The organism is Quadrisphaera sp. RL12-1S (assembly GCF_014270065.1).
GTDB lineage: Bacteria > Actinomycetota > Actinomycetes > Actinomycetales > Quadrisphaeraceae > Quadrisphaera.
This window is the reverse complement of the sequence record NZ_JACNME010000006.1, coordinates 171190-227866: the sequence shown is the minus strand read 5'-3', so window position 1 is coordinate 227866 and position 56677 is coordinate 171190. Positions and strand designations below refer to the sequence as shown.

The 56677-nt window shown below is 75.8% G+C and carries 55 protein-coding genes and 1 tRNA gene (2 of these 56 running past the window's edge); 35 read left to right on the top strand and 21 right to left on the bottom strand.

What is annotated here, in order from left to right; genetic code table 11:
• From H7K62_RS13615 to H7K62_RS13600, 4 genes are all read right to left on the bottom strand, one after another.
• Positions 1–2592, bottom strand: the 5' portion of a protein-coding gene (locus tag H7K62_RS13615) for a polynucleotide kinase-phosphatase (RefSeq protein WP_186719085.1). Its footprint begins 57 nt before the window's first position; only the first 2592 of its 2649 coding nucleotides appear in the window; its start codon is at positions 2590–2592; the stop codon falls past the left edge of the window.
• Positions 2589–4034 carry a 3' terminal RNA ribose 2'-O-methyltransferase Hen1 gene (locus H7K62_RS13610; protein WP_186719079.1) on the bottom strand — a complete coding sequence of 482 codons (1446 nt, stop codon included), beginning with the start codon at positions 4032–4034 and terminating at the stop codon, positions 2589–2591. The genes H7K62_RS13615 and H7K62_RS13610 overlap by 4 nt, the downstream gene beginning before the upstream one ends.
• Positions 4035–4143: 109 nt before the next feature.
• Entirely contained in the window at positions 4144–5319 is a 1176-nt protein-coding gene (locus H7K62_RS13605; RefSeq protein WP_186719077.1) for an RtcB family protein, read from the bottom strand.
• A 139-nt stretch (positions 5320–5458) separates the two neighbouring features.
• Positions 5459–5692: a hypothetical protein gene (locus tag H7K62_RS13600; RefSeq protein WP_186719075.1), complete on the bottom strand. Its 234-nt coding sequence runs from the start codon at positions 5690–5692 to the stop codon at positions 5459–5461.
• A 282-nt stretch (positions 5693–5974) separates the two neighbouring features.
• Here H7K62_RS13600 and H7K62_RS13595 point away from each other — a divergent pair, with 282 nt between their 5' ends.
• The 14 genes from H7K62_RS13595 to H7K62_RS13530 all read left to right on the top strand — a co-directional run bounded on the left by H7K62_RS13595 (position 5975) and on the right by H7K62_RS13530 (position 16438).
• Positions 5975–6403, top strand: a complete 429-nt coding sequence (locus H7K62_RS13595; RefSeq protein WP_186719073.1) for a hypothetical protein — start codon at positions 5975–5977, stop codon at positions 6401–6403.
• Between the two features lie 173 nt (positions 6404–6576).
• On the top strand, positions 6577–7428 hold the full coding sequence (locus tag H7K62_RS13590) for an HpcH/HpaI aldolase/citrate lyase family protein (protein WP_186719071.1): 852 nt from the start codon (positions 6577–6579) through the stop codon (positions 7426–7428).
• A gap of 37 nt (positions 7429–7465) precedes the next feature.
• Entirely contained in the window at positions 7466–7816 is a 351-nt protein-coding gene (locus tag H7K62_RS13585; RefSeq protein ID WP_186719070.1) for a hypothetical protein, read from the top strand.
• A complete protein-coding gene (locus H7K62_RS13580; protein ID WP_186719069.1) occupies positions 7809–8396 on the top strand; it encodes a phosphoesterase PA-phosphatase in 588 nt (195 codons plus the stop codon). The genes H7K62_RS13585 and H7K62_RS13580 overlap by 8 nt, the downstream gene beginning before the upstream one ends.
• A 107-nt stretch (positions 8397–8503) precedes the next feature.
• Positions 8504–9100, top strand: a complete 597-nt coding sequence (locus H7K62_RS13575) for a TetR/AcrR family transcriptional regulator (protein ID WP_186719068.1) — start codon at positions 8504–8506, stop codon at positions 9098–9100.
• Positions 9097–10206, top strand: a complete 1110-nt coding sequence (locus H7K62_RS13570; RefSeq protein WP_186719066.1) for an ABC-2 transporter permease — start codon at positions 9097–9099, stop codon at positions 10204–10206. Before H7K62_RS13575 ends, H7K62_RS13570 begins: the two co-directional genes overlap by 4 nt.
• 138 nt (positions 10207–10344) lie before the next feature.
• Positions 10345–11289, top strand: a complete 945-nt coding sequence (locus H7K62_RS13565) for an ATP-binding cassette domain-containing protein (protein WP_186719064.1) — start codon at positions 10345–10347, stop codon at positions 11287–11289.
• Positions 11286–12164 (top strand): ABC transporter permease subunit, encoded by an 879-nt coding sequence (locus H7K62_RS13560; protein ID WP_186719054.1) that lies wholly within the window; start codon positions 11286–11288, stop codon positions 12162–12164. The genes H7K62_RS13565 and H7K62_RS13560 overlap by 4 nt, the downstream gene beginning before the upstream one ends.
• Positions 12089–13450: a sensor histidine kinase gene (locus H7K62_RS23985; protein WP_186719052.1), complete on the top strand. Its 1362-nt coding sequence runs from the start codon at positions 12089–12091 to the stop codon at positions 13448–13450. Before H7K62_RS13560 ends, H7K62_RS23985 begins: the two co-directional genes overlap by 76 nt.
• Positions 13447–14184, top strand: coding sequence for a response regulator (locus H7K62_RS13550; RefSeq protein ID WP_370591769.1), 738 nt, complete (start codon positions 13447–13449; stop codon positions 14182–14184). The genes H7K62_RS23985 and H7K62_RS13550 overlap by 4 nt, the downstream gene beginning before the upstream one ends.
• Positions 14185–14315: 131 nt before the next feature.
• Entirely contained in the window at positions 14316–15221 is a 906-nt protein-coding gene (locus H7K62_RS13545) for an aminotransferase class IV (protein ID WP_186719050.1), read from the top strand.
• Positions 15222–15277: 56 nt separating this feature from the next.
• Positions 15278–15946: an FMN-dependent NADH-azoreductase gene (locus H7K62_RS13540; protein WP_186719042.1), complete on the top strand. Its 669-nt coding sequence runs from the start codon at positions 15278–15280 to the stop codon at positions 15944–15946.
• 33 nt (positions 15947–15979) lie between these two features.
• A tRNA-His gene (locus H7K62_RS13535) sits at positions 15980–16055 on the top strand.
• Positions 16056–16249: 194 nt separating this feature from the next.
• Positions 16250–16438, top strand: coding sequence for a hypothetical protein (locus H7K62_RS13530; protein ID WP_186719035.1), 189 nt, complete (start codon positions 16250–16252; stop codon positions 16436–16438).
• Between the two features lie 12 nt (positions 16439–16450).
• Here the strand turns inward: H7K62_RS13530 and orn are convergent, their stop codons facing one another.
• Positions 16451–17059 carry an oligoribonuclease gene (orn, locus tag H7K62_RS13525; protein WP_370591767.1) on the bottom strand — a complete coding sequence of 203 codons (609 nt, stop codon included), beginning with the start codon at positions 17057–17059 and terminating at the stop codon, positions 16451–16453.
• Positions 17060–17182: 123 nt separating this feature from the next.
• On the opposite strand from orn, the gene H7K62_RS13520 reads away from it, so the two are divergent.
• On the top strand, positions 17183–18349 hold the full coding sequence (locus H7K62_RS13520; RefSeq protein WP_186719033.1) for a PrsW family intramembrane metalloprotease: 1167 nt from the start codon (positions 17183–17185) through the stop codon (positions 18347–18349).
• A 24-nt stretch (positions 18350–18373) separates the two neighbouring features.
• On the opposite strand, the gene H7K62_RS13515 is transcribed toward H7K62_RS13520, so the two are convergent.
• Both H7K62_RS13515 and H7K62_RS13510 read right to left on the bottom strand, forming a co-directional pair.
• Complete coding sequence (locus H7K62_RS13515; RefSeq protein ID WP_186719031.1) at positions 18374–19120, bottom strand: hypothetical protein; 747 nt, start codon at positions 19118–19120, stop codon at positions 18374–18376.
• A gap of 131 nt (positions 19121–19251) precedes the next feature.
• The gene (locus H7K62_RS13510) at positions 19252–20127 is read right to left on the bottom strand and encodes a hypothetical protein (protein WP_186719030.1); all 876 of its coding nucleotides are present in this window, start codon (positions 20125–20127) and stop codon (positions 19252–19254) included.
• A gap of 89 nt (positions 20128–20216) precedes the next feature.
• On the opposite strand from H7K62_RS13510, the gene H7K62_RS13505 reads away from it, so the two are divergent.
• Genes H7K62_RS13505 through H7K62_RS13495 form a run of 3 tightly spaced genes read left to right on the top strand, consistent with a single transcriptional unit; the run spans position 20217 to position 22066 of the window.
• The gene (locus tag H7K62_RS13505; protein ID WP_186719029.1) at positions 20217–21050 is read left to right on the top strand and encodes an oxidoreductase; all 834 of its coding nucleotides are present in this window, start codon (positions 20217–20219) and stop codon (positions 21048–21050) included.
• Between the two features lie 46 nt (positions 21051–21096).
• Positions 21097–21504 (top strand): hypothetical protein, encoded by a 408-nt coding sequence (locus H7K62_RS13500; RefSeq protein ID WP_186719017.1) that lies wholly within the window; start codon positions 21097–21099, stop codon positions 21502–21504.
• The gene (locus H7K62_RS13495; protein WP_186719015.1) at positions 21494–22066 is read left to right on the top strand and encodes a hypothetical protein; all 573 of its coding nucleotides are present in this window, start codon (positions 21494–21496) and stop codon (positions 22064–22066) included. The genes H7K62_RS13500 and H7K62_RS13495 overlap by 11 nt, the downstream gene beginning before the upstream one ends.
• A 36-nt stretch (positions 22067–22102) precedes the next feature.
• Here the strand turns inward: H7K62_RS13495 and H7K62_RS13490 are convergent, their stop codons facing one another.
• A complete protein-coding gene (locus tag H7K62_RS13490) occupies positions 22103–22777 on the bottom strand; it encodes an NUDIX hydrolase N-terminal domain-containing protein (protein WP_186719013.1) in 675 nt (224 codons plus the stop codon).
• A 148-nt stretch (positions 22778–22925) separates the two neighbouring features.
• Between H7K62_RS13490 and H7K62_RS13485 the strand changes: the two genes are divergently transcribed.
• On the top strand, positions 22926–23426 hold the full coding sequence (locus H7K62_RS13485) for a hypothetical protein (protein WP_186719011.1): 501 nt from the start codon (positions 22926–22928) through the stop codon (positions 23424–23426).
• Positions 23427–23487: 61 nt separating this feature from the next.
• Here the strand turns inward: H7K62_RS13485 and H7K62_RS13480 are convergent, their stop codons facing one another.
• Both H7K62_RS13480 and H7K62_RS13475 read right to left on the bottom strand, forming a co-directional pair.
• Positions 23488–24864 carry a hypothetical protein gene (locus H7K62_RS13480; RefSeq protein ID WP_186719009.1) on the bottom strand — a complete coding sequence of 459 codons (1377 nt, stop codon included), beginning with the start codon at positions 24862–24864 and terminating at the stop codon, positions 23488–23490.
• A complete protein-coding gene (locus H7K62_RS13475) occupies positions 24861–25382 on the bottom strand; it encodes an RNA polymerase sigma factor (RefSeq protein WP_222437571.1) in 522 nt (173 codons plus the stop codon). Before H7K62_RS13475 ends, H7K62_RS13480 begins: the two co-directional genes overlap by 4 nt.
• Positions 25383–25576: 194 nt before the next feature.
• Between H7K62_RS13475 and H7K62_RS13470 the strand changes: the two genes are divergently transcribed.
• The 4 genes from H7K62_RS13470 (at position 25577) to H7K62_RS13455 (ending at position 29735) form a co-directional block, all read left to right on the top strand.
• On the top strand, positions 25577–26428 hold the full coding sequence (locus H7K62_RS13470) for a HEAT repeat domain-containing protein (RefSeq protein WP_186719005.1): 852 nt from the start codon (positions 25577–25579) through the stop codon (positions 26426–26428).
• A gap of 23 nt (positions 26429–26451) precedes the next feature.
• A complete protein-coding gene (locus tag H7K62_RS23980; RefSeq protein ID WP_186719003.1) occupies positions 26452–27105 on the top strand; it encodes an HAD family hydrolase in 654 nt (217 codons plus the stop codon).
• Positions 27106–27153: 48 nt separating this feature from the next.
• Complete coding sequence (locus H7K62_RS13460) at positions 27154–28356, top strand: hypothetical protein (RefSeq protein ID WP_186719001.1); 1203 nt, start codon at positions 27154–27156, stop codon at positions 28354–28356.
• Between the two features lie 98 nt (positions 28357–28454).
• Positions 28455–29735, top strand: coding sequence for a heparan-alpha-glucosaminide N-acetyltransferase domain-containing protein (locus H7K62_RS13455; protein WP_186719000.1), 1281 nt, complete (start codon positions 28455–28457; stop codon positions 29733–29735).
• A gap of 10 nt (positions 29736–29745) precedes the next feature.
• On the opposite strand, the gene H7K62_RS13450 is transcribed toward H7K62_RS13455, so the two are convergent.
• Positions 29746–30300: a MarR family winged helix-turn-helix transcriptional regulator gene (locus H7K62_RS13450; protein WP_186718999.1), complete on the bottom strand. Its 555-nt coding sequence runs from the start codon at positions 30298–30300 to the stop codon at positions 29746–29748.
• Positions 30301–30396: 96 nt separating this feature from the next.
• Here H7K62_RS13450 and H7K62_RS13445 point away from each other — a divergent pair, with 96 nt between their 5' ends.
• The 6 genes from H7K62_RS13445 (at position 30397) to H7K62_RS13420 (ending at position 38923) form a co-directional block, all read left to right on the top strand.
• A complete protein-coding gene (locus H7K62_RS13445; protein WP_186718995.1) occupies positions 30397–31053 on the top strand; it encodes an alpha/beta hydrolase in 657 nt (218 codons plus the stop codon).
• Positions 31053–31781: an SDR family oxidoreductase gene (locus H7K62_RS13440; RefSeq protein ID WP_186718993.1), complete on the top strand. Its 729-nt coding sequence runs from the start codon at positions 31053–31055 to the stop codon at positions 31779–31781. The genes H7K62_RS13445 and H7K62_RS13440 overlap by 1 nt, the downstream gene beginning before the upstream one ends.
• 170 nt (positions 31782–31951) lie before the next feature.
• Complete coding sequence (locus H7K62_RS13435; protein WP_186718991.1) at positions 31952–32881, top strand: VOC family protein; 930 nt, start codon at positions 31952–31954, stop codon at positions 32879–32881.
• A 161-nt stretch (positions 32882–33042) separates the two neighbouring features.
• Complete coding sequence (locus H7K62_RS13430; protein ID WP_370591766.1) at positions 33043–34170, top strand: magnesium and cobalt transport protein CorA; 1128 nt, start codon at positions 33043–33045, stop codon at positions 34168–34170.
• 91 nt (positions 34171–34261) lie between these two features.
• Positions 34262–35752, top strand: a complete 1491-nt coding sequence (locus H7K62_RS13425) for a heparan-alpha-glucosaminide N-acetyltransferase domain-containing protein (protein WP_186718989.1) — start codon at positions 34262–34264, stop codon at positions 35750–35752.
• A 105-nt stretch (positions 35753–35857) separates the two neighbouring features.
• Positions 35858–38923 (top strand): aminotransferase, encoded by a 3066-nt coding sequence (locus tag H7K62_RS13420; protein WP_222437570.1) that lies wholly within the window; start codon positions 35858–35860, stop codon positions 38921–38923.
• 22 nt (positions 38924–38945) lie between these two features.
• On the opposite strand, the gene fgd is transcribed toward H7K62_RS13420, so the two are convergent.
• The 3 genes from fgd to H7K62_RS23975 all read right to left on the bottom strand — a co-directional run bounded on the left by fgd (position 38946) and on the right by H7K62_RS23975 (position 42742).
• Positions 38946–39956: a glucose-6-phosphate dehydrogenase (coenzyme-F420) gene (gene fgd / locus H7K62_RS13415; protein WP_186718986.1), complete on the bottom strand. Its 1011-nt coding sequence runs from the start codon at positions 39954–39956 to the stop codon at positions 38946–38948.
• A complete protein-coding gene (locus H7K62_RS13410) occupies positions 39953–41107 on the bottom strand; it encodes a GGDEF domain-containing protein (protein WP_186718984.1) in 1155 nt (384 codons plus the stop codon). The genes fgd and H7K62_RS13410 overlap by 4 nt, the downstream gene beginning before the upstream one ends.
• Before the next feature lie 78 nt (positions 41108–41185).
• On the bottom strand, positions 41186–42742 hold the full coding sequence (locus tag H7K62_RS23975) for a xylulokinase (RefSeq protein ID WP_222437569.1): 1557 nt from the start codon (positions 42740–42742) through the stop codon (positions 41186–41188).
• A gap of 194 nt (positions 42743–42936) precedes the next feature.
• On the opposite strand from H7K62_RS23975, the gene H7K62_RS13400 reads away from it, so the two are divergent.
• The 3 genes from H7K62_RS13400 (at position 42937) to H7K62_RS13390 (ending at position 46385) form a co-directional block, all read left to right on the top strand.
• Complete coding sequence (locus tag H7K62_RS13400; RefSeq protein ID WP_186718980.1) at positions 42937–43650, top strand: hypothetical protein; 714 nt, start codon at positions 42937–42939, stop codon at positions 43648–43650.
• 140 nt (positions 43651–43790) lie between these two features.
• A complete protein-coding gene (locus tag H7K62_RS13395) occupies positions 43791–45383 on the top strand; it encodes a PepSY-associated TM helix domain-containing protein (RefSeq protein ID WP_222437568.1) in 1593 nt (530 codons plus the stop codon).
• A 165-nt stretch (positions 45384–45548) separates the two neighbouring features.
• Positions 45549–46385 carry a triose-phosphate isomerase gene (locus H7K62_RS13390; protein WP_370591765.1) on the top strand — a complete coding sequence of 279 codons (837 nt, stop codon included), beginning with the start codon at positions 45549–45551 and terminating at the stop codon, positions 46383–46385.
• Between the two features lie 103 nt (positions 46386–46488).
• Here the strand turns inward: H7K62_RS13390 and H7K62_RS13385 are convergent, their stop codons facing one another.
• A complete protein-coding gene (locus H7K62_RS13385; protein WP_186718978.1) occupies positions 46489–47202 on the bottom strand; it encodes a hypothetical protein in 714 nt (237 codons plus the stop codon).
• Positions 47203–47670: 468 nt separating this feature from the next.
• Here H7K62_RS13385 and H7K62_RS13380 point away from each other — a divergent pair, with 468 nt between their 5' ends.
• Positions 47671–48348, top strand: a complete 678-nt coding sequence (locus H7K62_RS13380) for a TetR/AcrR family transcriptional regulator (RefSeq protein ID WP_186718976.1) — start codon at positions 47671–47673, stop codon at positions 48346–48348.
• Between the two features lie 76 nt (positions 48349–48424).
• Here the strand turns inward: H7K62_RS13380 and H7K62_RS13375 are convergent, their stop codons facing one another.
• The 5 genes from H7K62_RS13375 to H7K62_RS13355 form a co-directional block, all read right to left on the bottom strand.
• A complete protein-coding gene (locus tag H7K62_RS13375; protein WP_186718974.1) occupies positions 48425–48673 on the bottom strand; it encodes a hypothetical protein in 249 nt (82 codons plus the stop codon).
• A gap of 216 nt (positions 48674–48889) precedes the next feature.
• Entirely contained in the window at positions 48890–50863 is a 1974-nt protein-coding gene (locus H7K62_RS13370; protein WP_186718972.1) for a glycoside hydrolase family 127 protein, read from the bottom strand.
• Positions 50864–50912: 49 nt separating this feature from the next.
• Positions 50913–51710 carry a carbohydrate ABC transporter permease gene (locus H7K62_RS13365; RefSeq protein ID WP_370591775.1) on the bottom strand — a complete coding sequence of 266 codons (798 nt, stop codon included), beginning with the start codon at positions 51708–51710 and terminating at the stop codon, positions 50913–50915.
• A 134-nt stretch (positions 51711–51844) separates the two neighbouring features.
• A complete protein-coding gene (locus H7K62_RS13360; protein WP_222437567.1) occupies positions 51845–52789 on the bottom strand; it encodes a carbohydrate ABC transporter permease in 945 nt (314 codons plus the stop codon).
• Between the two features lie 146 nt (positions 52790–52935).
• Positions 52936–54252: an ABC transporter substrate-binding protein gene (locus tag H7K62_RS13355; RefSeq protein ID WP_186718968.1), complete on the bottom strand. Its 1317-nt coding sequence runs from the start codon at positions 54250–54252 to the stop codon at positions 52936–52938.
• Between the two features lie 294 nt (positions 54253–54546).
• Between H7K62_RS13355 and H7K62_RS13350 the strand changes: the two genes are divergently transcribed.
• Together H7K62_RS13350 and H7K62_RS13345 are read left to right on the top strand one after the other, a co-directional pair.
• A complete protein-coding gene (locus H7K62_RS13350; protein ID WP_186718967.1) occupies positions 54547–55530 on the top strand; it encodes a LacI family DNA-binding transcriptional regulator in 984 nt (327 codons plus the stop codon).
• Between the two features lie 80 nt (positions 55531–55610).
• Entirely contained in the window at positions 55611–56609 is a 999-nt protein-coding gene (locus tag H7K62_RS13345) for an SDR family oxidoreductase (RefSeq protein ID WP_186718966.1), read from the top strand.
• Here H7K62_RS13345 and H7K62_RS13340 read toward each other — a convergent pair.
• On the bottom strand, positions 56602–56677 hold the 3' end of the coding sequence (locus tag H7K62_RS13340; protein WP_186718965.1) for an FAD-dependent oxidoreductase. It continues 1061 nt past the right edge of the window; only the last 76 of its 1137 coding nucleotides appear in the window; the start codon falls outside the window, past its right edge; its stop codon occupies positions 56602–56604. The two genes, H7K62_RS13345 and H7K62_RS13340, sit on opposite strands and share 8 nt — an antisense overlap.

Genomic DNA, 56677 nt, shown 5'->3' with positions numbered 1-56677 from the left:
GTGGACGCGCCACAGCGGCTCGCCGTCGGCCAGGCGCGCCAGCGACTCCACGCCGAGCGCGTGCTCGCGCAGCGCCAGGCTGCGCTTGCGTCCGAGCTGGCGCTGCTTGAGCCGCTCCAGGTCACGGAGGTACCCCGGGCCGTAGATGATCCGCAGGTACTCCGCGCCGCGCACCTTCATCCCCGGCTGCACCACGCCCTTCGGCCCGCGCAGCGCCGCGCCCGCGAACGGCTTGACCACCATCCCCTCACCGCCAGCGCCGGTGAGGTCGGTCCACCAGGCGGTGCCGGCCTCGCAGGACGCCGCGTCCGCGGCGTCGACGCGGTGGCGCCGGGTGGTGCGGAACAGCTCCGGATCCGCCTCGACCAGCCGGTCGGCCACCGCCAGGTGCCAGCCGTGGTCGCGGTCGCCGAAGGTCTGGGCGTGTGCGGGAAGTCCATGATCACGGTCCGGGGAGGGGGAGGAAGAAGCGGCGAGCAGCTGGAAGGGGGCCAGCTGCACCCCGTCGAGCCGCCCCTCGGCCACCCCGGTCGGCCACACGTACCGGCGGTAGGCCTCGGTGAACGCCGCCGCGTCCACCTCGCGCTGGCGGGTCCGCTCCAGCAGCGCCCCCACGTCGAGCCCCCGTGCCGCCGACTGCTCCAGGACGACGACGGCGGCGGGCAGCGCAGCCCTCGCTGCCGCGCCGACCGCGGCGTACTGGGTGCGCAGCAGCTCCTCGGCCTTCGCCGACCACGGCAGCAGCTCGGCGTCGAGCAGCAGCCACTGGTCAGCGCCGCCGCTCCCGTCCCCGCCGGCGGGACCGCAGAGCTCGTCCCACAGACCCGCCCGCTCGGCCGCAGCCCGCACGCCGTCGAGCAGCGCCACCGTCAGCTCCTCGCCGAAGAACGACCGCCCGGTGCGCGTGTGGACCACCCCGCCGGCCTGCGACCACGGCGCGAGCCCGTCGCGCGAGCGCGCCACGAGCACCACCGCCCGCGACCCCATGTGCTTCTCCTCGCACAGCAGGTCGGTGACGCCCGCCTTCCGGTACGCCTCGAACGCCGCCTGCGGGTGCTCCAGCAGGTCGGGCGCCTCCGCCCAGCCGCCGGCGGGCGCCATGGTCGCGGGCAGGTACCAGAGCAGGTGCGGGTCCACCGCGAACCGGCTCATCACCTCCAGCGCCCCCGCCGCCTGCTCCGCCGCGACGGCCACCCGCCCCGCCAGCCGCGTCTCCACGCCGCGGCCCGCGCCGTCGGCGGAGACGACGTCGGTGAGCGAGAGGTCGTCGTCGTCCCGCACCGGGACCTCGGCCACCAGGGGGCGCACCGGCTCGTAGTGCACCGCCTCCGCCGGCACCTGCACGGTCTCGCGCTCCGGCCACCGCAGCGCTGACAGCGTCCCGCCGAACACCACGCCCGTGTCCAGGCACAGCGTGCCGTTGACCCACTCCAGCTCCGGCGTCGGCACGTGCCCGTAGAGCACGGTCGCCCGGCCGCGGTAGTCGCGCGCCCAGTCCAGCCGCACCGGCAGCCCGAACTCGTCGGACTCACCCGTGGTGTCGCCGTACAGCGCGAAGCTGCGCACCCGCCCCGACGCGCGGTTGTGGTAGCTCTCCTTCAGCCCCGCGTGCGCCACGACGAGCTTGCCGTCGTCCAGCACGAGGTGGCTGACGAGCCCGTCGGCGAAGCCGCGGACGCGCTCGCGGAACGCGCGTCGCTCGTCGTCGTCCTCGATGGCGGCGATCTGGGCGAGCGTGGTCTCCAGGCCGTGGCTGACGGTCACGTCGCGCCCGTCGAGCGCGCGGACGAGCTTGGCCTCGTGGTTGCCGGGGACGGCGAGCGCGTGCCCCGCCTCGACCATGCCCATGACGAGGCGCAGCACGCCGGGGGTGTCCGGACCGCGGTCGACGAGGTCGCCGAGGAACACCGCGCGCCGGCCCTGCGGGTGCGCGGCGTCGACGGGACGGCCGAGCTCGTCGCGGACCAGCTCGTAGCCGAGCGTGCCGAGCAGGGTCTCCAGCTCCGAGCGGCAGCCGTGCACGTCACCGATGACGTCGAACGGCCCGTGCTCGTTCCGCCTGTCGGAGCGCAGCGGCGTGCGCACGACCCGCGCGGCCGCCACCTCCTCCACCGAGCTCAGCACGTGCACCGTGCGGAACCCCTCGCGGCGCAGGGACCGCAGCGACCGGCGCAGCGCGTCGCGCTGGCGCGTGACGACGTGCCCGCCGAAGTCGCGGTCGGCGCGGGCGGCGTTGCGGTCGAGGCAGACCCGCTCCGGCAGGTCGAGCACGATGGCCACGGGCAGCACGTCGTGATCGCGGGCCAGCGCCACGAGCTGGCGGCGCGCGTCGGGCTGGACGTTGGTCGCGTCCACCACGGTGAGGTTGCCGCGGCGCAGGCGCACCCCCGCGATGTGGTGGAGCACGTCGAAGGCGTCGGACGTGGCGGCCTGGTCGTTGACGTCGTCGGCGACGAGCCCGCGGCAGTGGTCGGAGGAGACCACCTCGAACGGCCCGAAGTGCTGCGCCGCGAACGTCGACTTGCCCGACCCGCTGGCACCGACGAGCACCACGAGGCTGAGGTCCGGGACCTCGAGGACCGTCTCGCTCATGCTGCTCCCTCGCTGGTCTCACGCCGGGTGAAGACCGCCATCTGCGTGGGCGGGCCCACCTCGTCGTCGTCCTGCCCCACCGGCCTCACGACGACGACGTAGCCGCGGCGCTCTGCCACCTCCGACGCCCAGGCCTCGAACTCGGCGCGGGTCCACTCGAAGCGGTGGTCCGGGTGCCGGAAGGCCCCTGCCGCGAGGGTCGGGTAGCGCACGTTGTGCTCGGCGTTGGGGGTGGTGACGACGACGGTGCGCGGCCGGGCGTGCACGAAGACGCTGCGCTCCAGCGCGGGCAGCCGCGGTGGGTCGAGGTGCTCGACAACCTCCACGAGCGTGATGGCGTCGACGCCTGCGAGGCGCTCGTCGCGGTAGGTGGCGGAGGTCTGCAGCAGCTGCAGGCGAGCAGCCACGGTGTCGGGCAGCCGGTCGGTCCCGATGCGGCGGGAGGCCTTCTCCAGCTCGCGCGCGGAGACGTCGGCGCCCACCACGCGGGTGAAGCGCGGGTCGCGCAGCAGCTCGCGCACGAGGCCGCCCTCGCCGCAGCCCAGGTCGACGACGCTCGCCGCCCCCACCTCGCGCAGCACCCCGAGCACGGCCTCGCGGCGCAGCACCGCCAGTGGTGTGGGGCGCTCCTCGTCCGCCGTCGCCGGCGGGGTGGGGGCGTCGTCGACGAGGGCGGGGGAGGGGAGGCCCTCGACGTCGTCGAGGCGGGCGACGGCGTCGCGCACCAGGGAGCGCTGGTGGCGCAGGTAGCGGCTCATGACCAGCTCGCGGTCGGGGTGGGCGGGCAGCCACTCGCCGCCGGCGCGGACCAGCTTGTCCACCTCGTCGGCGCTGACCCAGTAGTGCTTGGCGTCGTCGAGGACGGGCAGCAGCACGTACAGCTGGGCCAGAGCCTCGGCCAGGCGGAGGGTGCCGCGCAGGTGGACGTCGACGACGCGGGACTCGCCCCACTCCGGGACCTGCGGGTCGAGCGGCTCGGCGCGCGCCTCCACGTCCCAGCCCAGCGGTGCGAACAGCCGCCGCACGAGGTCTGCGCCCCCGCGGCTCGCGAGCGACGGGACGTGCACCTCCAGCGGCAGCGCTGCACCGGGCAGGTCCGGGCGGGCGTCGCAGCGCCCGGCCAGCGCCGTCCTGAACACCTTGCCCAGGGCCACGGCCAGCAGCGACGACGCGACGTAGGGCCGGTCGTTGACGTGGTCGGCCAGCGCGAAGCCCTCCGGGGTCTCGCGGCGACCGCGGCTGCGCTGCAGGGCGGCGGAGTCGACGTCGAGCAGGAGCGCCGCGGTGGCCCGGGCCTCGTCGGCCTCCGGCCACAGCACGTGCGCGGTGCCGCCGAACACCTCGCTGGACTGCGCCCGGTCGGGGTGCTTGTGCAGCAGGAAGCCGAGGTCGCGCGCCACCGGCATCGGCGGCGACGCCGTCACGGTGATCGTCAGGAGCACCCGCCCATCCTCTCCCCTCCCCGTGATCATGGACTTCCGAAGCACCCTCCGTCCGTGATCATGGGCTTCCCGAGCAGTGGCTGCTCGGGAAGCCCATGATCACGAGGGGCTAGTCGCCCTTGACGTTGACGACCTGGCGCAGCTCGTGACGGACCTCCACGAGGTCCGCCGCGTCCGCCATGACCACGTCGATCGGCTTGTAGGCGCCCGGGTGCTCGTCGAGGAACGCCGGTGACGCGGAGTCCCACTCGACCCCGGCCATCCGCTCGACGAGGTCCTCCTGGGTGAAGGTCCGCCGGGCCTTCGCCCGCGACAGCGCCCGGCCGGCGCCGTGCGGCGCGCTGCTCAGCGCCACCCGGTTCCCCTTGCCGACCACGACGTAGGACCTGTCGCCCATCGAGCCCGGGATGAGCCCCAGCTCGCCCTCCTTCGCGGAGATCGCTCCCTTGCGCGACAGCCACACCGTCCGGCCGAAGTGCTTCTCCTGCTCGGTGTAGTTGTGGTGGCAGGAGACCTCCTCGAGCCGCTCCAGGTCCCGCCCGGCGAACTCCGACAGGCAGGTCATCACCCGGTCGACCATCTCTGCCCGGTTGAGCCGCGCGAACTCCTGGGCCCACCGCAGCTCGCGCACGTAGGCCCAGAACTCCTCGGTGCCCTCCACGAGGTAGGCGAGGTCCGGGTGGGGCAGGCTGATCCACCACGTCGCGCAGAGGTCGGCAGCGACGGCGATGTGCCGCTGCGCGATCTTGTTGCCGACGCCGCGCGAGCCCGAGTGCAGGAACACCCAGACGCGCTCGGCCTCGTCGAGGGAGACCTCGATGAAGTGGTTGCCGGACCCCAGCGAGCCCAGCTGCAGCCGCCAGTTGCCGGCCGTGGCGCTCGGGTCGAAGCGCGCCTGCTCGGCGAGCGCCTCCAGCGCGGTGGCGCGGGCGGCCGCCGTCGTCGTCAGCCGGTCATTGTAGCGACCCGCCGACAGGGGGACGGCAGCTGCGATCGCCTCGCGCAGCGGGGCGAGCGGTCCGCGGGCGCGCAGGTCGTCAGCCACCAGCGGCGTGAGCACCGCGTCCATGCCGCACCCGACATCAACTCCCACGGCGGCGGGGATGAGGGAGCGCTCGGTCGGAATGACGGAGCCGACGGTGGCTCCCTTGCCGAGGTGCGCGTCGGGCATGAGGGCCACGTGCGGGAACACGAAGGGCATGCGGGACGTCGCGAGGGCCTGCGCCCTGGTCTCCTCCTCGAGGATCGAGGCCCAGGACAGCAGCCTGTCGTTGATCTTCTCCACCCCTCCATCGTGCGGGGCGGCGCAACGGCTTTTGGGTCACCGACGGCGGGCGGGGCCCGCGCCGTCGTCGTCCTCCTCGTCCTGCCCGCACCCTCCGCGGCGAGCGCGGGGAGAGGGACGGGGAGAGGGGGGAGGGGCGTCAGGCGGAGGCGCGGGCGATGCTGCGCGCCAGGCGCGCCTCGAGGGAGGCGAGGTCGCCCTCGGGCAGGCGGCGGGCCACGGCCACCAGGGCCCGCGGGAGGTCGCCGGCGTGCTCGCCGCGGCACACCTGCGCCAGGCTCGCGCCGTGGTCGGGGTGCACCGCCACGGGCGTCCCGGCGGCCACGATCTCGTGGGCCCAGCGGTCGACGTGCGCGGCGAGGGTGGCGGCCATGCCCAGGCATCGGCACGACCCCCGTGGATCTTGAGCCGGGTCGCCGGGGCCGCGGACCGCCGGGCTCCTGAACGCCGTCTGTGCGGTGCGCTGCGCCCGGTGCGCCCACCGTGCTGGACCGCCCGCCGGGCCGCACCGTGGAGAGGCCTGACCCGCTGGGGTGTTCCCAGCGCGGCGGCCTCGCCAGCCCCCCGCGGGCCACCTACTGTGGTCGTCAAGACTTCCACTACTACTCGTGTCGTCGTAGTCATCGCCCACCGGGCGACGCCGAGAGGGGCCCCCGTGAGCTCGAGCTCCACGCGCACCAGCACCACCCGCGCCTCCGGGCGCACCGCCGCGCCCACCGGCGCCCTGCGCCTGCTGCAGGCCACCACCGCCCTGTCGGTGCTGGTGCTGCTCGCGCAGTACCTCACCGCGGGGCAGCTGCTCACCGGCAGCGAGGGCGTCGAGGAGCTCCACGCCGGGGGCGCCGTCGCCCTGCACGTGGTGCAGGGCCTCGTGGTGGTCGCGGCCTTCCTGCTCCAGCGCGCGACCCGCGGCCCCGCCTGGCCCACCGGGCTCGCTGTGCTGTCGTTCCTCATCGGCTTCGCGCAGGCGTGGACCGGCGACCACACCAGCCTCGCCATCCACGTCCCCGGGGCGGTCATCACCACCGTCGTCACCGTCTGGCTGGCCGCCTGGGCGTTCACCGGCGCCCGTCGCGCCGCCTGAGGCAGCCCGAGGCCGCCTGACGCCACCCGCGCCGCCGCGCCCGCGTGACGCCCGTCTCCGCGGGCGCGGCGGCGGTGCGGTGGGTGACAGCCGCGCGTGGTAGGACTCGAGGTGATCCGCTGACCGCACCGCCGCGCCCGGACGCGCCGCGCCCCACCCCAGGAGCAGCCCCCATGTCCAAGACCCGAGGCGTGGACGCCCAGATCGCCCGCTCCTGGCTCCTCGTCAACGCCGGCCGCCCCGACGACTTCGAGCCCGCGGCCCGCTCCCGCGCCGACCAGGTCATCCTCGACGTCGAGGACGCGGTCGACCCGGCCAACAAGGCCCAGGCGCGCCAGGGCGTCATCGAGTGGCTCGGGTCCAGCGGTCACAGCGCCTGGGTGCGCATCAACGACCGCACCACCGCGTTCTGGGAGGACGACGTCCGCGAGCTCGCCCACGCCGCCGCCGAGGGCGGGGGCCTGGCCGGCGTCATGCTCGCCAAGACCGAGGCCCCCGAGCACGTCACGGAGACGTTCGACCGGCTCGGCGGGTCCCTGCCGGTCATCGCCCTGGTCGAGTCGGCCCTCGGCATCGAGGAGTCGGTGCGCATCGCCCGCGCCCGCGGGGCGTTCCGCCTGGCCTTCGGCAGCGGTGACTACCGCCGCGACACCGGCACCGCCGCCGACGACCTCGCGATGGCCTACCCGCGCTCCCGCCTCGTGGTGGCCAGCCGCATCGGCGGTCTGCCCGGGCCCATCGACGGCCCGACGGTGGGCTCGAGCCACGCCGTGCTGCGCGAGCAGTCGGCGCTCACGGTGGCCCTCGGGCTGACGGGCAAGCTCTGCCTGCAGACGGAGCAGGTGCCCGTGATCAACGAGGTCATCAGCCCCACGCAGTCCGACATCGCGTGGGCGCAGGACTTCCTCGCCGACTTCGAGGCCCGCGGCCGCGTGGTCCGCGACGGCTCCGACCTCCCGCGCCTGGGCCGCGCCCGCAAGATCATGGGCCTCGGCGCGGCGCTGGGCCTGGTCTCCGCCGGCTGAGCGCCCGCTGTCGGTGGCGCGTGCCACCGTGGGGACCGTGGACGACGACGGCGACCTGCCTGGCGGGCGCGGTGAGCTGCGCCTGGTGACCGTGCTGCTGACCCTCGCGGTGCCGTCGGCGGCTGACGCGGAGGACGCTGCCGCGCTCGCCGCCGACGCGGCGGCGTCCACGGCGCTGCACGTGGTGCACGCCGCCGGCGTGGAGGGGCACCTGCCCGCGCCCGGCGCCACCGTGGTGCGCGCCGGGAGGCAGCAGCCGTGGACCGTGCAGGCCGTGGGGGCGCGCTCGGTGCGTCTGCGCGACCTCGCCGGCGACGTGGTGGAGGTGCCGCGCTCCAGCGTGCTGCCCGACCCGCTCGACGCGGGCGGGCTCGCCGAGGGTGCCTGAGCCCACGGAGGCGCGGCCGCGCTGGGCGGTGTGGGCCTCGGAGGCGGTGGCGCCGCCCGTCCTCGCGGCGGTGGTGCCCGTCGCCGTCGGTGCGGCCGTCGGCGGGTGGCGGGGAGCGGGCGTCGCCGCGGCGGGTGCGGCGGTGGCGGTGGTGCCCGGGCTGCTGCTCGTGCTGGGCCTGGTGCGCCGCGGCCGGGTGGTCGACCACCACCTGTCCGACCGCGCGGACCGGCCCCGGGTGCTGGGCGCAGCGGGTGTCGGCGTGGTGGCCTCGGCGCTGCTGGTGAGCGCGCTGGGCGCGCCGGCGGGGGTGCGCGTGCTGTTCGCGGCGATGGCTGCCCTCCTCGCCGTCGTCGTCGTGGTCTCGACGCGCTGGAAGGTGTCGCTGCACGCGGCCGCGGCCGCCGCCTCCCTCGGTGCGCTGGTGGTGGCGCTCGGCCCGTGGGCCCTGCTCGGCGTGCCGGTCGTGGTGGTGCTCGCGGCCGCCCGCGTGCGGCTGGGGGCGCACACGCCTGCCCAGGTGGCCGTCGGTCTCGCGCTCGGGGCCCTCGCCGCGGCCGCGGCGGCGCTCGCCGGCTGAGGCGCGCGGGTCGCAGCCCGGCCGCTGCCGAGCGGGTGACCCTCTGGCGCACCTCCTTTCAGTACGATACTGTCTCGTACTGAAAGTTGCTGCTGAGAGGAGGGTCCGTGTCCGAGGACCCGCGGGTGGTGCGCTCCCGCGCCGCCGTCGTCACCGGAGCCGCCGAGCTCCTGCTGGAGGACGGGCCGAGCGCGGTCACGGTCGACGCCGTCGTCCAGCGCACCGGCGTGGCCCGCTCCACCATCTACCGCCACTTCCCCACCAGCACGGACGTGCTGCGCGCCGCCGTCGACGCGGTGCTGCCCGTCGGGGCGCCCGTCGAGGCGCTGGCCGCGCCGGGGGAGGTGCCCACCGCCGCCCAGGCGCGCGAGGCGCTGGCGCGCCGGGTGCGCTCCACCGCCGACCAGCTGGCCACCGGTGCCTGGGTGCGCGCCCTGCCGGCGCTGCTCGAGCTGGTGGCGCGCGACCCCGCCCTGGAGGAGCACCGTGCGCAGATCGTCGCCCGCCACCGCGAGCCGCTCGAGGAGCAGCTGCGAGCGGTGCGCGACGCCGGGCTGCTCCCGGCGGACGCCGACCTCGCCGTCGTCGCCGCCCGGCTGCTCGGACCCCTCTTCTACCGCCGCCTCGTCAGCGGCGAGCCCCTGACCCACGAGCTCTGCGACCACCTGGTCGACACCGTCCTCACCTCCGGAGGCCTCCGATGAGCCACCCGCACGCCCACCGCCTCGACCCCGAGCGACCCACCCTGCGCGCCGAGCTGCGCGACGCCGTCGCGCCACGCACGGTCGCGCTCGTCGTCGCCGTCCTCCTGCTGCAGCTGGGCTTCGTGCTCAGCTACGTCGGCGCGTTCCACCACCCGGTGCCGCGCGACGTCGCCGTCACGGTGGTCGGCCCCACCCAGCAGGTGGCCGACCAGGCCGCCACCGCGCTCAACGGCATCAGCGGCACGCCGCTGGAGGCCACCGCCACCACCGACGCCGCCGCGGCGCGCGCAGACCTCACCGACGACGCCACCAGCGCCGTCCTCGTCATCAGCCCCACCTCCACGCAGGACCAGCTGCTCGTCACCACCGCCGGCGGCGCCGCCACGGCCACCGCCGTGCAGACCGTCCTCACGCAGGCCGAGGCGACCCAGGGCCGCACGCTGGCGGTGCAGGACGTGCTCCCGGCGGCCAGCGGAGACTCGCGCGGCCTGTCCGGCTTCTACCTCGTGACCGGCTGGGTGGTGGGCGGGTACCTGCTCGCGGCGCTGCTCGGCGTGGCGCGCGGCTCGCGCCCGGCCACCCTGCGCCGCGCGCTGATCCGGCTGGGCGTGGTCCTGCCGTACGCGGTGGTCTCAGGGATCGGCGGTGCCCTGGTGGTCGGCCCGGTGCTCGGTGCGCTCCCCGACGACGCGGGCACGTTCTGGGGCTTCGCGGGCACGGGGGCGCTGGTGGTGGTCGCGGCCGCCGCCGTGACGATGGCGCTGCAGGTGCTCGCGGGCACCGTGGGCATCGGCCTGGCGGTGCTGCTCTTCGTGGTGCTGGGCAACCCCAGCGCGGGCGGGGCGTACCCGCCGGCGCTGCTGCCGCCGTTCTGGTCGTGGCTGTCGGGCGTGCTGCCCAACGGCGCCGCGGTGGACGCGGTGCGACGGATCGCCTACTTCGACGGCGCCGACGTGGCGCAGCGCCTGCTCGTGGTGGCCGCGTGGGCCGTGGTCGGGGCGGTGGTGGCCCTGGTGGCCGCCCGGTGGCACCAGCTCCGCGCCGACGGCCGCGCCCTGAGCCCCCGCGCTCCCCGCGGTGCGAGCGCAGCCGACCCGGCCGCCTGACCGGACCTCCTCGCCGTGATCACGGCCGGGGGACGGGGGCACCCCCTACCTGGGGAGGGGGTCGGGGCGCCCGCACGCCCGACAGGTCGGGACTTGCGGAGGGCGCGCCGGCGGCCCCGCGCGCCTAGCGTCGACGCTGTGATCGAAGCCCGGAACCTCGTCAAGCGCTACGGCGCCAAGACCGCCGTCAACGACCTCAGCTTCACCGTCACCCCCGGCCACGTCACCGGCTTCCTCGGCCCCAACGGCGCCGGCAAGTCCACCACCATGCGGATGGTGGTCGGCCTGGACCGCCCCACCAGCGGCAGCGTCACCGTGGGCGGCAAGCCCTACGTGGAGCACCGCACGCCGCTCGCCGAGGTCGGCACGCTGCTCGAGGCCAAGGCCGTGCACAAGGGCCGCAGCGCCCACGACCACCTGCTCGCCCTCGCGCAGAGCCAGGGCATCGGCCGCAAGCGGGTCGCCGAGGTCATCGACCTGGTGGGGCTGCACGACGTCGCCCGCAAGCGCGCCGGTGGCTTCTCCCTCGGCATGGGCCAGCGCCTCGGCATCGCCTCGGCGCTGCTGGGCGACCCGGCCACGATCATCCTCGACGAGCCCGTCAACGGCCTCGACCCCGACGGCGTGCTGTGGATCCGGACGCTGCTGCGCGGCCTGGCCGCCGAGGGCCGCACCGTCTTCGTCAGCTCCCACCTCATGAGCGAGATGGCGCTGACCGCCGAGCGCCTCGTCATCGTGGGCCGTGGCCGGCTGCTGGCCGACACCACCGTCGAGGACCTCATCGCCTCCGCCACCGACCGCCCCGTGGTGGTCCGCTCGCCGCAGGCCGGCGAGCTGGGCCGCCTGCTGGTCAGCACCGGCGCCAGCGTCACCGACGTCGAGGTGGGGGAGCTGTCCGTCACCGGCACCACCGCCGAGCGCATCGGCGAGGTCGCCGCCGAGCGCGGCATCGTCCTGCACGAGCTCCACACCGAGCGCGCCTCGCTGGAGCAGGTCTACATGGCCCTCACCCGCGACTCCCGCGAGTACACCACCGACGACGAGACCCAGCGTGACGACCAGCAGCAGGAGGTGGCGGCATGAGCACCGACAGCAGGACGACGACGAGCGCGCAGCGCAGCGTTCCCGCTCCGCGCGAGCACCAGCGCCACCTGGCGGACGGCAGCTCCACCCCCTCCGGCGCGACGCTGCCGCGCGCCGTGCTGGCCGAGTGGACCAAGCTGCGGTCGCTGCGCTCGACGTGGTGGACCCTGCTCATCGCCCTGGCGCTGGCCATCGGCTTCGCGGCGCTCATCGCCGCGGTCATCTCCAACCCCAGTGACCCCCAGCCGCGCGGTGGGCCCGGGGTCAACGGCCTGGCCGACCCCGTGGCCGCCGCGCTCGGCGGGACGGGCTTCTCCGCCCTCGTGCTCGGGGTGCTCGGCGCGCTGGTCGCCTCGGGGGAGTACGCCACAGGCTCGATCTCGTCCAGCCTCATGGCGCTGCCGCGCCGCTGGCCGCTGGTGGTGGCCAAGGCGTCGGTGCTGCTGGCGGTGCTCGTGCCGTTCACCCTGGTGCTCTCCGCGGGCGCCCTGTGGATCGCCCAGGTGGTCATCGGCGACAAGGCCACCATCGACTGGACCTCCAGCGACACGGTGTTCGCTGCGCTCGGCAACTGCGCCTACCTCGTGGCGGTGGCGCTGTTCGGGCTGGGCCTGGGGCTGCTGCTGCGGGCCACCGCGGGCGCCATCACGTTCCTCGTGGCGGTGGTCTTCGTGGCCCCGCCGCTGCTGCAGCTGGTGACCTGGGACTGGGTGCAGGCCATCGCCCACCGCCTCCCGAACGTGGCCGCGGCCTCGCTGCAGTCGACCACCGGCACCGGCGTGCTCTCCGACGTCGCCGCGTGGCTGACGCTGCTCGGCTGGGCCGTGGTGCCGGTGGTGCTGGGCGCCGTGGCGCTGCAGCGCCGGGACGCCTGAGGCCCCAGCTGTCCGGCGACCACCTGCACACCCGGCTGCGGGACGCCTTCGCCGCCCACCCCCGTCTGCGCGACGCGGGGTGGGCGGCGCTGGTGCTGCTGCCGCTGGTGCCCGACGCCTACCTCAGCGCCGGTCCCCACGCCGCGCCCGTGGCCCTGCTCGTGGCGCTGCCGCTGTGGTGGCACCGCCGGGCGCCGCTGGCGGCGCTGCTGGTCACGTGCGCCCTGGCGGCGCCGGCGTGGGCGCTGCTGGGGGGCCGCCCGGCGTTCCCCGCGGTGCTGGTGCTCGTGGGCCTGGTGTCCCTGGCCGTGGAGCGCCGCGGTGCGCAGCTCCGGGTGGGCGTGGCGGCCGCCGTCGTCGTCCTGCTGGTGCTGGCCGCCACGGACGCGCTGGCCCGGGGCCGCGGGGAGCCCCCGACATCGGTGTGGGCGGCTCCGGTGGTGGTGGGGCCGATGCTCGCGGCGGCGGTGCTGCTGGGCACCACGGTCCGGGCGCGCCGCGAGCAGGTGCGGCTGCTGCGGGAGCGCGCCGACCGGCTGCAGGCCGAGCGCGACCAGCGAGCCCAGATCGCCGTGGCCGCCGAGCGCGCGCGGATCGCCCACGAGCTGCACGACGTCGTCGCGCACGCCCTCACCGTGGTGGTGCGCCTCGGGGACGGGATGGCGGCCCGCGCCCGCCGCGACCCCGCCGCCCCGCCCGACGCCCGCGCCCTGGAGGCCATGACCGCCACCTCCCGCCAGGCCCTCGCCGAGATGCGCCGGCTCCTCGGGGTGCTGGAGCAGCCGGGCCGCGACGCCGGTGACGCCGCGGACCGGGCCGACCGGGCGCCCCTGCCCGCCGGGGAGGAGGACGACGACGGCCTCGACGCCGTGGTGGCGGCCGTGCGCGCCGCGGGCGTGCCGGTCCGGCTGACCCGCACCGGCCCGCAGGAGGGCTGGAGCCGCGCCACGCGCCTGGCCGTGCACCGCATCGTCACCGGTGCGCTCACCAACGTGCTCGACCACGCCGGTCTGGGCGTGCGCGCCGAGGTGCAGGTCAGCTGCGACGGCCAGGCCGTGGAGGTGCTGGTCGACGACGACGGCGTGGGCGTCGGCGTGCCCCCCGGCGCCCGGGAGCCGGCGGGCGCCCGCGCGACCGGCCGGGGCAGGGGGCTGCCCGGCATGCGCGAGCGGGCCGAGGCCTTCGGCGGCTCTTTCTCCGCCGGGGCGCGCACGGGCGGCGGCTGGCGCGTCAGGGCGGTGCTGCCCGTGCAGCCGCTGGGGCCGGTGCAGGGTGGTGCCCCGTGAGCGAGGGGGAGCGCGCGCTGCGCGTGCTGCTGGTGGACGACCAGGCGCTGGTCCGGCTCGGGTTCCGCATGCTGCTGGAGTCGACGGGTCCCGCGGACGGGTCCGCGCCGGCGCTGGAGGTGGTGGGGGAGGCCGGGGACGGCGCCACCGCCGTGCGGATGGTGGCCGCGCTGCAGCCGGACGTGGTGCTCATGGACGTGCGGATGCCCGGGGTCGACGGCATCGAGGCGACCCGGCGGATCGTGGCGTCCGGGTCGGCGGCGCGCGTGCTGGTGCTCACCACGTTCGACCTCGACGAGCTGGCCTTCGCCGCGCTGCGCGCCGGGGCCAGCGGCTTCCTGCTCAAGGACGCCCAGCCCGACGAGCTGGTCAGGGCGCTGCACGCCGTGGCCGCCGGGGACGCCGTCCTCACCCCGCGGCTGACCCGGCACCTGCTGCTCCTCGCCGAGGAGCGGCTGCCCGGAGCCGGGCCGGCGGGTGCCGAGGCGGCGGTGAGGCCGGAGCAGGCCCAGCTGGCGCAGCTCACGCCGCGCGAGCGCGACGTGCTGGTGCTCGTGGCGCGCGGGCTGTCCAACGCCGAGGTCGCCGAGCGGCTGGTGCTGTCGGAGCCGACGGTCAAGGGGCACGTGGGCCGGCTGCTGGCCAAGCTGGGGCTGCGGGACCGGGTGCAGGTGGTGGTGTGGGCCTACCGCGCCGGCGTCGTCACCCCCGACGACCCCACCCCCTCCCCGTGATCATGGGAGTTGTGCGCAGCAGGTGCGCACAACTCCCATGATCACGAGGGGTCGTGCGCACAACGCCCATGATCACGGAGGGAGCGGGGGTGGCGGTGCCCGCGCAGGGGTGCCGCGTAGCGTGCTCGACCGTGCCTGCGCTGCTCGTCGTCGCCGTCTCCTCCGAGGGTCGCGCGCCCGCCGTCGTCGGGGTCGACGAGCCCGTCGTGGCCGCCGACGACCTCGGCCTCACCCGCGGTGACGGCTGCTTCGAAGGCCTGCGCCTCGTCCGGGACGCCGACGGCGGGGTCGTCGTCCCCCACCTCGAGGCGCACCTCGCGCGGATGCAGCGCTCGGCCCGCTCCCTGGACCTTCCCGACGACCCCGCGCCGTGGGCGCGCCTGCTCGACCTCGCGGCGCAGGAGTGGGCGGCCAGCGCTCCGCGGGCCGGCGAAGCCGCGGTGAAGCTGTCGATGACGCGGGGGCGCCCGGTGTCCGCCGGCGACGAGCCGCAGCCGACGGTGCTGGTGACCGTGAGCGCGATGGACGCCGCCTCGCTGCGGGCCCGGAGCGCGGGGATCTCCGTGGCGTCGATGACGCGCGGCTACGCCGCCGACGCGTTCGCCGGTGCCCCGTGGCTGCTCGGCGGGGTCAAGACCCTCTCCTACGCGATCCACACCGCCGCCCAGCGGGAGGCGGCCCGGCGCGGCGCCGACGACGCCCTGTTCACCGCCGCCGACGGGTCCCTGCTCGAGGCACCGACCGCCTCGGTGCTGTGGGTGCCCGAGCCGGGCGTGCTGCGCACGGTGGCGCAGGGGGACAACGGCATCCTCAGCAGCACCACCCAGCACCTGCTCTTCGACCGCGCCCGGAGCGCGGGGTGGCGCGCTGAGGAGACCACCGGCACCCTCGCGGACCTGCGCGTGGCCCGGGTGGTGCTGCTCACGAGCGCCGTGCGCGGTCCCGTGCGCGTGGTGCGGCTCGACGGTGAGGCCGTCAGCCAGCACGACGACGCCGCCGCGCTCACGGCCGAGCTGCAGGAGCTCGCCGGCTTCTGACACCGGCCGACCACCCTCGAGGACGGGCGCGCAGGCGCACCGGGTTGGATGGGCAGATGCCGCACCTGCTGCACCTCGACTCCTCCATCGGCCCCGACTCCGGTCCGGGCGCGTCGCGCTCGCGCGAGATCACCGCGACCTTCGCCGCCGCCTGGCAGGAGGCGGGCCCGCAGAACACCGTGACGCACCGCGACCTCGTGGCCGAGCCGCTGCCGCACCTGCTCGACCCCGACCTGCACTGGGCACCCGGCCTGCGGCCCGAGGGCGCCAGCCCCGACCCCGAGGCCGAGGCCCTGCAGGCGCGGCTGCTGGACGAGCTCCTCGCGGCCGACGTGCTGCTCGTCGGCGCGCCCCTCTACAACTACTCGCTGCCCTCCACGCTCAAGGTGTGGCTGGACAACGTCCACGTGCCGGGCACCACCACGCCGTTCCCCGGGCACGAGGCGCAGCCGCTCGCCGGGCGCACCGCCGTCGTCGTCACCAGCCGCGGCGGCACGTACGACCCGGGCACACCCACCGCCGACTGGGACCACGCGGTGCCGCCGCTGCGCATCGTGCTGGGGGACGCCCTGGGCATGGACGTCCGCGTCATCACCACCAGCGCCACGCTGTCCGAGCAGGTCGAGGCGCTCGCCGACGGCGCGGAGCGCGCGAAGGCCGACCGCGCCGCCGCCCACGAGCAGGCCGCGGCCCTCGCGCGCGAGCTCGCCGGCGCGAACCTGTAGGATCCTCCTCAGCCGCGCTCGCGCGGCGAGATGGTGGGCGTAGCTCAGCTGGTAGAGCGCCGCGTTGTGGTCGCGGATGTCGCGGGTTCAAGTCCCGTCGCTCACCCCACCGAACAGGCCCGGGCCCCCGCCCGGGCCTGTTCTGCGTCCGCTCGGAGTCGCCTCTGCGTCCGCAGCCGGTCAGGTCGACGACGGGCTCCCTCCGCCGAGCGGGTGGTGCCCTCCAAGGTCAAGACCAGGACTGCCGATGACCCCCGTGAAGGAGACGCACCGCACGGACGCGGACTTCGAGGGGAGCAGGAAGTGCAGCAGCAGCCAGGGACGGACCTCGTGGTCGAGCACACGCCCGACTCGAGCGTGATGGACCTGCTCAAGCGCGGTGTCCCGCTCTCGCTCCTCGTGGACCTGTCGCTGCCCGACGGCCCGGACTCCGAGGAGATCCTCGCCGACGAGCGCTGGCAGGGCGAGGGCTCCTGGCTCGACCGCTCCTGAGGAGCGCGCGGCTCAGCCGCGGGTGACGCGCTCCGCGGCGGCCTTCGCCGTCGCCGAGTCCGGGCCCGGGTCGGGCACGAAGACGGCCGCCCGGTAGTACTTCAGCTCGGTGATCGACTCGCGGATGTCCGCGAGCGCCCGGTGGCCGCCGTTCTTGGCGGGGGCGGCGAAGTAGGCGCGGGGGTACCAGCGCCGCGCCAGCTCCTTGATCGAGCTGACGTCGATCATCCGGTAGTGCAGGTGCTCGTCGAGCTCGGGCATGTCGCGGGCCAGGAAGCCCCGGTCGGTGCCGATGGAGTTGCCGGCCAGCGGCGCCTTGCGGGCCTCCGGCACGAAGCGGCGGACGTACTCCAGGACGAGGCGGCGGGCCTCCTCCAGCGTCACGCCGTCGGCGAGCTCGTCCAGCAGGCCCGACGTGGTGTGCATGTCGCGCACCACGTCGCGCATCTGCGCCAGCGCCTCGTCCGAGGGCTTGATGACGACGTCGATCCCCTCGTCGAGGACCTCCAGCTCGGAGTCGGTGACGAGGACGGCGACCTCGACCAGGGCGTCGACGCCGAGGTCGAGACCTGTCATCTCGCAGTCGATCCAGACGATGCGCTCGGCCGAGGGGCTCACCACCGGCGTCACTGTAGTGACCGCTGCGGGCGGCGCCGACGCGCGGCGCGTCCCGGGGGAGCCGAGGACGACGAGCGCGGCCCGTCGCAGCGCTCCGGGAGCCGCTCCCGGCTAGCGTGGCCGGTCGTGGAGCCAGCCCCCGCCGTCGTCCTCCGCGGTGAGGGCGAGCCGCACCTGCACCTGCCCCCGCGCCGCGCGCGCCGCACCGGGATCGGCCGGGTGCTCGTGCGGATCGCGCTGGTGGTGGTCATCGCCGGGTGCGGTCTGCTCACGGTGCTGCTCGTGGCCACCGACACCGGCATCACCGGGTTCGGCGTGGGGACCCTGCTGGCGGTGCTGCCCGTGGTGCCGGTGGTGGCGGCGATCCTCTGGCTGGACCGCTACGAGCACGAGCCGCCCGGGCAGCTGGTGTTCGCCTTCGCGTGGGGCGCGTTCGTGGCGACCTTCGTCTCCCTGGTGCTCAACACCTCCTCGATGGAGCTCATCCGCTCCGCCGGGGGGAACCCGGACTCGGCCGCGGTGCTCGTGGCGCCGTTCGTGGAGGAGACCACCAAGGGCCTGGCGGTGCTGCTGCTGTGGCTGTTCCGGCGGCGGGAGTTCGACGGCGTGGTGGACGGCATCGTCTACGCCGCGCTGGCCGGCGTGGGCTTCGCCTTCGTGGAGAACGTGCTCTACCTGGGCCGCAGCTTCGCCGAGGACGGCGGCAGCGTCACCGCGGTGACCTTCGTGGTGCGGTGCCTGTTCAGCCCCTTCGCGCACCCGCTGTTCACCTCCGCCATCGGCGTGGGGATCGGCGTGGCGGCCTCACACCGCAACCCGGCGGTGCGGGTCCTCGCACCGCTGCTGGGCTGGTGCGTGGCCGTGGCGCTGCACGCGCTGTGGAACCTCACGGCCTCCCAGGGCCTGCAGGGGTTCGTCGGCACCTACGTGGCGCTGCAGGTGCCGATCTTCGCGGCCGCCGTGGCGGTGGCCGTGGTGGCGCGCAGCCGCGAGGGCCGCGTGCTGCGCCGCCACCTGGCGGGCTACGCGCAGGCCGGATGGATCACGCCCGCGGAGGCACGGATGCTCGCCTCCCTGTCCGAGCGCGCCCGGGCGCGCGACTGGGCCGGGCGGGCCCTCGGCCCGCAGGCCAGGGGCGCCATGCGCGACTTCCAGGAGCTGGCCAGCGACGTGGCGTTCCTGCGGGACCGCATGGAGCGGGGGACGGCGCCCGCCGGGTCCGAGCAGGCCGAGCTGGCGGGCCTTCAGTCGATGTGGCGGCTGCGCCGGTCGTTCGTGCCCGCCGGAGGGTGAGGACCCCGGACGAGCCGGGCGGCGTCAGCCGCCGACGGTCCACAGGTCGCGGGCCGCGCGCCACACCGGCAGCCACGAGCCGCCCTCGGTGACCAGCGCCGCCAGCGCCAGCGGCTGCGTGAGGCGCAGGTGCAGGAGCACCACGCACGTGGCCAGCAGCGCGGCCCGCCCGCAGGACGGGGTGGCCCCCGCCGGGGTGCGCACGCGGAAGGCGGCCGTGCCGGCGTCGAGGTCCATGACGACACCGACCCCGGCCTCGTCGAGCAGCGCGTCGATGCCGCGCGACAGCGCCGCGACGCACTCGCGCGCACCTGGCGTCGTCGTCGTGGGCAGCGCCGCGAGCGGCACGGCGTAGCGGCCCAGCACGTCACCGGCCAGCACCGCGGCCAGCGCCACCGAGGCGCGCCAGTCGGTGGTGCCCGCTCGCAGGTGCGGGAACGCCGTCTCCACCAGCTCGCCCAGGCTCGCCCGCAGGCCCTCGGGGACGCCCTCACCGGCCTGCCCCGGCAGCTGGCCGTAGCGGGCGGCGTCCGCGAGGTGCGCCTGCACCTCGCGGGCCACGACCTCGGACGTGCGGCGGCGCGGCTGGCCGCTGGGGGCCGAGCGGGGGAATCCGTCGGTCCGGGGAGACGGGGAGGCCGGGGAGGCGGCGCGGGGCGCCGGGACCGCGAGCACCGGGGACGGCGAGGTGCGCAGCGGGGACGCCGCAGCGCCTGCGGCCCCTCGGCCGCCGGCCGTGGGAGCAGGGGCGTCGAGCGTCGTCAGGAGCACCCTCCGAGGCTAGGCGGCGCCGGCGCCGCAGCCCGGGCTTGAGCCCACGACGCGCCGGAACACCGCAGCGCCCCGCAGCCGGGTGGGCTGCGGGGCGCTGCGGAGGCCGTGGAAGGCGTCGGCCGAGGTCGTCAGGCGTCGCTCGGCTCCCGGGCGGTGTCCAGGTCGAAGGCGCCGTCGTGCTGCTGGTCGGCCGACGCACCCGCGGCGGCTCCGGTGGCGGCACCCGCCGCGGCACCGGTACCGGCCGCGACACCCGTGCGGGAGCGGGCCGCGCGGCGCGCGGGCGTGCGCGGGGAGGTGCCGGACGCGCTGGCGGTGCCCGCCGTGCGGCTGCGGCCGGTGCCCCGCGTGCTGGCGGCGGCGTCGTCGGCCTTCTGCTCGAGGTCGTTGGCGGCGCCGGCGATGCGGTCGGTGGCCTTCTCCGCCACGTCGGCGGCCTTGGCGGCCAGGCCGCCCTTGCGCCCGGCGGTGCGGGTCGCCCCGGTGTCGGCGCCGTCCGAGCTGCTGTCCGGGCCACTGTCCGGGCCGGCGGTGCGGCTCTCGCCGTCACCGGTGCGCTCGGTGTGCTTCTGGTCCGTGTCGCGCCCGCCCGCCTTCTTCGCCTTCTTCGTGGCGGTGCGCAGGGCGTCGTTGTGGTCCCGCTCGGCCTTCTCGGCGTCCTTGCCCACCGCGTCGGCGTGCTTGACGGCGATCTTCAGCTGCTCCTTGAGCGACTGCACGCCCTTGCGGGAGACGGCGACGTCGCGGTCGGCCAGCTCGAGCTGGGCGCGGGCGGCGCGGCGCACGGCCTTCGCGGCCTTGCGGACCTGCTTGGCCTCCTCGACCTTGCGGGCCAGCACCTCGCGCTGGTCCCCGGCGTCGTGCGCGGCGCGGGCAGCGCGCTCCAGGGCCACCCGCGTGAAGTCGGCACGCCCGGCGGCCTTGTCCGGAGCGCCGGTGGCGGTGGTGTCCTGGCGGTCGGTCTTCTCGGGCGTGCTCGAGCGCCCAGCGGTGTTCTCAGCCATTGATCCAGTCTCCGACGATCGATCACCGCCCGCCACCTGGCGCGACCGCCCGCTGGGCCGCGCCGTCCGGGAGCCCGCAGGATGGAGCCATGACCACCTGGCTGATCACCGGCTGCTCGACCGGCCTCGGACGCGCCCTGGCCTCCGCCGTCCTGGACCGCGGTTGGAACGCCGTCGTCACCGCGCGCGACCCCGGCACCGTCCGCGACCTCGTCGAGGCCCACCCCGGCACGGCCCTCGCGGTGGCCCTCGACGTCACCGACGGCGCTCAGGTGCGCGCCGCCGTGGACGCCGCGCTGGAGCGCTTCGGCGCGGTGGACGTGCTGGTCAACAACGCCGGGTACGGCTACCGGTCCGCCGTGGAGGAGGGCGACGACGACGAGGTGCGCGCCCTCTTCGACACCAACGTCCACGGCGCCGTCGCCATGACCAAGGCGGTGCTCCCGGGCATGCGCGAGCGCCGCCGCGGCGCCGTCGTCAACATCTCCTCGATCGGCGCCCAGCTGTGCCCGCCCGGCTCGGGCTACTACGCGGCCACCAAGCTGGCGCTGGAGGGCATCACCGGCTCGCTGCGCGCCGAGCTGGCCCCGCTGGGGCTGCACGCCGTGGCCGTCGAGCCCGGCGGGTTCCGCACCGACTTCGCCGGCCGGTCGCTCACCGGCACCTCCACCGTCATCGCCGACTACGCCGAGACCGTGGACGCGCGCCGCAAGGAGAACGACCGCGCGCACGGCACGCAGCCGGGAGACCCCGAGCTCGCCGCCCGCGCGATCATCGACGCCGTCACCTCACCGGAACCGCCCGCGCTGCTGCTGCTCGGCAGCGACGCCCTCGAGGCCGCACGCGCGATCGGCGCCGCCCGCCGGCGCGAGCTGGAGTCGTGGGCGGCGGTCTCCACCAGCACGGACGTGCGGGAGGGCTGAGGGCTCGCGGCCCCCGGTTGCCGCCACCGGCCCGTACGATCGAGGGGTGGTGGCGGTCAACCGGGTGGCGCGCGTCGTCGTGCTCCTCGCCCTCCTGTGGTCGCTCGGGAGCCTGCTCGCCGCGGTCAACTGGCACTCCATCTGGCTCGGGCAGCAGCGCATCGACAGCGGCTCCGACGTCGCCCTGCACGCCCAGGAGCGCTGGCAGCACTGGGTGGACATGACGCTGCTCGGCGTGGTGGCGGCGGTGCTCGCGCTCGCGGGAGCGCTGTGGCCGCTGGTGCGCGCTGCGGGGGAGCGGGCTGCTCGCCGAGCCGCCGCCGCTGACGGCTCCACCGCCAGCCCGGCTGCCAGCCCGGCTGCCAGCACCGACATCGACCTGCGCGGGGGCACCGGCTTCGGGGGTGGGTCCGCCGAGGGCCGGCGCCACGCGGAGCAGCGCGATGCCGTCTGAGGGACCCGTCGACCACCACGTCCAGCAGGGGCGCGGCGCCCGGGTGGTCCGCTGGGCGGTGGTGGCGTTCGGGACCTACAACGTCCTGGCCCACGCGGTCGGGGGGCGCTACTGGCTGGCCCTGGCGTGGATGGCCGTCACCGGCGCCCTGCTCGCCGTGCAGCTGGCCCCCCGCCGGCTCGGGACGCGCGTGGAGCGCGACGGGCTGCGCGTGGGCTCTGGGACGCGGTGGGGGCGCCTGATCACCTGGGACCAGGTGGAGCGGCTGCGCGTCCGCGGCCCCTACGACACCGCCAGCGCCCTCGTGCTGCGCGACGGCCACCGCCTGCTCCTGCTGCGCGGCATGGACGCCGACGCCGTGCGGGATCTGGCGGTCTCCCGCGGCCTGCCCCTCGACGACCCGGCGCGGCGCCGCTCGGCCGCCGCGGCTGGGTCGGCAGAGCCGGCCGAGGCGGCGGAGCAGCCCGACTCCACCGCCCCGGGCGCTGCCGCAGGCCCGGTCGACCCTCTCGACGACGGCCCGCTCGACGGTCCCTTCCGCACCGCGCGCCGCCAGCGCTGACCCCTCGGGGCCTGCACCGCGGCCGCGTCGGGGGCCTCAGTCGAGGTCGACCGGCAGCGACGGGTCGCGGTGGTGGTCCAGCGCGCGGCGCAGCTGGCGCTCGGTGACCCGCGCCGCGGACAGCGGCGGCAGCGCGTCGAGGGAGAACCACCCGACGTCGAGCGTCTCCAGCTCCTGCGCCGGCCGCACGTCCCCGGTGGCCCGGCACAGGAAGAACAGCTTGAACACCGCCACCGGCAGCGGGGGGACGTGGCCCTGCGCGTCGCGTTCCCAGCAGGCGAAGAGCTTGACCACCTCCGCCGCGTAGCCGCTCTCCTCCCGCACCTCGCGCAGCACCGCGGCGCGCGGGGTGTCCAGCGGGTCGGCCCAGCCGCCGGGCGGGCACCACCTGCCGTCGGAGCGCTCCTGCATGAGCAGCACGCGCTCGTCGTCGTCGAAGAGGACACCGCGCACGTCCACCTTGGGGGTGGCGTACCCGCTGTCGCGCCCGAGCTCGGCGTGCAGGTCGTCCGCGGGCCGGTCGGTCAGGACGGCGAAGAGCTCCGCGGCCAGACGGCTGGCCTGCGCGTAGCGCACGTGGTCGTAGCGGTCCTGGGAGAACGTGGCGCCGTCCTGCGCCAGGGCCGCCAGCTCCACCGCCACCCTCCGCACCCGCTCCGCCGCGCTGGAGAGCCCGCCGGGTGCCTCGCCGCTGCTCGCTCCGTCGTCCACGACGGCCACCGTACGGGTGGACGGCCGCCGGGGGCTGGGCGCGATCCACAGCCCGCCCCCAGCCGCCGCCGGGCGTGCCGCGAGCCGCCGCGGGCACCGTGGAGCAGACGGACGCGCTCGCCCGCCAGGAGACCGCAGGAGGCACCCCGTGACCGCAACCGCACAGACCCCCGTCGTGGCACCGGTCGCCGACCCCGCTCCTGCCGCCGCTCTCGCGCGCCGCTGGCGCCTGCGGGGCTGGGCCCCGCCGGTCGCCGTCGTCGCCGCGGTCGCGGCGCTCGCGCTGGTGCCGTGGGTGGTCTACCTCGGTGCGACCCTGCCCGCCGACTACACGACCACCAACTGGGACGGCACCTGGCAGGGGCTCGACGTGGCGCTGGCCCTGGCGCTGGCGGCGACGGCGCTCAGCAGCTGGAGGCGCTGGCCCAGCGCAGCGCTGTGGGCGTGCGCGACGGGGGTGCTCATGCTGGCCGACGCCTGGTTCGACCTGTCCATCAGCACCGAGGGCTCCGACCGGGTCTGGTCGGTGGTCTGCGCGTGCGTGGAGGTGCCGGTGGCCCTGCTGGTGGTCCGGCACGGGCACCGGGAGCTGCGCCGGCTGCTCCACCGCGTGACGCCGGACATGCAGAACCCCACCCACGCGCCCTGATCCGGACCCGCGGCGGACTTCTGCCCGTCCGGCGTCACACCCCCGGAGCCGGGAGGACGCCTCACTCGGCGGCCAGGTCGACCACCCCCGCGGCCCACGTCGCCCCGGCGGGGCCGGTGATGGTGACCGTCACCGGCCGGTCCCGGACGAGCAGCCCTGCTGCGCGCACGACCGGCTCCGAGCCGGGGCCGCCGTCGCACAGCCTCCCGCCCTGCACCTCGCCGTCCACACGCACCACCAGCGGCGACGTGCTCAGGCACCGCACGAGCACGGGGGCGGACCAGGTGCCAGCAGGCACCTCCAAGACCTGGGTGCCGGTGGCCACCGCCGGCCCCGCGGCGAACGGGTCGGTGGCCGCTGCCCGCAGCTGGTCGACGGCGGCCCGCTCTCCGGTCGCACGGTCGACCCAGAGCCCCGGGGCCAGCGGCACGCGGCTCTCCTGCTCCCACCCAGCGGTCGATGAGCCGTCCGGAACGAGGTGGGCCTCCACCGTCACCGAGCCGCCCGTGGTGCCCAGCCACAGCCCGTCGACGGCTGCGCTGAGCGCCGACCGGCACGAGCTGCCGGCGCTGCCCACCTGGTTGAGCAGGACCACCAGGCACGCCTCTCCGGTGGGACCAGTCGCGACCCAGTACGTGGCGTCGCCGGTCTTGGCCAGAACGCGCTCGGAACCCGCCGCGTAGGAGGTGGGATCGATGGTCCTGGCGAAGGCGTCAGAGGTCGCCTGGGGCCGGCGCAGCGCGGAGAACACCTCGTCAGCTGAGCCCGCCGCGTTGCGCGGCAGCCACAGGCTGGGGGCCGCCTCGACCAGCCCCCGTCGGGTGAGGTCGGAGGTGTCCCAGCCGTCCGGCACCAGCCACGCGTCGACGAGGTCGGGTTCGCTCATCTGGACCGCCTCAGCGGGGCCCGTCTCGAGCTCGCAGCCCCCGGTGTCGCCGCCACGGTGCTCCACCGCCCAGCACAGCCGGCCTGCAGGGTCGACAGTGGCGTAGAAGCGCCGGTCCATCAGCTGCCCCAGCAGCCGCACCGAGCCGGCGTCGGCGCCGTCGCCGAAGAAGGACGGTGCCGCCGCGGTGTCGGAGGGCACCTGCGGCCTGGCCAGGCCCGCGTAGGAGTGCGCGATCCCACCCGCCGGCGGCGCGGAGTGCGACCTCCCGGCGAGGCGTGCCACGCCCACCGCGGCCGCGGCGAGCGCCAGCACCACGGCCGCCACGGCCAACACCCGCACCACGCGGCGGCGCCGAGCTAGGACGTCGGCCGGGACCACCACGCTGGCCAGCGCGTCGTCGTGGTCGACCCCGGTGTCCAGCGCGGTGACGTCTTCGGCGGCCGTGGCCGCCAGCTCCGTGCGGCGCTGCCGCAGCAGGCCCGCCTCGGCGCGCTCCAGCTCGGCGCGAGCGCCCAGGGCGTCGGCGAGCCTGTCCTCGACGCTGCTCATCGGGTGCCTCCCAGCGTGCGCTCCAGCGCGGCGAGCGCTTTGTGCGTGGTCGACTTCACGGTGCCGCGGGTCACGCCCATCGCGGCGGCGGTCCCGGCCTCGTCGAGGTGGGACCAGTAGCGCAGCACCAGCACCTCGCGCTGCCGCTCCGGCAGCGAGGCCACGGCCGCGAGCACCTCCCGCCGCTCCTCCCCGAGCAGCGCCAGCTCCTCCGCGGACGACGCCGGGACGGCGTGCGGCGCCACCCAGGCGCGCGCGGTGCGGCGCCGGCGCAGCGCCGAGCGGCAGCCGTTGACCACGGCCCGGTGCAGGTATGCACCCGCGCGGTCGGTGTCCTCGAGCCGGTCCCAGTGCCGGTGCAGACCGGCGAACGCGTCCTGCACCACGTCTTCGGCGAGGCCGCGGTCGTCCACGAGCAGCACCGCCAGCCGCACCAGGCGCAGCCAGTGGGCGGTGAACAGCGCGTCCAGCGCGGGTGCCAGCGCTGGTGGGCCGCACTCCTCCTCGGGAGCCCTCACGGCTGCCGCACCGCCTTCCGGTCTGGTGATCACACCCTGGTAGACGCCCGGGGGCGTCCGAGGTTGCCCCGCGACGTGAGGAGGGGTGCCGCACCGTCCCTCCGCCGGTCTCCCGGCACCGTCTCCGCACTCGCCGGCGGTCACCCAGCGTGGCGAACCCGTGTGACGGGTGGTGCTCAGGAGACGATGCGGGCGTGCTGGCACCTGAGCTGACCCTGGCCGACGTCGTCCCGGGGAGGCAGCTCGAGGCGCTCCTGCGCTCCCTGCGCCCGAGCGCGGACGGTTCGCTCGCGGTGCTCGTGGCCCTCACCGAGCACCCGCACCCGGCCGTGCGCGCCGCCCTCGCCCACCGCCTCCCTATGCTGCCCCACGGTCCCGCCGGCCCGGCTCCAGCGCTGGTCAGCGCTCTCGCCCGGCTGGTGGGCGACGAGGACGCCGACACCCGCGAGGCCGCCTGCTTCGCCCTGGCCACCATGTGGCGCGACCACGACGCCCCCGGCGTGTGCGACGCCCTCGCCGCCCGCCTGGAGGACCAGGACGACGACGCGGACGTCCGCCACGAGGCGCTCCTCGGCCTGGCCCACCGCCACGACCCCCGGGCGCTCCCCGCGGTCGCGGCCGCGCTGGCAGCGGACGACGGCCCGGCCTCGCGCCTGGTGCTGGAGGCCGCGGGGGCTCTCGGTGACCCCTCGCTGCACGAGGTGGTGCGCGCCCACGCCGAGGCGTGGCTCGCCGACGCCGACGCCGACCCGGCCGACCTCGACGTGGTCGAGGCCGTGGTGCGCCTCACCGACCCGGACGGCGTGGGCGACGACCTGCTCGACGGCGTGGCCGACCTGTGCCGCGCCCGCGCGCACGGGCGCGCGCCGGGGCGGAGCGTGGCCGCGTGGGAGCAGCTGGACGCCGTGCTTGACGTGGCCCCGCACCGCGCCCGGCAGGCCCTCGAGGAGGTGGCCGTCCGGCTGGACGGCGACCCCGCGGCGCTGCACCACCTGCGCCACGCCTCCTCCCTCGGCCAGCTCGCCGCTGCCCTGCCGCCCCTGTAACCCCGCCTCGGTAGCGTCGCGGCGTGCAGAGCGACTCGCCGTCGACCTCCTCACCGACCGCACCGTGGGTGTCCGCCGTGGTCTTCGACATCGGCGGGGTGCTCTCCGCGCCGGAGGGTGCGCTGCCCGCCGTGGCCGCGGCGCTGGGGCTGCCGGTCGAGGAGCTCGACCGCGTCTACTGGCACCCCCGCGACGCCTACGACCTGGGCGGTCCGCTCGCCGAGTACTGGCACGCGGTCGGGGCCGGGCTCGGGGTGGACCTCAGCGGGCGCGCGGTGGAGCTGGACGAGGTCGACGCCCGGCAGTGGGCGACCCTCGGCTCCGCCGCGCAGGCGCTGCTCGAGGAGGTCGTCGGGCCCGTGCGGGAGAAGGGGCTGCAGCTGGCGGTGCTGTCCAACGCACCGGCGTCCGTGGAGGGCGTGGTCCGGGCCTCGACGTGGTCGGACCCCTTCGACCTGCTGGTCTTCTCCGCCGCGGTCGGTGCGGCCAAGCCCGACCCCGCCATCTACGAGGCCGTGGAGCAGGGGCTCGGCCTGCCGGGCGAGCAGCTCCTCTTCTTCGACGACCGGCCCGTCAACGTCGAGGCGGCCCGCGCCCGGGGGTGGCGCGCGCACGTCTGGCAGGGAGCCGACGGCGCGCGCCGGCACCTCGTCGAGGCGGGCGTCCTGCCCGGCTGACCCGGGTCTGCCCTGCAACGCTCCGCGCGGCCGCGACGTCGTGGGGGCGTGAGCCCACGGAGCGCGACCGCGGCCGTCGTCGTCCTCGTGGCCGTGCTGGCAGGGTGCGGGCTCCGCGGCGGCGGTCCGGTGCAGGAGGCGTCGCCGTCGTCCACGATCCCGCCGGTGACGGCGTCCGCGGGGGAGTGGGCGGCGATGAGCGCCGCCCCGCTGGAGCCTCGTGGCGGGGCGCTCCCGGTCTGGACGGGGGAGCGGCTGCTGCTGCTCGGCGGGTACCGGTACGACGAGCAGCAGCCACCCTGCCCGCCAGCGGCGAGCTGCGCAGCTCCGCAGCCGACCCGGTTCGACGACGGCGCCGCGTGGGACCCGGCCACAGGCACCTGGGCGCACCTCGTCGGTCCGGCCGGCGCGACGAGCGGCTCGTCGCAGGTCGGTGATCGCGCGGTGTGGTCGGGGGAGTCGGTCTTCACGCGCTCCCAGCGGACCACGCCCGACCTGGCGAGAGGGACCCTGACGCGCGCGGCCGTCGACTCCGGCCCGGCGCTGGTCTACTCCGACCCCGTCTGGACCGGTGACCGGCTCGTCACCGTCGGCTGGGACTACGGCGCCGCCGCGTCCGGCGTCGACGGGCAGCTGGTCGCGCAGGTGCTCGACCCCTCCACGGGCGGCGCCACCGCCGTCCCCTGGCCCTACGGCCCGCCGGGTGCGGAGGGCGTGCGCACGGCGTGGACCGGTCGGGAGGTGGTCGCGCTGGTCGCCACGCACGGTGCCTCTGAGACCAGCGAAGGCACGTGGCGCGTGGTGGCGTTCGGCCCCGCGGCGTCGACCTGGCGCTCCGTCACCGACCGCGCCGACCAGCCGTGGGACGCCGCGTGGGACGGCCAGCGCGTGCTCGTGGAGACCCCGGACCGGCTGACTGCCCTGGACGTCGCCACGGGCGGGACCTCCGAGGTGGCTCCGCTGCCGGACCACCGGTTGGGCGACCTGCAGGTCAGCGCTTCCGGCCGCCTGCTGCTGACGGGCTCGCCGAGCTACCTGCTCGACGAGGACGACGACGGCGACGCCCGCTGGCTGCGGGTGCCCGAGCCGCCCCGGGCCGCTGTCACGACGGACAGCACCGTCGCCTGGGCGGGCGACGACCTCGTCGTCTGGGGCGGCACCCAGGCGTCCGAGCAGGACGGCGGCGCCACGCGCAGCACCGCCGAGGGGTGGGTCTGGAGGGGGCTCGGGGCGCGGGTCACCGCGGGGTAGCCGGCTGCTGCCCGCGCGTCGCGGTCGGAGCGTCGTGACCGGTGTGCGCATGCTGGACCACCACCACGCGCAGCCCGGTCCCGACACCAGGAGCCCGCATGACCACCACGGCGCCGACGGCACCCCCGGCGCTGCGGGCTGCGGCGCCCCCGGCCGCCAGGGCTCGGGTGGCCGGCGTCGACGTCGTCCGGGGCCTGCTGCTGGTGGTCATCGTGCTCAGCGGAAGCCTGCTGGAGCCGCCCGCCTGGTTCGACCACGCCCCGTGGGTCGGGGTGCACCCGCTGGACCTGGTGTTCCCCTCCTTCGTGCTGCTCATGGGCGTGGGCCTGGGGTTCGCCTGCGCCCGGGGCGTGCAGCTCACGCGCCTGCCCCGGCGGGTGCTGGTGCTGCTGGCCGCGGGGTTCGCCTACAACGCCGCCGTGCAGTGGGCGCGCCTGGGGACGGTCGACCCGGGGCAGCTGCGGTGGACCGGGGTGCTGCAGGTGTTCGCGCTGCTGACGCTGGTCATCAGCCTGGTGCACCTCGTGGTGCGGGGGTGGGTCGCCTGGACCGCGGTGGCGCTCGCCGCCGGTGCCGCGCACACCTGGCTGCTGGCCCGCTGGGCCGCGACCTGCCCGGGCGGTGAGCTGACCCCGACCTGCAACCCGTCCCTCGGCATCGACCCCGCCGTGGTGCCGGTGGGGCACCTGTACTGGCAGATGGACGCCGGGCACGACCCCGAGGGCCTGGTCGCCCTGTTCGGCGCCTGCGCCACCGCGGCGGCCGGGGTCGCCGCCGCGCACGCCCTGCGGGGCCGCACGCCCTCCCCGACCTCCGCAGCCTCCTCCACGGGTGGCGGCGGACTGCTCACCCGGGCGCTGGTCGCGGCGGGGCTGGCCGGGCCCGGGGTCGTCCCCGCTGCGGCGCGGCTGGTGGTGGTCGCCGCGGTCCTGGCGGTGGGCGGACGCGTCGCGTCGCTGTGGGTGCCGGCGATGAAGCGGCTCTGGACGGCGCCGTTCGGGCTGTCCGTCGCGGCCCTCGTCATCGCGCTGGTCGCGGTGGTGCACCTGCTCGTCGACGCGCCGTGGGTCCAGCGCGGGCCGGCCCGGGGGACCGTCCTGCCCTCCCTCCCGGCGGGCCTGCGCGCCCTGCGGGAGCCGTTCGTCGCGCTGGGGCGCAACAGCCTGCTGGTCTACGTCGGCAGCGAGGTGCTGGCCACCGTCCTCCTCCTGCGGCCGCTGCGAGCCGACCCGGCGGCCGAGCCGAGCTGGGCGCAGTCGCTGGCCGGGCACCTCGCGTGGCTGGGCGGTCCGCAGGTCGGGCTGAGCGCCGCGCTGCTGGCGGGGTGGTGGGTGCTCGCGCTGCTGCTGCACCGGCGCCGGTGGTACCTGCGCGCCTGAGGTCGCGGCGTCAGTGCCCACCGTCAGCGCGGTCAGCGGGGCCAGCCGGACGGCCGTCCTCGTCCTCGTCGTCGTCGGAGTCGTAGCGGCGGTACATCGCCGCCATCCCGCCGCCCGTGTCCAGGCCCCGCAGCAGCGCCTCCGCGATGCCCGTGAGCTGCGCCAGCTGCTCGGGGGTGAGGACGTCGACGACGTGCTGGCGCACCGCGCGCACGTGGCCCGGCGCCGCCTGCTCGATGCGCGCCATCCCGCCGTCGGTGAGGGCGGCGACGGTGGCGCGGCCGTCGTCAGGGTCCGGTCGGCGCGCCAGCAGCCCCCGGGCCTCCATGCGCTTCACCACGTGGGACAGGCGGGGGAGCGTGGCGCTGGTCTGCGCCGCCAGCTCGCTCATCCGCAGCGCGCGGCCGGGGGCCTCGGAGAGCATCGCCAGGACGAAGTACTCGAACAGCGTGACGTCGGCGTCCCGCCGTAGCTGGCCGTCGAGGGTGCCGGGCAGCACCTCGAGCAGCGCGGCCACGCGCACCCACGCGGCGAGCTGGGTCCTGTCGAGCCAGGGGACGTCCACGGAGCCATGCTGACGCAGAAGTAGTTGTAGCGACAACTTCCGGGTGGTACGGTCGAGCCAAGAAGTTGAAGCGACAACTACTGGGGAGCGTGAGCCGTGGAGCCTGTCGTCCTGCGACGAGGCAGCGCTGGTGCCGGCGCACCGCTCGTCGTGCTGCTGCACGGCCGCGGCGCCACCGAGGCCGACGTGATCGGCCTGGCCGACCACCTGCCGTCCGACGTCGGCGGCGCAGGCGGTCCGGAGTACGTCGCCCTGCGCGCCCCGATCACCGCGGGCGGCGGGTTCGCGTGGTTCGCCAACGCCGGCATCGGCCGACCGCTGCCGGAGTCCCTGGCCGCCTCGACCGCCTGGTTCCGCACCTGGCTCGACGCCGAGGCCCCCCTCGATGTCGAGCGTCCCCGCCCGGTGCTGCTCGTCGGGTTCAGCGGTGGAGCGACCTTCGCCGGCGGCGCCCTGCTCGCCGACCCCTCCCGCTACGCCGGGCTCGCCACCCTCTTCGCGACCCTCCCGTTCGAGGCGGGCGTGCCCACCACGCCCGGCCACCTCACCGGGGTGCCGGTGTTCGTGGCCCAGGGCGACGCCGACACCGTCATCCCGCCCGAGCTGCAGCGCCGCACCTGGACCTACCTCCACGAGACCTCCGGTGCCGACCTCACCGCGGTGCGCACGCCCGGCGGCCACGGCTTGACGGCCGACGTCGTCGTCGCCCTGCGCGACTGGACCGCGGGCGCGCTCGAGGGGAGCCTGCGCTGATGGACCTCGGACTCTCCGGCCGCGTCGCCGTCGTCACCGCCGCCTCGAAGGGGCTCGGCCGCGCCAGCGCGCTGGCCCTCGCCGCCGAGGGCGCGCGCGTGCTCGTCTCCGCCCGCTCCGCCGACCTGCTCGACGCCCTGGTCGAGGAGGTGGGCGCCGCCGGCGGTGAGGCGCTCGCGGTGCCCGGCGACATGACCGACCCCGCGCTGCCGTCCCGCCTCGTGGCCGCCGCGCTCGAGCGGTGGGGGCGCCTGGACGCCGTGGTCGGCAATGCTGGAGGCCCGCCCACCGGGCGGGCCCTGGATGTCGACGACGACGCGCTGCTCGCCGCGTTCCAGGCCAACGCCCTGGCCTCGATCCGGCTGGCCCGCGCGGCGGTGCCGCACCTCGTCGAGCGCGGCTGGGGGCGGGTCGTGTTCATCGCGTCGGCCAGCGTGAAGCAGCCCATCCCCGACCTGGCCCTGTCCAACACCGCGCGCACCGCGCTGTGGGCGTGGACCAAGACGGCCGCGGCCGACATCGCCGCCAGCGGCGTGACCATCAACGTGGTGGCGCCCGGCCTGCACGCCACCGACCGGCTCCTCGAGCGCGGCGTGCCCGCCGGCGCGCGCACCGGGACGCCGGAGGACTTCGGGAAGGTGGTCGCCTTCCTCTGCTCCGAGCCCGCCGCCTTCGTCAACGGCACCGCCGTGGCCGTCGACGGCGGAGCCACCCTCGGCCTGCTCTGAGCCCCACCCCCTCAGGTGTGCACGACTCCCATGATCACGCCCCGTGGTGTGCACGACTCCCATGATCACGGCCAGACCCTCCGTGATCATGGGCGTTGTGCGCACGGGTGATCGTGATCATGGGCGTTGTGCACACCTCCACGACCCGTCGACGTCCGGGAGGACCCGCCATGACCACCCCCTCCAGCGGCCGCGCCACCAGCGAGCTGCTCCTGCCCGGCGCCACCGCCATGGACGCCGTCACCCTGCACGTCGCCGACCTGCCGGCGATGACCGCCTACTACCGTGACGCGCTCGGCCTGGTGGAGCTGGACGGCGCCGCCGCCCGGACGGCTGTCGACCTGGCGACCCCGGGCGCGGCGGGTGCGCAGCACGCCGTGCTCGGGCGGGGCGGCACGCCGCTCGTCGTCCTCGTCCACACCCCGGGGCTGCCTGCGCCGAAGGCGGGCGAGGCCGGGCTGTTCCACACCGCGCTGCTCTTCCCCGACCGCGAGGGCCTGGCCGACGCCGTGGCCCGCGCCGCGCAGCACCCCCGCTCGCGCTACGTCGGCTCCGCCGACCACCTCGTGTCGAACGCGTTCTACTTCACCGACCCCGAGGACAACGGCATCGAGCTGTACTGGGACCGCCCGCGCGAGCAGTGGGACTGGCAGGCCGGCCGCGTGGTCATGGACAACGCCCCGCTGGACCCGAACGCCTTCCTGCGCGAGCACGTGGCGGCCCCCCTCGACCAGCCCGCCGGGGGCTCCGCGGAGGTCGGGCACGTGCACCTCAAGGTCGGCGACGTCGAGACCGCCCGTGCCTTCTACGTGGACACCCTCGGCTTCGAGGTGACGGCCGAGTGGCACGGTGCCCTGTTCGTCGCCGCCGGCGGCTACCACCACCACATGGCCATGAACACGTGGCAGAGCCGCGGCGCCGGCGCCCGCGCCGCCACGCTCGGGCTGGGACAGGTGTCGCTGGTGCTGCCGGCGCGCTCTGACCTCGACGCCCTCGCCGACCGGCTGCGCGCGGCGCGGGTGGACGTGCGCGACGACGGCCGCACGCTGCGCTTCGAGGACCCGTGGAAGAGCCTGCTCGAGGTCAGCGCCGCCGCCTGAGCCCGCGGGGGACGGCCGGTGGGTGGATCCGGTCCCGTCCCCGCTTGGTGCAGGGTGGCCCTGGTCCCGTAGGAGTGGGTCAGGGCCACCCTGCACCCAGCGGGGGGCACACTGTCCTCGCACCGCACACCGCGTCCGCTCAGATCCCCGGGAGGTGCCCTGTGGCCAGGCGCCGGCTGCCGCTGCCCTCGATGGGCCGACGCGGCATGGTCCCCTCGCGCGACCTGTCCCAGGACGGCGCCATCCCCATGGCCCGCCCGGTCCGCGGCAGCAGCCTCGTGGACAGCGGCGTCTACCGCGGCGGGGAGCGCGTCGCGTCCCCGCCCGACCTCACCGCCACGGTGGCCGCGCTGCGCGAGGAGCCCGGCCGCACCGCCTGGATGGGCCTGTACCGGCCCGCCGCGCAGGAGCTCACCGCGCTCGCGGACGAGTTCGACCTGCACGAGCTGGCCGTCGAGGACGCCGTCGTGGCCCACCAGCGGCCCAAGCTCGAGCGCTACGGCAAGACCCTCTTCGTGGTGCTGCGCGCCGCCCGCTACGTGGACGACGCCGAGGAGGTGGAGTTCGGCGAGCTGCACCTGTTCATCGGCCCGGACTTCGTCATCACCGTCCGCCACGCCGAGAGCCCGGACCTGTCCGCCGTCCGCCGGCGCCTCGAGGCGGACCCGGAGCTGCTCGCCCGCGGCACGGAGGCGGTGCTCTACGCCATCCTCGACGCCGTGGTCGACGGGTACGGCCCGGTGCTGCGCGGCCTCGGCACCGACATCGACGAGATCGAGTCGCAGGTGTTCAGCGGCGACCCGCAGGTCTCGCGGCGCATCTACGAGCTCTCCCAGGAGGTGGTCGACTTCCAGCGGGCGGTGACGCCGCTGGTGTCGATCCTCGCCGGGCTCACCGCCGGGTTCGAGAAGTACGGCGTGGACGAGGAGCTGCAGCGCTACCTGCGCGACGTCGCCGACCACGTCACGGTGGCCGCGGAGCGCATCGACGGCTACCGCAACCAGCTGCGCGACATCCTCCAGGTCAACGCCATCCTCGTGGGGCAGCGCCAGAACGAGGAGATCAAGGCGATGACCGAGGCCAGCTACGCCCAGGGCGAGGAGGTCAAGAAGATCTCCTCCTGGGCGGCCATCCTCTTCACGCCCAGCCTCATCAGCGGCCTGTACGGCATGAACTTCAAGTACATGCCCGAGCTCGACCACCCGTGGGGCTACCCGGTGGCGCTGCTGCTCATGCTCGCGCTGTCCGTCGGCCTCTTCGTGGCCTTCCGGCGCCGCGGCTGGCTCTGACCCGGCCCGTCCCGCCGGGATGACGCGACACGCCAGGCGGTCCGCCCTCGGGCTGACGGCCGCGGGGCCCCCTGATCACTAGCGTTCGCGCGTGACGACGACCGGCGCCGAGGCGCTCCTGCCCGCGCCCCGGCCCGACGGCGGCACCGGAACAGGCGCCGGCACGGACACCGGCACAGACACCGGCACCGGCGGGGGCGCCACGGGGGAGCCCGCTGCGGTCCCCCGACCGCGCCTGCGCGGCGTCGACCTGGCCCGGGGCCTGGCGGTGCTCGGCATGTTCGCCGCCCACGCCTCCGGCGCGCCCACCCTGCTGGCCGCCGACCCCGCCACCTGGGCAGGCGTGGTGCACGGGCGGAGCTCGATCCTCTTCGCCACCCTCGCCGGGGTCTCGGTGGCGCTCATGACCGGACGCACCACCCCTCCCGACGACGACGCCGTGGTGGCCGCGCGGGTGCGCGTGCTGGTGCGCGCGGTCTGCCTGTTCGTGCTCGGCGGCCTGCTGCAGTTCCTCAGCTCACCCGTCGCGGTCATCCTCGAGCACTACGCGCTGCTGCTGGTGCTGTGCGTGCCGCTGCTGCGCGTCCGTCCGCGGACGCTGCTGCTGGCCGCCGCGGGGGTCGCGCTGGTCGTCGCGCCGCTGAGGGCGCTGCTCTCGGCGGTGGAGGGCGCTGGGGGGTGGGTCGGCTTCGGCGGGGCGTTCGGGTCGCTGGCGGTGCAGGGGCCCTACCCGGTCCTCGTGTGGGCGGCCTTCGTGCTCGCCGGCCTGGCCGTGGGCCGCTGCGACCTGTCGGCCACCCGCGTGCGCCGGGCGCTGGTGGTGGGCGGGGTGCTGCTGGCCGTGCTCGGGTACGGCGGCTCGTGGGCGCTGACGCAGGCCTTCCCGTCGGTCGACCCCGCCTCGGCGTCGGCGGCGTCGTCGGTTTCGTCGTCGGCGGCGTCGTCGTCGTCCGCTGCGGGGGCGGGGCCGGCGGTGGGGACGGGGGCGGGCGGCTCGGGCACCTCCGGCCCGGGGCTGGTGCCGGGCCGGGACGTGGACCTGTCCGGCTCCACCTGCCAGCGCTGGTCGGAGGGCACCGTCTACTGCGCCGCGGACGACGGGCCCAGTGCCTTCAACGAAGACGGCTCCCAGGGCGACCCCGGCGGGGGTGACGGCGCCGGGGGGAGCGGCAGCTGGCGGGACGCGCTCAGCCTCGACCAGTTCCTCGGAGCGCAGGCCCACTCCGCCGCCACCCCCGAGGTGCTCGGCTCCGGCGGGGTGGCGCTGGCGGTGCTGGGTGCGTGCCTGTGGCTGGCCGACGCGCTGGGCCGCCGCCGCGCGGCCTGGCTGGTGGCGCCGCTCGTGGCCGTCGGGTCCATGCCGCTCACGGCCTACTGCACGCACGTGGTCGCGCTCGCGTTCACCTCCCACGACGCCTACGGCGGCTCCGGGGAGCCGTCGTGGCTGGCCGGCAGCTGGCAGCTGTGGACGCTCTTCGCGGTGACCGCCCTGGTGGCGTGCCCGCTGTGGGTGCGCTTCGCCGGCCGCGGCCCCCTGGAGCGGCTCCTCGGCTGGGCGGCGCGGCGAGCCGCCCGGCCCTGAGCGGCTCGTGACCGGCTGGTGACGGACCGGTGATCGTCAGGCGTCGCGGCGGACCCAGGACGGGGGCGCGTTGAACCGCGGCCGCGGGAAGTGCCATCCTCCGCCGTGCCCGGGTTCGACTTCACCACTGACCACGTGCCCCCGCTGCCCCTGGACGAGGCCTGGGCGCAGGCCGTGGCGCGCGAGCGCTTCGGGCTGGAGGTGCGCGCCCGCTCCCTGGGCAGCCAGCAGGACGCCAACTTCCTCCTCACCCGTCACGACGACGGCGAGGGCGGGTCCCCCGGCCAGAGCGGGGTGGTCGCCGTGCTCAAGGCCACCAACCCGTCCGTCTCGGCCCTCGAGGTGGAGGCGCACGACGAGGGCGCCGACCTCCTCGCCCGCCGCTGCCCGGACCTGCGCGTGTCCACGGTGCTGCGCGACGGCGACGGCACCCCGCTGCGCCAGCGCGTGCCCACGCCCCACGGCGAGGTGACGGCGCGCCTGATCCGCTTCCTGCCGGGTGGCACCGCCGTCGACCGCGGCCACCTGCACCCCTCGCTCGTGGCGCGGATGGGCGAGGTGGCCGCCCGCGTGGACCTGGCCTTGCAGGGGTGGGACCACCCGGGCCTGCAGCGGGTGCTCGAGTGGGACCCGCAGCACGCCCTGCGCGCCGTGGAGCTCATGGCCGCGTCCCTGCCCGCCGACCGCCGCGACGCCGTCCTGGTGACCGCGCGAGAGGCCTGGGACCGCGTCACCGCGGTGGCGGACCAGCTGCCGCAGCAGGCGGTGCACCTGGACCTCACGGACGACAACCTCGTCCTGGAGGACCCGGCCGCCGCCGCCGCGCGGGGCGTGCCCTGGGCGGCCCGCACGCTGGACGGCCTCATCGACGTCTCCGACCTCGTGCGCACGTGGACGGTGGCGGAGCTGGCCATCACCGTCTCCTCCCTGCTCCATCACGACGGCGTGCTCCACGCCGGGCCGTCCGCGGTGCTGCCGGCGGTGCGCGCCTACCACGCCGTGCGCCCGCTGTCGGGGGCCGAGGTGGCGGCGCTGTGGCCGCTGGTGGTGCTGCGCGCGGCGGTGCTGGTCACCAGCGGCAGCCACCAGGTGGAGGTGGACGGCGCCAACACCTACGCCAGCTCGCGGCTGGAGGAGAACGAGTGGCGCATCTACGAGCAGGCCACCGCCGTCCCCGTGGACGTGGTCACGGCGGTGCTGCAGCACGCGCTGGGCGTGCCCGCCCCGTCGTCGTCCACCGCCACGACGACGACGGCTGCCGGGCCGGGCGCACCGGCTGCCGCCGAGGAGCTGGTGGCGGACCTGGCCGGCGCGGTGGTGCTCGACCTCGCGTGGGACTCCGAGGCGCTCGACGGCGGGGCGTTCCTGCGTCCCGGGCTGGTGGCCGAGCTGGCCGCGGCGCACCTCGAGCAGGGCGCCCGCGCGGTGGTGACCCGCTGGGGCGAGGCGCGCCTGGCCGGGAGCCCGGCGCTGTCCGCGGCGGCACCCGCCACGGTGGCCACGGGCGTGGAGGTCTGGACCGCCCGGCCGCTGGTGCTGCGGGCGCCGTGGGCGGGGACCCTCGAGCGCACCGCCGACGGGCTGGTCCTCACCGCCGGTGAGCACCGCCTGGTGCTGGCCCTGGAGGACCCCGACCCGGCGCTGCTGTCCGAGACCGGCGCGGTGACCGCCGGGCGCGCGCTGGCGGAGCTGGCGGCGGGGGAGCGGTTCGCCGTGCAGCACCTCGTCGGCGCTGGTGCCGGGGGTGGCGGGGCCGTGCCGCTGCTGGTCACCGCCGCCGAGGCACCCGGCTGGCTGGCGCGCACGTCAGACCCCGCCGCGCTGCTCTCCCTGCCCGCCGGACCGGCCCGCCCCTCGGCGCGGGAGGCCGCGCACGAGCTGCTCGAGCGCCGCGACGCCGGCGTGCTCGCCGAGGTGCAGGAGCACTACTACTCCGGGGCGGTCGAGGCGCCGCGCATCGAGCGCGGCTGGCGCCACCACCTGGCCACCACCGACGGCCGGGTGCTGCTCGACATGCTCAACAACGTCACCGTGGCCGGGCACGCCCACCCCCGCATCGCGGCCGCTGCCAGCCGGCAGCTGGCCCGGCTCAACACCAACTCCCGCTTCCACTACGCCGGGGTGGTGGAGCTGTCCGAGCGGCTCGCGTCGCTGCTGCCGGACCCCCTCGACACGGTGTTCCTGGTGAACTCCGGGTCGGAGGCCACCGACCTGGCCATCCGCCTGGCCACCGTCGCCACGGGCCGGCCCGACGTGGTGGCGGTGCGCGAGGCCTACCACGGGTGGACCTTCGCCTCCGACGCCGTCTCGACGTCCGTGGCCGACAACCCCGCCGCGCTGGAGACCCGCCCGGCGTGGGTGCACACCGTGGAGGCGCCCAACGCCTACCGCGGCCGCTACCGCGCCGCCCGCGGGGACGACCTGGGCCGCTACGCCGCTGACGCCGTCGCCGCGATCGACGCCCTGGCCGCCGCGGGAACGCCGCCGGCGGGCTTCATCGCCGAGGCGTTCTACGGCAACGCCGGGGGCATGCCGCTGCCGCCCGGCTACCTGGAGGCCGTCTACGCCGCCGTCCGCCGGCACGGCGGCCTGGCGATCGCCGACGAGGTGCAGGTCGGCTACGGCCGCCTCGGGTCGACGTTCTGGGGCTTCGAGCAGCAGGGCGTGGTGCCCGACGTCGTCGCCGTCGCCAAGTCGGTCGGCAACGGCCACCCCGTCGGCGCGGTCATCACCACCCGCGAGGTCGCCGCCCGCTACCGCGACGCCGGCTACTTCTTCGCCTCCACCGGGGGCAGCCCGGTCTCCTGCGCGGTGGCGATGGCGGTGCTCGACGTGCTGCAGGGCGAGCAGCTGCAGGAGAACGCGCGCGTGGTCGGGGCGCGGCTCAAGGCAGGGCTGGCCGCCCTCGCCGAGCGCCACCCGCTGGTCGGCGCCGTGCACGGCGAGGGCCTCTACCTGGGCCTGGAGCTGGTGCGCGACCGCGTGACCCTCGAGCCCGCCCGGGAGGAGACGGCCGCGCTGTGCGACCGCCTCCTCGACCTCGGCGTGGTCATGCAGCCCACCAGCGACCGCCAGAACGTGCTCAAGGTCAAGCCGCCGCTGTGCGTCGACGAGGCCGCCGTCGACTTCTTCGTCGCCGCCGTCGACAGGGCGCTCACCGAGATCGCCTGACGACGACGACGGCGGCGGCCGGTCAGCCGCGCAGCAGCGGGACGACGTCCTCGGTGAACTGGGTCAGGAACCGGGTCTGGTCGGCGCCGGGGCCGTGGAAGACCAGGTGGTCGAAGCCGGCCTCGACGTAGCCCTTCACCGCGGCGGCCACCTCGGGGGGGTCGTCGGAGACGATCCACCGCTGGGCGACCTGCTCGATGGGCAGCTCGTCGGCCAGGCGGCCCATCTCCACCGGGTCGTGCACCTGGGCCTTCTGCTCCGCGCTCAGCGACAGCGGCGCCCAGAAGCGGGTGTTCTCCAGGGCCCGCCCGTGGTCGCGGTCGTAGGAGAGCTTCACCTCGATGGTCCGCTCGATGTCGGCCTCGGTGCGCCCGGAGGCCTCCAGCCCCTCGCGCAGCGAGGGCAGCAGCGTCTGGGAGTACAGGTCCATGCCCTTGCCGGAGGTGCAGATGTACCCGTCGCCGGCGCGCCCGGCGTACTTGGTGACCCCGGGGCCGCCGGCGGCGATGAACACCGGCACCGGGGTCTGGGGCTTGTCGTAGACGGTGGCGTCGTGCAGGCGGTAGTACTCGCCCTCGAAGGTGACGCGGTCCTCGGTCCACAGCTGGCGGATGAGGCGGACGGCCTCGCGCAGGCGGGCGAAGCGCTCGCGGGTCTCGGGGAAGGCCGAGCCGACGGCGTGCTCGTTGAGGGCCTCACCGGTGCCGACGCCGAGGATGACCCGGCCGGGGGCCAGGCAGCCGAGGGTGGCGAAGGCCTGGGCGATGACAGCGGGGTTGTAGCGCAGGGTGGGGGTGAGCACGGAGGTGCCGAGCGCGACCCGGGAGGTCTTGGCGGCCACCCACGGCAGCCAGCTCAGCGCGGAGGGGGCGTGCCCGCCCTCGTGGCGCCAGGGCTGGAAGTGGTCGGAGATCCACACGGAGTCCAGGCCGGACTCCTCGGCCTGGACGGCGTAGTCGGCCAGCTGGGCGGGGTCGAACTGCTCGGCGGAGGCCTTGTAGCCGAGCTTCAGCTCACGACGCGCATCACTCATGCACCGATCCTGGTCCCTGCCGCTGCGGTCTGCTCGGCGGTCTGCTCGGCGGTCTGCTCGGGGGACCGGGGCCGGGTGCTGCGCCGCACGCAGTTGCGGCCCGCGTGCTTGGCGTCGTAGAGACCCTGGTCGGCCTCGTCGACGAGGCACCCCAGCACCTCTGAGGCCGTCTGGGCCGCGGTGCCCGCCAACCCGCCGGCGGGTCGGTCCGCCGTGCCCACGCTGACGGTCACCCGCGGCACGCCGGGCTCGTCCACCCGCTCGACCGCCGCTCGCAGGCGCTCGGCGGCGGCGGCGACCGCGGCGTCATCGGGCCAGGTGCCGACCACGGCGAACTCCTCCCCGCCGAGGCGCACCACGAGGTCGCGCTCGCGCACACCGGCGCGCAGGGCGAGCGCCGTGCGCGCGAGCACCCGGTCGCCCACGCCGTGGCCCCAGGTGTCGTTGACGGCCTTGAACCTGTCCACGTCGGCCACCAGGACCCCGAGGACGGCGCCGCCCCGCCCCTCCGCGGCCGCCGCCACGGCCTCGGAGACGGTCGCGGCCGCGGCCTCGCCCAGTCCGTGGCGGTTGAGCAGCCCGGTGAGGGCATCGGTCCGCGCCAGGTGCTCCGCCCGCGCCTGCGCTCCGCGCACGGCCGTGGCGAGCACGAACACGACGACGACGGGGACCAGCGAGCACAGCAGCACCGCGGAGAGGGCGTAGGCGGCCAGCCGCGGGTCCTGGTGGCGGGCGACCACCACGACCACCTGGCCCGCCACCACGCCGGCGGTGAGGAGGGCGAGCAGCGACCGCCGCAGGAACATGACCCCCGCCACCGGCACCACGAAGAGCACGGTGGCGCACACCCACTGCCAGGTGGTGTCCGGCACGAGCACCGACTCCAGCACCAGCAGCGCGGCCACCGCGCACAGCTGCACCAGGGCCTCGCCCTCGGCGAGGTGGCGGCGCAGCAGGCACCAGCTGAGCAGAGCGGCCCAGACGGCCGCGACGGCGAGCATCGTGGACGTGGCCACGTCCAGCACGCCGGCCCGGCTCAGCTGCGCGCCGATGAGCACCTCGACCACCCCGGCGCCGAAGAGCACCGCGAGCAGGCCCGTGCGCCAGTCGAACCCGGCGCTCCAGCGGCGCACCAGCGTCGTGACCCCCACCACTCCCGTGTCATCGGCACGCGCGGGGCCGGGGCGCAGGTCCCCGTCCGGCAGACACCGGACGGGGACCCGCCGGCCTCAGGAGTGCTCGACCGCCGCCCGCTCCACCGGCAGGGCCGCCACGTAGCGCCGCAGGTACGCGTCGAAGCCGGCGACGTCGCCGTCGTCGGGGTCGAGGGTCTCGAGCGCGGCGTCGGCGAAGACGGCCTCGTCGAGGTAGCCGGCCAGCGACCGCCGGTCACCGGCGTCGGCCGCGGCCGTGTAGGCGGCGAGCACGGCGATGCCCCAGGCCCCGCCCTCGGCGGCGACGTCCCCCACCGACACCGGGGTGTCGATGGCTGCGGCGAGGTGGCGCTGCGCGACGCCCTTGGTCCCGAAGACGCCGCCGTGGGCGAACATCCGGTCCAGCCGGACGCCCTCGGCGGTCAGCACGTCCATGCCGATCCGCAGCGTGGCGAAGGCCGCGTAGATCTGCGTGCGCATGAAGGTGGACAGGTCGAAGGGGCTGCCCGGGGTGCGCAGGAAGAGCGGCCGGCCCTCCTCGAGCTCGGTGATCGGCTCACCGGAGAGGTAGTTGTAGGCGAGCATCCCGCCGCCGTCCGCGGCGCCCTCCAGCGAGGCCTCGAAGAGGGTGCGGAAGACCGTCGTGTCGTCCAGCGGGGTGCCGGCGGCTGCCGCGAACTGCTTGAACAGGCCCGCCCAGGCGTTGAGCTCGGACGCGCCGTTGTTGCAGTGCACCATCGCCACCGGGTCGCCCGCCGGCGTGGTGACCAGGTCCAGCTCGCGGTGGACCTGCGACAGCGGGCCCTCCAGCACCACCATCGCGAAGATCGACGTGCCGGCGCTGACGTTGCCGGTGCGCGGGGCCACCGAGCCGGTGGCCACCATGCCGGTGCCGGCGTCACCCTCCGGCGGGCACAGCGGTGCGCCGGGCTGCAGGGCACCGCTGGGGTCCAGCAGGCGCGCCCCGGCCTCGGTGAGGTGGCCGGCCACCTCACCGGCGCTGGCCACGCGCGGCAGCACGTCGGCCAGCTGACCGGCGAACCCGGCCTCCGCGAGGACCCGCTGGGCGGTGGCCAGGCGGTCGGCGTCGTAGGTGCCCGTGGCGCTGTCGATGGGGAAGACGCCGCTGGCGTCACCGACGCCGAGGACGTGCTCGCCGGTGAGCGCGTGGTGCACGTACCCGGCCAGCGTGGTGGCCGTCGCCAGGCGCGGCAGGTGCTCCTCGCCGTCCAGCACGGCCTGGTGCAGGTGGGCGATGGACCACCGGTGCGGCACGTTGAAGTCGAGCGCTGCGGACAGCTGCTCCACGGCCTCGCCGGTGTTGGTGTTGCGCCAGGTGCGGAACGGCACCAGCAGCTCGTCGTCGGCGTCCAGTGCGAGGTAGCCGTGCATCATCGCGGAGACCCCGAGCCCGGCCAGGCGCTCCAGCACCACGCCGTGCTCCTCGCGCACCGCGGCGGCGACCTGGCCGAAGGCGTCCTGCAGGCCGGCGCGCACGTCCTCCAGGGAGTACGTCCACAGCCGGTCCACCAGCTGGTTCTCCCAGGTGTGGCCGCCGGTGGCCAGCACCCGGTGGTCGGGTCCGATGAGGACCGCCTTGATGCGCGTCGAGCCGAGCTCGATGCCGAGCACCGCCCGTCCCTCAGTGATCTCCGTCGATGACCGCGTCGCCACGGGCACAGCCTGCCCGATCCGTGGGAGCGTTCACACCCTGGGGCCCCGGACGGAGGCCGCGCGCGTCCTCCGGACGGAGGTCGCCCGAGCGCGGGGTGACCGGCCGCGCCGAGTCCGACCACTGCCGCGGGCCGCTCGGCTAGCGTGCCGGTGTGCTGGACCCGCGAGCAGGCGCGCTGCGCGCCGCCCGCGCCCTCGCGCTGGCCGTGACCGCCGTCGGCATCGCCGCGGGGGCCCACCTGCTCGGGGGCGGACAGCTGCCGCCCCCGCTGCTCCTGGCCGGCGTGGTGGTGGCCGCGGTGTTCGCCGCGCACGCCGCGACGGCGCTGCGGCTCACCCGGCTGGGCGCCCTGGGGCTGCTGGGCGCGGCCCAGCTGGCGCTCCACACGGCCTTCGGGCTGCTGGCCCCGGGGGCCGCCGCAGCGCCCGGGGGGTCGCTGGCCTCGGCGGCCGCGCACGTCCACGGCGGCGTCCGCGCCGCGGCACCCGCGGCAACCCCCGAGCTGGCCGCCGACCTGTCCCTGCGGGTCCCGGCCGCGGGGGCGGAGACGGCGTGGTCGATGGCGTCGATGGCGTCGATGGGGCCCTCGACGGGCTCCGCGCTCGACGCAGCGCCCATGCTGGTGGCGCACGTGGTGGCGACGGCGCTCACCGCCGTCGTCCTCGCCAGTGCCGACAGGTCCCTGTGGCTGCTGGGCGCGTGGCTCGCGCCGCTCGTGCTGCTCCTGGTCGCGCGGGTCCCCCTGGTGCCCTCCCGGCCCGGCGCCCCCGTCCCCGTGGCCCCCGGCACGGCGTCCCACCAGCCGGCGCTGAGCCGCGGCCTCACCCGCCGCGGGCCGCCCCGGCGCCTGCTCGCGCCGGCCTGACCGAGACCCCCTCCCGGGGACCGCGGTCCCCGTCGGCGTGCTCCGCCCCCTGCAGACCCCGCTCACCACGACGACGACGCCCGCCGCCACGCGCTGGCCGCTGCGCGCCGCCGCTGGTCGCCGCACGCCCGGAGGACCCCGTGACCGCTCCTGACCTGACCCCGCCCCCCGACCCCGCCGACCTCGTCCCGCGCGCCGGCGCGCCGCGCCTGCCGACGCCCCGCGCCGCCGCTGCCGGTCCCGAGACCCGGCCGCCGCTCGCGTCGTCGACGTCGTCGTCGCCCTCGCCGTGGTCGAGGCTGCGGCCGCTCGTGCTGCGGCTGCACTTCTTCGCCGGTGTGCTCGTGGCTCCGTTCATCCTCGTGGCCGCCACCACGGGAGGCCTGTACGCGGTGGCCCCGCAGGTGGAGCAGGTCGTGTACGACCGCGTGCTGCACGTGCGGCCCGCCGCCACGGCCGTCTCGCTCGACGCGCAGGTCAGCGCCGCGCTCGCGGCGCGCGGGGCAGGGGCCGAGGCGGCCCTGCTCGCCGTGCGCCCAGCGCCGACGCCGTCGGACACCACCCGCGTGCTCTTCGACGACCCCTCGCTGGGGGAGTCCACCCGGCTGGCCGTCTTCGTGGACCCGGGCACCGGGCAGGTGCTCGGGCAGCTGCCCGTCTACGGCACCAGCGGCTCCCTGCCGCTGCGCGCCTGGGTCAGCGGTCTGCACCGCAACCTCCACCTCGGTGAGCCGGGGCGCCTCTACAGCGAGCTGGCCGCCTCCTGGCTGGCGGTGCTGGCCGTCACCGGCCTGGCGCTGTGGACCACCCGGCGCGTCAAGGCCCACCGCCTGCGCCGCACCCTGCTGCTGGAGGGGGCCGCCACCGGACGGGCCCGCACCCGGGCGCTGCACGGCGTCACCGGCACGTGGATGCTCCTCGGGCTGCTGGGCCTGTCCGCCACCGGCCTCACCTGGTCGGCGCACACCGGTGAGCGGGTGACCGCGCTGCGCTCGGCCCTGGCGTGGGAGACCCCCTCCGTGGACACCGCCCTGCCCGGGACCGCGGGGACTGCCGCCGCCGGGCACGAGGGTCATGGGTCGACATCGACGGGGACGGGGACGGGGACGACGACGGGGACGGCGACCGGTGCACCGGCCGCGCAGACCGCCGACCTGCCCGCGGACGTCAGCGCCGTCCTGGGCGCCGCCCGCGCGGCCGGGCTGCAGGCGGGGAAGGTCGAGGTGCGCCTGCCCGCTGACGCGAGCTCGACCTGGAGGGTCGACGAGGTGGACCGCAGCTGGCCCGAGCAGGTCGACAGCGCCGCGGTCAGCGTCGGGGAGCCCCTGGTGGTCGGCGGCGCGCCCAGCGCCCAGGTGGTGGACGTGGTGAGGTTCTCCGACTACCCGTTCATGGCCAAGATGGCCCGCTGGGGCATCGACGCGCACTCCGGGAGCCTCTTCGGCCTCGCCAACCAGCTGGTGCTGCTGGCCCTCGCCGCCGGCATCGTGGCCAGCACCGTCTGGGGTTACCGCATGTGGTGGCAGCGCCGGCCCGACAGGTCCACCCGCTGGGGCGTCGGCCGACCGGCGCAGCGCGGAGCGCACCGGTGGCTGCCGCTGCCGGCGCTCGTCGTCGTGGTCCTCCTCACCGCGGCGGTCGGGTGGGCGATGCCGGTGCTGGGGGTGAGCCTGCTGGCGTTCCTGGTGGTGGACGCCCTGGTCGGCGCGGTCGTCCGGGTCCGCACCCCCTGACGGCACCGCGCCTGCGCGCCGCGTCCGCCGCAGCGCGGGTCGTGGCGCGCAGGCGCGTGGTCGTCCGAGGGCGGGGTTGCGCGGCCACCGCCCCGGCGGCGGTGGAGGAGGGCGCGGGAGGACCTGGCGGCGTGCCCGGTGGCCGGTGCCGACAGGATCGGCACCGTGGACGCTGCGCAGCGCTGGGTGGGTACCAGCTGGAAGATGACCAAGACCCGCGCCGAGGGGGTGGCCTGGGCCCGCGCGCTCGTGGACGCCGCCGCCGCACGGGGCGGGGACGCGGCCTGGGCCGGCGTGCAGCCCTTCGTGGTGCCCCCGGCCACCGCGATCAGCCAGGTGGTCGAGGCACTGGACGATCCCGGGGCGCGCCGGGTGCTGGTGGGCGCGCAGGACGCGCACTGGGAGGACTCCGGCGCGTGGACCGGTGAGCTGTCGGTGCCGCAGCTGGCCGACGCCGGCGCGCAGCTGGTGGAGCTGGGGCACTCCGAGCGGCGCGAGCACTTCGCCGAGACGGACGAGCGGGTGGCGCTGAAGGTGGCCGCGGTGCTGCGGCACGGCCTGCTGCCGCTGGTGTGCGTGGGCGAGACCGCGCAGCAGCGCGACGCCGGCCGCTCGGTCGACGTCGTCCTCGCCCAGGCCAGGGCGGCGCTCGGCCCCGCGGGGGACCAGCGGTGCGTGCTCGCCTACGAGCCGGTGTGGGCCATCGGCGAGCGAGGCCGCGAGGCGCACCCGGAGGAGGTCGCACCCGTGGTGGAGGCGCTGGCCGGCCTCGTGCGCGACACCGGGGGAGGCCCCGCGCGCAACCCCGTGCTCTACGGGGGGTCGGTGACCGTGGAGGGCGCACCGGGTGTGCTGGAGGTGCCCGGGGTGGACGGGCTGTTCGTGGGGCGCACCGCCTGGCGGGCGGAGGGCTTCACGGCGCTCCTCGACCTCGCCGCGGGTCGACGGGCGCCCGGGCGGGAGAGCCGGCCGGGTGGGGGAGCGTCGCCGGACGCCCTCTGACCGGGCCCACGACCGACCGCGACGTCTCGAGCGGCGCGCGGTCTGCCCACGCGCTCCCCGGTCACCCCGTGGCCGGGGAGCGCCGTCCCGTCAGGGCGGTGGCTCAGCGGTGGGGGACCCCGCGCGCGGAGCGCCAGAGATCGGCGATGCGGCTGCGCCGAGGAGGTCCGCCCGGGCTCCCCTCTGACGCGCGGCCGCGGGTGCCACGGGCCGCGGGCTCAGCGGGCTGCTCCGGGGTGGCGGACGGCTCCACCAGCGCAGCCTCCTCGTGCGTGAGCACCGGGCGCAGGCTGCCCACCACCGCCAGGGCGTACGCGGTGTGGCGGGGGTCTCGCCGCAGGGCGTCTCGCGCGGCCTTGAACAGCACGGCGCGGGTGGGGTGACCGGCCCCGGCGAGGAGGGCGAGCGCAGCTCGCAGCACGACGGGGTCCGCGTCGGGGGCCGTGGCGATGAGCGTCGCCAGGTCCTGGCAGCCCTGGCGCTGCGGGTCCAGCTTCGCCAGGAGTGCGGCGTGCGCGGGGCCACGGGTGGCGGCCGAGGGGCCCGCGAGCTCGTCCGCCAGCGCGATCACAGCACCGGGGAGCAGGTCGAGGCCGGTGGGGAGCCGGTCCACCAGCTCGGTGAGGTCGTGGTCGTCGCACGCCATCGCGGCCACCCAGGACCAGGCGAAGGCGTGGGGGTGCGTCGACTCCTCAGCCAGCTCGACCTGGACCGTTCCGGGCCGGCTGGGGGCCGGCCCCGCCGAGGTGCTCTGGTGCGGGGGGTGCGGGCCTGCCGGCCGTGGGACGCCCAGCCGCAGGGGCTGGGGCTCAGCCACGCCAGCTCCTGGTCGCCGCGGGGGCGCCCCTCTCCGGCGCGCCGCCGGACGGTGCCCGTGCTTCCTCACCCGGACGGGCCGGCTCGGTGCGGGGCAGCGGACGAGGCAGCACCTGGGAGGTCTGCACGCTGAGGTCTCCTCTTCACGTGGACGGCGCACGCTGTGGGCTGGGTACCAGGGGGAGCCGCCGGGCGAGGAGGCTGGGGGAACCCCTCCGCCCGGCGGCGGTCCGCAAAGCCGTCGACCGCCGCGACGATCCGGCAGCTGACGGCGAGGAGGGCGGGTGCCAGTGGGGGGACCTGGCAGGTGCTCCCGCCGCGCTCGGTGCGAGTTGAGACTAGCCTCAGTTTTGGGTCGAGATCCAGCAGACACCCGCGTGACGCGGCCAGGAGGTCCGGCGCCCGTCGTCGCGCCGCCGAGCGGGAACGAGCGGCGCTGGTGCGGGGCTCCGCTTGCTAGCGTCCGGTGGTGCAGTCCACCGAGCTCCGTCCGTCGCAGCCACCGGGCGGAAGCGCAGCGCCGGGGCGGGAGACCAAGGGGGAGCGGACGCGCCGGGTCCTGCTGCTCGCTGCTGCTCAGCTCTTCGCGGACAAGGGGGTCGACGCCACGTCGATCGTCGACATCACCAAGGCGGCCGACGTCTCGAACGGCACCTTCTACACCTACTTCAGCAACAAGGCGGACGTGGTGGCCGCCGTCCACCACCTGCTCATCACCGAGGCGCTGAGGGCCCCGTCGTTCGAGGACTGGCGCCCCACCGACATCGAGACGAGCACGGCGTCGGGGGTGCCCGCGGCCCTGCAGCTCGTCGCGCGCGACCCGGTCCTGGGGGCGCTGTGCCTCCGCGCGATGCAGCCCGGAGGGATGATGCACGACTTCGCCCTGGCCAGGATGGTCGAGTGGTGCGAGCGGGCTGCCGCCCAGGGCCGCACCCTGCCGTTCGGCCCCCACCAGACGGCCAGGATGTCGCTGGCCCTCATGGTCTGCGGGATGCAGATGGTCCTGGACGGGGAACCCCTGGAGGAGACCCAGCGAGCCACCACGGAGAGCGTGCTGCTGGTCCGGGGCTACCCGTACGAGGAGGCGGTGCGCACGGCCGCCCGAGGAGCCTCGCGGCCTGCGGCCGCAGGGGCGCGCGGCGACTAACGGGAACCGCTCACCGCCCCAGGCCCTGCTTCCGGCTCCCGTCGGCAGGTGGCAGCAGGAGCCGGAGCGGTCGGGGTCAGGCTGTGCCGCGGATCTCGAAGGAGTCCCGGGAACCGACCAGCCCGGGGTCGGGGAACTGCGACCGTCCCCGGTAGTTCGACGTCGTGCGGCCCAGGTCTGACGGGGCTGTGCGCACGGACGAGTCGCGACCGACCTCCTCGCCGTCGGCCTCCAGGACGGCCGTGGTGGTGCCGTCGGCGTTGGGTGACAGGGACAGCTGCACGCTCACCCGGGTCTTGAGGGGGAAGGCGTACGTGGTGCGCACCTTCGACTCCGCCTGCGGCCCGGGCGGCGGGGACGCAGACCTGGCCCACGGCGCCGGCCAGGACGCCGGTGGCGGCGGCTCCCAGCAGCTGACGGCGACTGAGCTGGAAGGCGGGGTTGTCGTGCGTCATCGACGTCGCTCCGTGTTCGTCATCGAACGGCAGGGAAGGGGAAGCGGAGGTGCAGGGGCTCGGGGAGTCTGGCTCGAGGGGCCGGGTCAGCGCTCGGCGTCTCCCAGCCAGACGCGCATCTCCCCCGGGCCGCGGTTGGCCCAGGCGTAGTAGGGGACGAGCGTGAGGTCGGTGGGGACCCGGTGCGGCGGCTCGTCCTGGTACAGGCCCGAGCCCTCGCGCACCACGCGCTCCCCGCGCATCTGCAGGCCCACCACGCCGGGCAGGCCCGGCACCTCCACCGGCCGCGGCTCGGCGCGCCGGCCCACGCGCAGGTCGACGAGCGGGGCGCGGTTGTCGGCCTCCTCGGCGGCGTACACGAACGGCCCGCGGGTGAGGACCACGTGCCCGGCCTCGGAGGTGACGCGGGGGTCGGCCCAGAGCCGGCGCGTCTGCACGCCCAGCTGGAGGTCGAGCTCGTCACCGACGCGCCAGGTGCGGGTGACGCTGAGGTAGCCGTCCTCTCCCACGTGCTCCGCGGCCTCCAGGGGTGCACCGTCCACGGTCACCGCGGTGGAGGAGGCCCAGGCGGGCACCCTCACCGAGAGGGTGAACGGGGCGCCGGTGGCCTGCGTGACGACCAGCGTGGTGCGGCCGCCCCACGGCGCAGTGGTCGTGACGTCCACGGCCGCCTGGCCGGCCGACGTCTCGAACACCACCGACCCACCCAGGTGCAGGTGGACGAGCAGCTCGTCGGGCGCCTGGGCGAAGGCGTAGGTGCCCAGCGAGGTCAGCAGCCGGGCGATGTTCGGCGGGCAGCACGCCACCTCGAACCACTCGTGGCGCTCGACGCCGCCACGGCTGGCCAGGACGTTGTCGTAGAAGAAGCGCTCGCCGTCCTCGGAGATCCCCGCCAGCACGGCGTTGTGGAGGGCCAGCTCCATGACGTCGCCGTAGCGGCGGTCCCTGTCGATGCGGAGCATCCGCTGGGCCCACATCACCAGCCCGATGGCCGCGCACGTCTCGGCGTACGCGGTCTCGGTGGGCAGGTCGTAGTCACGGGTGAAGCCCTCGTTGACCACGGTGCTGCCGATGCCGCCGGTGACGTAGGTGCGGGTGGACAGCAGGTGGCACCAGAGCCGCTGGCACGCCTGCAGGAGGGAGTCGTCCGCGTCCTCCAGCGCGAGGTCGGCCATCGCGGAGTAGAGGTACATGGCCCTCACCGAGTGGCCGACGGCCTCGTGCTGCTCGCGCACGGGGGCGTGCGCCTGCAGGTACTCGCGGGTGCGGCCCGGGTGGTCGAGCCCGGCGAAGTGCTCCCCGAACCACCCGGGGGTGCCCCGCCGCTCGGCCTCGGCGTCGAAGAAGTACGGCTCCTGGCCGCGCTCCTCCACGAAGTAGCTGGCCAGCTCGAGGTGGCGCCGCTCACCGGTCGCCCTCGCGAGCTTCACCAGGGCGAGCTCGACCTCCTCGTGACCGTCGTAACCGCGCAGCTGGCCCGGACCCCGCCCGAAGACCGTGCCGATGTGGTCGGCCAGGCGGACGACGACGTCGAGCAGCGAGGTCTTGCCGGTGGCGGCGTGGTGGGCCACGCCCGCCTCGATGAGGTGGCCGGCGCAGTACAGCTCGTGGGCGTCGCGCAGGTCGGTGTAGCGCTGCTCGGGGGCGACGGTGGTGAAGTGGGTGTTGAGGTAGCCGTCGGGCTGCTGGGCCGCGGCGAGCAGCTCGATGACGGCGTCGACGTCCGCGTCCAGGGCGGGGTCCGGGTGGGTGGCCAGGCTGTTGCTGGCCGCCTCGATCCACTTGGCGACGTCGCTGTCCCAGAAGACGTGGGGCACCCCGTCCTCAGGGGCGGGGGCACCCGCCAGGGCGCGCAGGTGCCCGACGCGCTCGAGCTGGGCGCGCTGGACCGGGATGGTGCGCAGGCGCACCTGGTCGATCCTGGGGCTCCAGAAGGCGTCGTCGACGACGACGTCGCGCAGCGGCAGCGGCGTGGAGACCGCTGTCGAGGCAGCGGCGGCGGTGGTGAGCGGGTGGGCCGTCTCGGGCGCGTCGGTGCGCGGCGGCAGCGTGGAGGTCATGGGTCGCCCCTTCGAGGGTGGGTTCGAGGTGCTGGTGGGGGAGGGGCGCTCAGCCCTTGAGGGCGCCGGACAGGAAGCCGGCGACGTAGTGGCGCTGCAGCACCAGGAAGACCAGCACGCAGGGCAGGGCGAGGACGACGACCCCGGCCTCGGTGGCGCCGTAGTCCACGACGCCCATGACCTGGCTGCGCAGGCTGGCCACCGCCAGCGGGAGGGTCTGCTTGCTGGTGTCGCTGATGAGGACCAGCGGGGTGATGAAGTCGTTCCAGGCGGCGAGGAAGGCGAACATGCCCACGGTGATCAGGCCGGGCTTGACCGCTGGCAGGAGCACCCGCCGCAGGGCGCCGAAGCTCGTGCAGCCGTCCACCATGGCCGACTCGACCAGCTCGCGCGGCACCGCCTCGAAGGAGATGCGCATCATGAAGGTCGCGAACGGCAGCTGGAACATGGTCATCACCAGCGCCACGCCGAGCAGGCTGTTGGACAGTCCCAGCCCGTTGAGCAGCACGTACAGCGGCAGCAGGAGCGTGGCGTAGGGGACCATGAGGATGGCCAGCACGGTCAGGAAGAGCGCGTTCTTGCCGGGGAAGCTGAACCACGCGAAGGCGTAGCCGCCGAGGGTGGAGACCACGAGGGTGAAGACCACTGTCAGGGCCGAGACGACCGCGGAGTTCCAGAGGAAGGCGACGATCCCGGCCTGGTAGCCGGCGAGGGTCTCGTAGTTGCCGAACCCCCAGCCCACGGCCTGGGCGGTCCCGCCCTGCGGGCTCACCGAGGCCACCCCCGCCCAGAGCAGGGGAGCCAGGAAGAGCAGCGCCAGCGCCCCGGTCAGCACGTACCGGGGCATGGCCGTCACCGCGCTGCGACCGCCGTGACCGCCGCGACCGCTGCGACCGCCGTGGGTGTCGAGGGCCGGGGGGACGAGCGCCGGCGTCGGCTCCGGAGTGCTGGAGGTGCTCGGGGGCGTGGTGGTGGTCATGGTCAGTCCTCCTTGCCGCGGAGCCCGCGGAACTGCACGACGTTGATGACCAGGAGTGCCGCGAGCACGATGATCGAGAGGGCGGCGGCGCGGCCGAGGTCGTTCTTCCCGCCGAAGGCGGTGTTGTAGACCAGCTGCACGAGGGTGATCGTGCTGTTGTCGGGACCGCCCTTGGTCAGGATGTAGAACTGGTCGAAGGCCAGCAGCGAGCCGGTGACGCACAGGATCGTGCACAGCGCCAGGGACGACCGCAGCAGCGGCACGGTGATCTGCCAGAAGATCTGCCACCTGCGGGCACCGTCCATGCGCGCCGCCTCGTAGACCTCGTTCGGGATTCCCTGCAGGCCCACGAGCAGCAGCAGCATGTAGAAGCCCGCGAAGCGCCAGACGATGAGGACGACCGTCGAGACCAGCGCTGAGGTGGGGGTGCCCAGGAACGAGATCGTGCCGACGTCGAAGCCGAGCAGGCGCAGCAGGCCGGGGACGGGCGAGGCCTGCGGGGAGTAGAGCGCGTAGAAGAGCAGCGAGGCGGACGCCAGGCCGAGCGCGCTGGGCAGGAGGAAGGAGGTGCGCAGCACCGAGGTCCAGCGGCTGGACTCCTGCACCAGCACCGCCAGTCCGAGGGCGAGGGCGATGAGGATCACCGTGGTGACGGCGGTGTAGGTCAGGGTGAACCGGACGGCCGGCCAGAAGAGGCGGTCGCCGACGGCGTCGGTGAAGTTCCCGGGGAAGTTCACGCCGCGGTCCCCGGCGAACAGGCTCCAGTCCGAGACCGACATCCGGAGCACCAGCAGGGTCGGCAGGACGAACAGGACGAGCACGAACAGCGCGGTGGGGGCGGCGTAGGCCCAGCCGAGCAGCTGCCCTCGGGCGGGGCGGCGCCGGCGGAGCCGCCGTGCCGCTGCTGGGGGCGTCGCCTCCGGGGGCGCGGGGGTGCTGACTGCCACGGTGGTCTCGCTCTCGGTGGTCTCGGCTGGAGGTGCTGGTGCGGTGGAGGCCCGGGGCAGGTGCGCGGCTGGAGGCGCGCACCCGCCCGGGCGCCAGGGACTCCCGGCGGTGGCTGCGTGGGGGGCGCAGCCACCGCCGGGAGGGCTCAGCCGGCCAGGGCCGCGGTGATGGCGTCGTTCTCGCTCTTCAGCCGGGACGCGTCAGGGGTGCCGTAGACCTGGTCGCGCAGCAGGGTCAGCCAGGGGCTTCCCGCTGCGTTGAAGGCGGTCTGGAAGTTCGGCGCGTAGGGCGTCTTGCTGTCCGCGGCGGAGGCGACCTTGTTGATGACCGCCAGGCGCGGGTCGGCCTGGCTGTACTGGTTGTCCGCGAGGTCCGAGCGCGACGGCGTGGTGCCGTTCTTGGCCAGGACGTCCACCTGGGCCTTCTCGGACATCAGCCACGACAGGAAGTTCCAGGCCTGGTCGGAGGCCTTGGAGTCCTTGGAGATGCCGATCCCGTCACCACCGATGAACGTCGACCCGCCGCCGTTCACACCGGGGATGGGGGCGACACCCACGTCGACGGTCTTGGCCACGGTGGACAGCAGGGTGGCCGGGTAGGGCATCACGCCGACCTGGCCCTTCTGGAAGGCGGCCGTCCAGGTGGCGCCGGTCTCGTCCTTGGCCCCGGGGGCGATGGCGCCGGCGGCGTTGAGGTCGTGCCAGGTGGAGTAGACCTGCTGGGCGGCCTCGCCGTCGAGCTTCGACTGGGTGCCCTCGGGGTTCATGACGTCCTGGCCGCTGGCCCACACCATGGGGAACCAGGTGAAGACGTTGCAGCCACCGCAGTTGCCGCCGAAGTAGGTGCCGTAGGTGTCGGCCTTGCCGAGCTTCTGCACGGCCTCGGCCTGCGACGTGAACTCCGCGAGGGTGGTCGGACCCTTGTCGGGGTCGAGCCCGGCCTCCTTGTAGAGGGTCTTGTTCCACATCATCACGGACAGGTCGAGCACGAACGGGAGCACGTACTCCTTGTCCTCGTACGTGCCAGCGCTCAGGTGGCCCTTGTTGATGCTGTCCTTCTCGGGCAGCGCGTCGATGTTGGCCGTGATGTCCTTGAACAGGCCCTGGGAGGTCCAGTTGGGCACGTACACGATGTCCGCGGCGAACAGGTCCGGCAGCCCACCGCTGCCGGCGGCAGCACCGACCTTGGTGACGTAGTCGTCGTTGGGCACGACCGTCAGGTCGACCTGGTTCTTGTGGGTGCTGTTGTAGGCCTGCACCAGGGCCTTGGCCTGGAGCTCCAGCGGGGCGCGGGTCCACAGCGTGAGCTTGGTGCCGTCGTCGGTGCCCTCGGGGCTGGTGACGCTGGCGGAGGCGCCGGGGCTCGACGCGCTCCCTCCGCCGCAGGCCGCCAGGCCGATGGCCAGGCCGGCGACCGCCACGGCGGCGATGGCGCCGCGCAGTCGGCCCGTGTGGTTCCTCATGTGCTCCTCCTCGAGCAGGTCGCACGCCGGCGCGGTCGGCCGATGCGAAAGGTGTTTCGGAACGTTTCCGTCACGGTCGTTCTCCGAGTACGCTGCTCAGCAGGCGTTCCGCTGTTGGGCCGCGATCTCTTCGAAACCATACTTAACCGCTTTCGGAGAGCATGCTGGTGAGCCCGCGGCGTGTCAAGGACTTCGCGCGAACAGGTGGGGGCTCAGGTGGGGCAGGAGCAGCAGGCGGCGGCTGACGAGGGCTCTCCAGGCCGGGCCGTTCCCCGTCCGGCGACGCTGCGGGACGTGGCGCGACTGGCCGAGGTCTCCACCGCCACCGCCTCCAAGGCGCTGAACGACCGCCCTGACGTGAGCCCCGCCACGCGCGCGCGGGTGCTCGCCGCCGCCGAGCGGCTGTCCTTCTCGCCCAACGCGGTGGCCCGCAGCCTGTCGGAGGGCCGGACCGGAACGGTCGGCCTGCTGACCTCGGACCTGGAGGGCCGGTTCTCCCTGCCGATCCTCATGGGCGCCGAGGACGCGCTCGGAGCGAGCTCGACGTCGGTCTTCCTGTGCGACGCGCGCGGTGACGCCATCAGGGAGCAGCACCACCTGCGCGCCCTCCTCTCGCGCCAGGTGGACGGGCTCATCGTGGTGGGCGCGAGACCCGACTCCCGCCCGTCGATCGGACGAGACCTGCCCGTGCCGGTGGTCTACGCGTACTCCCCCTCGGAAGACCCCCGGGACCTCTCCCTCGTCTGCGACAACACCGCTGGTGGGGCGCAGGCTGTCGACCACCTCCTGTCGCTGGGGCGCTCGCGCGTCGCGCACATCACGGGCGACCCCGGGTACGGGGCCGCCCACGACCGCGCCCGCGGTGCGCTCGCCAGGCTCGAGGACGCCGGTCTGGGGCTCGCCGGAGACGAGGTGCTCTTCGGGGACTGGACCGAGAGCTGGGGGAGAGGGGCCACCCGCCTGCTCCTGCAGCGCGCCCATGACGTCGACGCCGTCTTCGCCGGATCCGACCAGATCGCCCGCGGGGTGCTGGATGCGCTCCACGAGGCCGGTCGGCGCATCCCTCGCGACGTCGCCGTGGTCGGCTTCGACAACTGGGAGGCGCTGGCCGCTGAGTCGCGCCCCGCGCTGACCACCGTCGACATGCAGCTGGAGGCGCTCGGACGGCGAGCGGCTGAGCGCCTGTCCGCCGCCATCGACGGTCGGAGGCAGGCGACGGGGGTCGAGCAGCTGCCGTGCCGGTTGGTGCAGCGGCACTCCAGCGCCGTGGTCGACTGAGCTGCGGGCCACCCGGACGCGGACAGGGGCCTCCCGAGATCCACCTGCGGGTGCTGGCCACCGGGGGCAGGGTGAGGGGCATGGCCACGCCCCTGCGGATCCTCTTCATCGGCGGCACCGGCATCATCAGCTCCGCCGCGTCCGCGCTCGCCGTGGAGCGCGGGCACGAGCTGCACGTGCTCAACCGCGGCACCACGTCCCTGCGCCCGCTGCCGGAGGGGGCCGTGCGGCACACCGCCGACGTCCGCGACCCCGCCGCCGCGCGCGAGGCCCTGGGGGACCTCGAGTTCGACGCCGTCGTCGACTGGCTCTCCTTCACCCCCGACCACGTGCGCACCGCCACCGACCTCGTGCGCGGCCGCACGGGGCAGTACGTGTTCATCTCCTCGGCCTCGGCGTACCAGACGCCGCCGGAGCGGCTTCCCGTCACCGAGTCCACGCCGCTGCGCAACCCGTTCTGGCAGTACTCCCGCGACAAGATCGCCTGCGAGGACCTCCTCACCTCCCTCTACCGGGAGGAGGGCTTCCCCGTGACCGTGGTGCGCCCGTCCCACACCTACGACCGCACGCTCGTGCCCTTCGACGGCGGCTGGTCGTTCGTGGAGCGGATGCGGCGCGGCCAGCCCGTCGTCGTCCCCGGTGACGGCACGTCGCTGTGGACCCTCACCCACCACACGGACTTCGCGGGGGCGCTCCTGCCGCTGCTCGCCCAGCCGAGGGCGCTGGGGGAGGCCTTCCACATCACCGGCGACGACGCCTGGACCTGGGACCAGATCGCCCGGGCCCTGGCCCGCGCCGCCGGGGTGGCCGACCCCGAGCTGGTCCACGTGCCCTCGGACGCCATCAACGCCGTGGACCCCGAGTGGGGCGCCGGGCTGCTGGGCGACAAGGCCCACTCGATGGTCTTCGACAACAGCAAGGTGAAGGCCCTCGCCCCCGGCTGGCGCGCGGTGGTGCCCTTCGAGCGCGGGGCCGAGGAGATCGTCGCCTGGCACGACGCCGACCCCGCCCGCCGCGCGGTGGACCAGCGGTGGAACGGCGTGGTCGACGGCCTGGTGGAGCGCTTCCGGGTCAGCTGACCCGGAACCTGTCCGGCACGACGCCGGCGCCCGTCGCTGCGTCAGCGGCCAGCTCTCCCAGCAGCGGT

Excerpts from the sequence above, each read along its gene's own strand:
- H7K62_RS13600 (WP_186719075.1), bottom strand. The coding sequence starts at position 5,692 with ATGGCCGCCACCCTCGCCGCGCACGTCGACCGCTGGGCCCACGAGATC.
- H7K62_RS13590 (WP_186719071.1), top strand. The coding sequence starts at position 6,577 with ATGTCCAAGACCCGAGGCGTGGACGCCCAGATCGCCCGCTCCTGGCTC.
- H7K62_RS13570 (WP_186719066.1), top strand. The coding sequence starts at position 9,097 with ATGAGCCACCCGCACGCCCACCGCCTCGACCCCGAGCGACCCACCCTG.
- H7K62_RS13560 (WP_186719054.1), top strand. The coding sequence starts at position 11,286 with ATGAGCACCGACAGCAGGACGACGACGAGCGCGCAGCGCAGCGTTCCC.
- H7K62_RS13540 (WP_186719042.1), top strand. The coding sequence starts at position 15,278 with ATGCCGCACCTGCTGCACCTCGACTCCTCCATCGGCCCCGACTCCGGT.
- H7K62_RS13510 (WP_186719030.1), bottom strand. The coding sequence starts at position 20,127 with ATGGCTGAGAACACCGCTGGGCGCTCGAGCACGCCCGAGAAGACCGAC.
- H7K62_RS13505 (WP_186719029.1), top strand. The coding sequence starts at position 20,217 with ATGACCACCTGGCTGATCACCGGCTGCTCGACCGGCCTCGGACGCGCC.
- H7K62_RS13495 (WP_186719015.1), top strand. The coding sequence starts at position 21,494 with ATGCCGTCTGAGGGACCCGTCGACCACCACGTCCAGCAGGGGCGCGGC.
- H7K62_RS13480 (WP_186719009.1), bottom strand. The coding sequence starts at position 24,864 with ATGAGCAGCGTCGAGGACAGGCTCGCCGACGCCCTGGGCGCTCGCGCC.
- H7K62_RS13455 (WP_186719000.1), top strand. The coding sequence starts at position 28,455 with ATGACCACCACGGCGCCGACGGCACCCCCGGCGCTGCGGGCTGCGGCG.
- H7K62_RS13440 (WP_186718993.1), top strand. The coding sequence starts at position 31,053 with ATGGACCTCGGACTCTCCGGCCGCGTCGCCGTCGTCACCGCCGCCTCG.
- H7K62_RS13435 (WP_186718991.1), top strand. The coding sequence starts at position 31,952 with ATGACCACCCCCTCCAGCGGCCGCGCCACCAGCGAGCTGCTCCTGCCC.
- fgd (WP_186718986.1), bottom strand. The coding sequence starts at position 39,956 with ATGAGTGATGCGCGTCGTGAGCTGAAGCTCGGCTACAAGGCCTCCGCC.
- H7K62_RS13370 (WP_186718972.1), bottom strand. The coding sequence starts at position 50,863 with ATGACCTCCACGCTGCCGCCGCGCACCGACGCGCCCGAGACGGCCCAC.
- H7K62_RS13365 (WP_370591775.1), bottom strand. The coding sequence starts at position 51,710 with ATGCCCCGGTACGTGCTGACCGGGGCGCTGGCGCTGCTCTTCCTGGCT.
- H7K62_RS13355 (WP_186718968.1), bottom strand. The coding sequence starts at position 54,252 with ATGAGGAACCACACGGGCCGACTGCGCGGCGCCATCGCCGCCGTGGCG.
- H7K62_RS13345 (WP_186718966.1), top strand. The coding sequence starts at position 55,611 with ATGGCCACGCCCCTGCGGATCCTCTTCATCGGCGGCACCGGCATCATC.